Annotated in this window: 54 protein-coding genes (2 of these 54 running past the window's edge); 24 read left to right on the top strand and 30 right to left on the bottom strand. The window is 70.0% G+C overall.

Annotated elements, in window-relative coordinates; all coding sequences use genetic code 11:
* On the top strand, positions 1–209 hold the 3' end of the coding sequence (locus B0I29_RS26605) for a DedA family protein (protein WP_111651805.1). Its footprint begins 457 nt before the window's first position; only the last 209 of its 666 coding nucleotides appear in the window; its start codon lies off the left edge, out of view; its stop codon occupies positions 207–209.
* Positions 210–783: 574 nt separating this feature from the next.
* Here B0I29_RS26605 and B0I29_RS26600 read toward each other — a convergent pair.
* Both B0I29_RS26600 and B0I29_RS26595 read right to left on the bottom strand, forming a co-directional pair.
* Entirely contained in the window at positions 784–2,070 is a 1,287-nt protein-coding gene (locus B0I29_RS26600) for a chitinase (RefSeq protein ID WP_111651804.1), read from the bottom strand.
* An 80-nt stretch (positions 2,071–2,150) separates the two neighbouring features.
* The gene (locus B0I29_RS26595; RefSeq protein ID WP_111651803.1) at positions 2,151–3,506 is read right to left on the bottom strand and encodes a carbohydrate-binding protein; all 1,356 of its coding nucleotides are present in this window, start codon (positions 3,504–3,506) and stop codon (positions 2,151–2,153) included.
* A gap of 136 nt (positions 3,507–3,642) precedes the next feature.
* On the opposite strand from B0I29_RS26595, the gene B0I29_RS26590 reads away from it, so the two are divergent.
* Positions 3,643–4,815, top strand: coding sequence for a carboxylate-amine ligase (locus B0I29_RS26590; RefSeq protein WP_111651802.1), 1,173 nt, complete (start codon positions 3,643–3,645; stop codon positions 4,813–4,815).
* A gap of 138 nt (positions 4,816–4,953) precedes the next feature.
* Positions 4,954–6,462, top strand: coding sequence for a polysaccharide deacetylase family protein (locus B0I29_RS26585; RefSeq protein ID WP_245972750.1), 1,509 nt, complete (start codon positions 4,954–4,956; stop codon positions 6,460–6,462).
* Here the strand turns inward: B0I29_RS26585 and B0I29_RS26580 are convergent.
* Positions 6,440–7,300 (bottom strand): Fpg/Nei family DNA glycosylase, encoded by an 861-nt coding sequence (locus B0I29_RS26580; RefSeq protein ID WP_111651801.1) that lies wholly within the window; start codon positions 7,298–7,300, stop codon positions 6,440–6,442. The genes B0I29_RS26585 and B0I29_RS26580 overlap by 23 nt on opposite strands.
* 168 nt (positions 7,301–7,468) lie before the next feature.
* On the opposite strand from B0I29_RS26580, the gene B0I29_RS26575 reads away from it, so the two are divergent.
* The 4 genes from B0I29_RS26575 (at position 7,469) to rocD (ending at position 11,067) form a co-directional block, all read left to right on the top strand.
* Positions 7,469–8,074, top strand: a complete 606-nt coding sequence (locus B0I29_RS26575; RefSeq protein WP_181557987.1) for an ATP-dependent Clp protease proteolytic subunit — start codon at positions 7,469–7,471, stop codon at positions 8,072–8,074.
* Between the two features lie 118 nt (positions 8,075–8,192).
* Positions 8,193–8,789 carry a hypothetical protein gene (locus B0I29_RS26570; RefSeq protein ID WP_111651799.1) on the top strand — a complete coding sequence of 199 codons (597 nt, stop codon included), beginning with the start codon at positions 8,193–8,195 and terminating at the stop codon, positions 8,787–8,789.
* A gap of 260 nt (positions 8,790–9,049) precedes the next feature.
* Positions 9,050–9,856, top strand: coding sequence for a dimethylargininase (gene ddaH, locus B0I29_RS26565; protein ID WP_111651798.1), 807 nt, complete (start codon positions 9,050–9,052; stop codon positions 9,854–9,856).
* Positions 9,853–11,067 carry an ornithine--oxo-acid transaminase gene (rocD, locus tag B0I29_RS26560; protein ID WP_111651797.1) on the top strand — a complete coding sequence of 405 codons (1,215 nt, stop codon included), beginning with the start codon at positions 9,853–9,855 and terminating at the stop codon, positions 11,065–11,067. Before ddaH ends, rocD begins: the two co-directional genes overlap by 4 nt.
* 44 nt (positions 11,068–11,111) lie before the next feature.
* Here the strand turns inward: rocD and B0I29_RS26555 are convergent, their stop codons facing one another.
* Complete coding sequence (locus tag B0I29_RS26555) at positions 11,112–12,266, bottom strand: FHA domain-containing protein (RefSeq protein ID WP_111651796.1); 1,155 nt, start codon at positions 12,264–12,266, stop codon at positions 11,112–11,114.
* A 157-nt stretch (positions 12,267–12,423) separates the two neighbouring features.
* Here B0I29_RS26555 and B0I29_RS26550 point away from each other — a divergent pair, with 157 nt between their 5' ends.
* Complete coding sequence (locus B0I29_RS26550; RefSeq protein ID WP_111651795.1) at positions 12,424–13,212, top strand: LolA-like protein; 789 nt, start codon at positions 12,424–12,426, stop codon at positions 13,210–13,212.
* On the opposite strand, the gene B0I29_RS26545 is transcribed toward B0I29_RS26550, so the two are convergent.
* Complete coding sequence (locus tag B0I29_RS26545; protein ID WP_111651794.1) at positions 13,169–14,239, bottom strand: 1-acyl-sn-glycerol-3-phosphate acyltransferase; 1,071 nt, start codon at positions 14,237–14,239, stop codon at positions 13,169–13,171. The genes B0I29_RS26550 and B0I29_RS26545 overlap by 44 nt on opposite strands.
* Positions 14,239–15,084 carry a patatin-like phospholipase family protein gene (locus tag B0I29_RS26540; protein ID WP_111651793.1) on the bottom strand — a complete coding sequence of 282 codons (846 nt, stop codon included), beginning with the start codon at positions 15,082–15,084 and terminating at the stop codon, positions 14,239–14,241. Before B0I29_RS26540 ends, B0I29_RS26545 begins: the two co-directional genes overlap by 1 nt.
* A 47-nt stretch (positions 15,085–15,131) precedes the next feature.
* Here B0I29_RS26540 and B0I29_RS26535 point away from each other — a divergent pair, with 47 nt between their 5' ends.
* From B0I29_RS26535 to B0I29_RS26525, 3 genes are all read left to right on the top strand, one after another.
* Positions 15,132–15,515 carry a MerR family transcriptional regulator gene (locus tag B0I29_RS26535; RefSeq protein ID WP_111651792.1) on the top strand — a complete coding sequence of 128 codons (384 nt, stop codon included), beginning with the start codon at positions 15,132–15,134 and terminating at the stop codon, positions 15,513–15,515.
* A complete protein-coding gene (locus tag B0I29_RS26530; protein WP_111651791.1) occupies positions 15,494–15,844 on the top strand; it encodes a thioredoxin family protein in 351 nt (116 codons plus the stop codon). The genes B0I29_RS26535 and B0I29_RS26530 overlap by 22 nt, the downstream gene beginning before the upstream one ends.
* 180 nt (positions 15,845–16,024) lie before the next feature.
* Positions 16,025–16,195: a hypothetical protein gene (locus B0I29_RS26525; protein WP_181557986.1), complete on the top strand. Its 171-nt coding sequence runs from the start codon at positions 16,025–16,027 to the stop codon at positions 16,193–16,195.
* A 512-nt stretch (positions 16,196–16,707) separates the two neighbouring features.
* Here the strand turns inward: B0I29_RS26525 and B0I29_RS26520 are convergent.
* From B0I29_RS26520 to B0I29_RS26490, 7 genes are all read right to left on the bottom strand, one after another.
* Positions 16,708–16,923: a type I DNA topoisomerase gene (locus B0I29_RS26520; RefSeq protein WP_111651790.1), complete on the bottom strand. Its 216-nt coding sequence runs from the start codon at positions 16,921–16,923 to the stop codon at positions 16,708–16,710.
* Between the two features lie 18 nt (positions 16,924–16,941).
* Entirely contained in the window at positions 16,942–20,106 is a 3,165-nt protein-coding gene (locus B0I29_RS26515; RefSeq protein ID WP_111651789.1) for a cyclic nucleotide-binding protein, read from the bottom strand.
* A gap of 210 nt (positions 20,107–20,316) precedes the next feature.
* Positions 20,317–22,008: a S1C family serine protease gene (locus B0I29_RS26510; protein WP_111651788.1), complete on the bottom strand. Its 1,692-nt coding sequence runs from the start codon at positions 22,006–22,008 to the stop codon at positions 20,317–20,319.
* Between the two features lie 39 nt (positions 22,009–22,047).
* Entirely contained in the window at positions 22,048–23,622 is a 1,575-nt protein-coding gene (locus B0I29_RS26505; RefSeq protein ID WP_111651787.1) for a sensor histidine kinase, read from the bottom strand.
* A gap of 8 nt (positions 23,623–23,630) precedes the next feature.
* Complete coding sequence (locus B0I29_RS26500; protein WP_111651786.1) at positions 23,631–24,344, bottom strand: response regulator transcription factor; 714 nt, start codon at positions 24,342–24,344, stop codon at positions 23,631–23,633.
* Between the two features lie 76 nt (positions 24,345–24,420).
* The gene (locus B0I29_RS26495) at positions 24,421–25,182 is read right to left on the bottom strand and encodes a lysophospholipid acyltransferase family protein (protein WP_111651785.1); all 762 of its coding nucleotides are present in this window, start codon (positions 25,180–25,182) and stop codon (positions 24,421–24,423) included.
* Positions 25,179–25,937 carry a GNAT family N-acetyltransferase gene (locus tag B0I29_RS26490; RefSeq protein ID WP_111651784.1) on the bottom strand — a complete coding sequence of 253 codons (759 nt, stop codon included), beginning with the start codon at positions 25,935–25,937 and terminating at the stop codon, positions 25,179–25,181. The genes B0I29_RS26495 and B0I29_RS26490 overlap by 4 nt, the downstream gene beginning before the upstream one ends.
* Positions 25,938–26,030: 93 nt before the next feature.
* Here B0I29_RS26490 and B0I29_RS26485 point away from each other — a divergent pair, with 93 nt between their 5' ends.
* The 5 genes from B0I29_RS26485 (at position 26,031) to B0I29_RS26465 (ending at position 34,023) form a co-directional block, all read left to right on the top strand.
* On the top strand, positions 26,031–26,684 hold the full coding sequence (locus tag B0I29_RS26485) for a hypothetical protein (protein WP_111651874.1): 654 nt from the start codon (positions 26,031–26,033) through the stop codon (positions 26,682–26,684).
* 128 nt (positions 26,685–26,812) lie between these two features.
* The gene (locus B0I29_RS26480) at positions 26,813–30,559 is read left to right on the top strand and encodes a multifunctional oxoglutarate decarboxylase/oxoglutarate dehydrogenase thiamine pyrophosphate-binding subunit/dihydrolipoyllysine-residue succinyltransferase subunit (protein WP_221402739.1); all 3,747 of its coding nucleotides are present in this window, start codon (positions 26,813–26,815) and stop codon (positions 30,557–30,559) included.
* Between the two features lie 61 nt (positions 30,560–30,620).
* On the top strand, positions 30,621–30,800 hold the full coding sequence (locus B0I29_RS26475; RefSeq protein WP_111651783.1) for a DUF6104 family protein: 180 nt from the start codon (positions 30,621–30,623) through the stop codon (positions 30,798–30,800).
* Between the two features lie 53 nt (positions 30,801–30,853).
* Entirely contained in the window at positions 30,854–32,920 is a 2,067-nt protein-coding gene (pta, locus tag B0I29_RS26470; protein ID WP_111651782.1) for a phosphate acetyltransferase, read from the top strand.
* Positions 32,917–34,023 (top strand): acetate/propionate family kinase, encoded by a 1,107-nt coding sequence (locus B0I29_RS26465; protein WP_111651781.1) that lies wholly within the window; start codon positions 32,917–32,919, stop codon positions 34,021–34,023. The genes pta and B0I29_RS26465 overlap by 4 nt, the downstream gene beginning before the upstream one ends.
* Here the strand turns inward: B0I29_RS26465 and B0I29_RS45910 are convergent.
* From B0I29_RS45910 to B0I29_RS26450, 4 genes are all read right to left on the bottom strand, one after another.
* Positions 34,020–34,184, bottom strand: coding sequence for a hypothetical protein (locus tag B0I29_RS45910; protein WP_181557985.1), 165 nt, complete (start codon positions 34,182–34,184; stop codon positions 34,020–34,022). The genes B0I29_RS26465 and B0I29_RS45910 overlap by 4 nt on opposite strands.
* Before the next feature lie 49 nt (positions 34,185–34,233).
* On the bottom strand, positions 34,234–35,184 hold the full coding sequence (locus tag B0I29_RS26460; protein ID WP_111651780.1) for a zinc-binding dehydrogenase: 951 nt from the start codon (positions 35,182–35,184) through the stop codon (positions 34,234–34,236).
* Positions 35,185–35,290: 106 nt separating this feature from the next.
* Complete coding sequence (locus B0I29_RS26455; RefSeq protein WP_111651872.1) at positions 35,291–36,523, bottom strand: NAD(P)-dependent malic enzyme; 1,233 nt, start codon at positions 36,521–36,523, stop codon at positions 35,291–35,293.
* A gap of 141 nt (positions 36,524–36,664) precedes the next feature.
* The gene (locus tag B0I29_RS26450; RefSeq protein WP_220091409.1) at positions 36,665–36,976 is read right to left on the bottom strand and encodes a S24/S26 family peptidase; all 312 of its coding nucleotides are present in this window, start codon (positions 36,974–36,976) and stop codon (positions 36,665–36,667) included.
* Positions 36,977–37,062: 86 nt separating this feature from the next.
* Between B0I29_RS26450 and sodN the strand changes: the two genes are divergently transcribed.
* Together sodN and B0I29_RS26440 are read left to right on the top strand one after the other, a co-directional pair.
* On the top strand, positions 37,063–37,467 hold the full coding sequence (sodN, locus tag B0I29_RS26445; protein ID WP_111651779.1) for a superoxide dismutase, Ni: 405 nt from the start codon (positions 37,063–37,065) through the stop codon (positions 37,465–37,467).
* 112 nt (positions 37,468–37,579) lie between these two features.
* Positions 37,580–37,975, top strand: coding sequence for an ATP-binding protein (locus B0I29_RS26440; RefSeq protein WP_181557991.1), 396 nt, complete (start codon positions 37,580–37,582; stop codon positions 37,973–37,975).
* Between the two features lie 12 nt (positions 37,976–37,987).
* Here B0I29_RS26440 and B0I29_RS26435 read toward each other — a convergent pair whose 3' ends face one another.
* Positions 37,988–38,680, bottom strand: a complete 693-nt coding sequence (locus B0I29_RS26435; protein ID WP_111651777.1) for a FadR/GntR family transcriptional regulator — start codon at positions 38,678–38,680, stop codon at positions 37,988–37,990.
* A 38-nt stretch (positions 38,681–38,718) separates the two neighbouring features.
* Positions 38,719–39,114, bottom strand: coding sequence for a hypothetical protein (locus tag B0I29_RS26430; RefSeq protein WP_245972749.1), 396 nt, complete (start codon positions 39,112–39,114; stop codon positions 38,719–38,721).
* Positions 39,115–39,166: 52 nt separating this feature from the next.
* On the opposite strand from B0I29_RS26430, the gene B0I29_RS26425 reads away from it, so the two are divergent.
* Complete coding sequence (locus B0I29_RS26425) at positions 39,167–40,117, top strand: diacylglycerol/lipid kinase family protein (protein WP_111651775.1); 951 nt, start codon at positions 39,167–39,169, stop codon at positions 40,115–40,117.
* Between the two features lie 413 nt (positions 40,118–40,530).
* Positions 40,531–40,785, top strand: a complete 255-nt coding sequence (locus B0I29_RS26420; protein WP_014447395.1) for a WhiB family transcriptional regulator — start codon at positions 40,531–40,533, stop codon at positions 40,783–40,785.
* A gap of 1,435 nt (positions 40,786–42,220) precedes the next feature.
* On the opposite strand, the gene B0I29_RS26415 is transcribed toward B0I29_RS26420, so the two are convergent.
* The 3 genes from B0I29_RS26415 to B0I29_RS26405 form a co-directional block, all read right to left on the bottom strand.
* Positions 42,221–43,120, bottom strand: a complete 900-nt coding sequence (locus B0I29_RS26415) for a sirohydrochlorin chelatase (RefSeq protein WP_245972748.1) — start codon at positions 43,118–43,120, stop codon at positions 42,221–42,223.
* Positions 43,121–43,227: 107 nt separating this feature from the next.
* Positions 43,228–44,010: a phosphoadenylyl-sulfate reductase gene (locus B0I29_RS26410; RefSeq protein ID WP_111651773.1), complete on the bottom strand. Its 783-nt coding sequence runs from the start codon at positions 44,008–44,010 to the stop codon at positions 43,228–43,230.
* A 151-nt stretch (positions 44,011–44,161) separates the two neighbouring features.
* Positions 44,162–45,856: a nitrite/sulfite reductase gene (locus tag B0I29_RS26405; protein ID WP_111651772.1), complete on the bottom strand. Its 1,695-nt coding sequence runs from the start codon at positions 45,854–45,856 to the stop codon at positions 44,162–44,164.
* A 417-nt stretch (positions 45,857–46,273) separates the two neighbouring features.
* On the opposite strand from B0I29_RS26405, the gene B0I29_RS26400 reads away from it, so the two are divergent.
* Complete coding sequence (locus B0I29_RS26400; RefSeq protein WP_111651771.1) at positions 46,274–47,497, top strand: glycosyltransferase family 39 protein; 1,224 nt, start codon at positions 46,274–46,276, stop codon at positions 47,495–47,497.
* Here the strand turns inward: B0I29_RS26400 and B0I29_RS26395 are convergent.
* Positions 47,386–48,936, bottom strand: coding sequence for a sensor histidine kinase (locus B0I29_RS26395; protein WP_111651770.1), 1,551 nt, complete (start codon positions 48,934–48,936; stop codon positions 47,386–47,388). The genes B0I29_RS26400 and B0I29_RS26395 overlap by 112 nt on opposite strands.
* A gap of 10 nt (positions 48,937–48,946) precedes the next feature.
* Complete coding sequence (locus tag B0I29_RS26390) at positions 48,947–49,981, bottom strand: SIS domain-containing protein (protein ID WP_111651769.1); 1,035 nt, start codon at positions 49,979–49,981, stop codon at positions 48,947–48,949.
* Between the two features lie 130 nt (positions 49,982–50,111).
* Here B0I29_RS26390 and B0I29_RS26385 point away from each other — a divergent pair, with 130 nt between their 5' ends.
* Positions 50,112–51,692, top strand: a complete 1,581-nt coding sequence (locus B0I29_RS26385) for a tetratricopeptide repeat protein (protein ID WP_111651768.1) — start codon at positions 50,112–50,114, stop codon at positions 51,690–51,692.
* 4 nt (positions 51,693–51,696) lie between these two features.
* Here the strand turns inward: B0I29_RS26385 and B0I29_RS26380 are convergent, their stop codons facing one another.
* On the bottom strand, positions 51,697–51,912 hold the full coding sequence (locus B0I29_RS26380) for a biotin/lipoyl-binding carrier protein (RefSeq protein ID WP_111651767.1): 216 nt from the start codon (positions 51,910–51,912) through the stop codon (positions 51,697–51,699).
* Positions 51,913–52,048: 136 nt separating this feature from the next.
* Here B0I29_RS26380 and B0I29_RS47850 point away from each other — a divergent pair, with 136 nt between their 5' ends.
* Positions 52,049–52,123 (top strand): 50S ribosomal protein bL37, encoded by a 75-nt coding sequence (locus B0I29_RS47850; protein WP_370461611.1) that lies wholly within the window; start codon positions 52,049–52,051, stop codon positions 52,121–52,123.
* 46 nt (positions 52,124–52,169) lie between these two features.
* Here the strand turns inward: B0I29_RS47850 and rsrA are convergent, their stop codons facing one another.
* From rsrA to B0I29_RS26355, 5 genes are all read right to left on the bottom strand, one after another.
* A complete protein-coding gene (gene rsrA / locus B0I29_RS26375; RefSeq protein WP_111651766.1) occupies positions 52,170–52,448 on the bottom strand; it encodes a mycothiol system anti-sigma-R factor in 279 nt (92 codons plus the stop codon).
* Positions 52,449–52,453: 5 nt separating this feature from the next.
* Complete coding sequence (locus tag B0I29_RS26370) at positions 52,454–53,257, bottom strand: sigma-70 family RNA polymerase sigma factor (RefSeq protein WP_111651765.1); 804 nt, start codon at positions 53,255–53,257, stop codon at positions 52,454–52,456.
* Positions 53,258–53,324: 67 nt separating this feature from the next.
* The gene (locus tag B0I29_RS26365) at positions 53,325–53,930 is read right to left on the bottom strand and encodes an alpha/beta hydrolase family protein (RefSeq protein WP_111651764.1); all 606 of its coding nucleotides are present in this window, start codon (positions 53,928–53,930) and stop codon (positions 53,325–53,327) included.
* A gap of 22 nt (positions 53,931–53,952) precedes the next feature.
* Positions 53,953–54,348, bottom strand: coding sequence for a WhiB family transcriptional regulator (locus tag B0I29_RS26360; protein ID WP_111651763.1), 396 nt, complete (start codon positions 54,346–54,348; stop codon positions 53,953–53,955).
* 191 nt (positions 54,349–54,539) lie between these two features.
* Entirely contained in the window at positions 54,540–55,247 is a 708-nt protein-coding gene (locus B0I29_RS26355) for an SOS response-associated peptidase (protein ID WP_111651870.1), read from the bottom strand.
* A gap of 266 nt (positions 55,248–55,513) precedes the next feature.
* Here B0I29_RS26355 and aroA point away from each other — a divergent pair, with 266 nt between their 5' ends.
* Positions 55,514–56,279, top strand: the 5' portion of a protein-coding gene (aroA, locus tag B0I29_RS26350) for a 3-phosphoshikimate 1-carboxyvinyltransferase (RefSeq protein WP_111651762.1). Its footprint extends 524 nt past the window's final position; only the first 766 of its 1,290 coding nucleotides appear in the window; it begins with the start codon at positions 55,514–55,516; its stop codon lies off the right edge, out of view.

The raw sequence follows: 56,279 nt of genomic DNA, 5'->3' as shown, positions 1-56,279 counted from the left end.
CGATCGGCAGCGGGGTGTGGAACGCGCTCTTCGTCGGCGCCGGTTACGCGCTCGGCAACCGCTGGCAGGACGTGGAGAAGTACAGCCACTGGTTCGACTACGCGATCTGGGCGTTCTTCGCGGTCGCGATCGGCTCCTGGGTGATCAAGAAGATCCGCAAACGCCGGCGCGCGGCCACCCCGAACGACGACCGCGTCGCCAACAACTGATCCCTCGCCACCTGCGGTTCGGCCGTTCGAGCGACAGCAAGCGAATGAGTCCGGGAAGCCCTATGAGGGCCCACGAACGCTCGGGCGCGTGGACGGGGTCGCACGGATGCCCGGTTCAGCGTGGGCGGGGTCGCACGGTTGCGCGGGCCAGAGCGGGTGTGTCGATTTCGGGTTCGATACGCACCCAAACTCGACACACACCGCGCGGAACGCGGTGGACGCGCCAGCGCGTTTGCTCCACTCGATCTTGAGGAGTTTGAGCGGGCACGGGGCCGTGAAAGTCAACAAGATCGACGCTGTCCGCTCGTCCGGCTGCCGGTCTCGTCGGTTCTGGGTGACGCACTAGGTCTCGGCGGGTAGGCCTCTGCACGGGGGTGACAGGAAAAGGAGCGGGACTGCTTACGCAGGTCGCGCGGTGGCAGGTCGCGGGATGGACGCGCAGCGGCCAGCGACCGGTGCCGCGCCCTCGGCGGGAGCAGCGGTCGGTACCCACCACCCCGCTGCGACATGAATTTGATCTTGATGGTGGGAAGCGGCGGCCCGGGGTCCGGACCGCCGCTACGCAGGGGATTGATCAGGGGAGGGTGGCGAGGTGCGGGTCGATCGTGTTGGCCCAGCCGTTGCCGTTGGTGACGTCCCAGTTGATCGACCAGGTCATCGCGCCGCGGATGCCCGGGTACGTGGCCGGCGGCTTGAAGGTGCCGCAGTTCGTGCCCTTGGCGAGGCAGTCGAGCGCGGCGTTGACCACCGACGGGGCGACGTAACCGCCGCCTGCCGCCCGGGTGCTGGCCGGCAGGCCGAGGGCGAGCTGGTCGGCGCGCAGCCCGTTCTGCAGGGGGATGCAGGCGAGCGCGGTGAGGAAGTTGATGCTGCCCTGGCCGTACGCGGCGTTGTTGTCGCAGCCGAGCATCGCGCCGGAGTTGTAGTACTGGGTGAAGACGACGGTCAGGATGTCCTTGATGTCGAGCGCCAGCTTGAAGTACGACGACTGGGCGTTCTGCATGTCGATGGTCTGCGGCGCCATCGTGATGATCAGGTTGCTGCCGGCCTTGGCGCGCAGGCTGCGCAGGGCGCTCGCCATGTACGTCGGGTTGAGCCCGTTCTCCAGGTCGATGTCGACGCCGTCGAACCCGTACGTCTGGATCAGTGAGTACACCGAGTCGGCGAAGGCGGTGGCGGCGGCGGTGCTGTTGACCGCGACCGTGCCCTTCTCACCACCGACCGAGATGATCACCTTCTTGCCCCGCGCGTGCAGGGTGTTGATGTCCGCCTTGAACTGCGCGTCGGTGTAACCGCCGACCGCCGTGGCCAGGCCCGGGTCGAGGTTGAAGGTGACCGCGCCGGTGGTCGTGGTGGCGTCGGCGAAAGCGACAGCGATGAGGTCGTAGGTCGCGGGGACGTCGGCCAGCTTGAGCGGCGCCGCGCCGTTGTCGAAGTTCTGCCAGTAACCGGTGAGGAAGTGCGCCGGCAGCGAGCCGGTGCCCGGGGACTGCGAGGCGGACGGCGAGGACGACGGGGAGGACGACGGGGAAGACGACGGAGACGTCGACGGGGAGGACGACGGCGAGGTGGACGGCGAGATCGACGGCGACGGCGACGTGCCTCCACCGCAGACCCCGTTGTCCGCCCACACGTCCCACTGTCCACTGCGCACGGCGGGCGACTCGTTCTGCGTCCACCACTTGGCCGCGTAGTTGTGGCCATTCTGCGAGGCCACGTTGCCGCCCACGTACACGGCGGTCGCGCTCCACGCCGGGGCACAGGCCGCCGCGGCCTGGGCGGTGCCCGTGAAGTAGGTCGCCGCGCCACCGGCGACGAGCGCCGTGACCGTTGCGAGGATTACCGATCTGGAGCGCTTCATCGCAGTCCTTCCGAGCACACCTGGTGAGATGCATCAATCTTTAGGACTGTTAACAGTAAAAGTAAAGAGGGTGAAGAGAATTACCGGCGGAACTGGATCCAGTTGACGTTCACGAAGTCGGCGGGCTGTCCGCTGCTGAAGGTGAGGAACACCGTGTGCGAACCGGTCACGGTGGACACGTTGCCCGGTATCGACTGCCAGGTCTGCCAGCCGCCGGTGCCACCGAGCGCGAAACTGCCGATCGGCGCGTTGCTCCGGCTGTCCAGCCGCACCTCCACGAGGCCGCTGACCCCGCCGGCCGCGCCGGACGCCACCCGGGCCACGAAGTCCCTTGCTCCGCCCGTACCGAAGTTGACGTTGTTGAACTGAAGCCAGTCGCCGCCCGCGATGTATCCGACGTCCTGGCCGCCCTCGGAGCAGGTCTCGACCTGGACGCCGGACGCCGCGTTGTAGGACTCGGCCTCGATGCGGGAGAAAGCGTCACGGCCGGTGGGAGTGGTCGGCGACGTGCCACCGGCTGATTGCCAGACAGCGACATAGTCGACCAGCATCGGCACACCCGGCTGGGTCTGCGCGGTGGGGCCGCCGCCGAAGGCCGCCGGGAAGCCGCCGCCGATCGCCACGTTGAGGATCACGAAGAAGCCGTGCTTCGTGGCGTTGTTCCAGGTGGTGGCGTCGACGACGGTCGAGTTCAGGGTGAAGTAGTTGACGCCGTCGAGGTACCACCGCAGTTGCTCGGGCGAGGTGCTGCGGTCGTACTCCAGCGCGTAGGTGTGGAAGCTGGTGAGGCAGCCGTTGCAGGCCCGCTCACCACTGCCCAGACCGGTGGTCTCGTTGCACGGCCCGCCCGGGTTGGTGCCGCAGTGCAGGGCGGCGAAGACGCTGGGACGCCCGTTGATGTTCTCCATGATGTCCCACTCGCCGATGCCCGGCCAGTTCGTCGCGCCGACCGGCCGCGCGGCGTCACCCAGCGCCCAGAACGCCGGCCAGTAACCGGCCGCTGCCGCACCGGTCACGTTCGGTTGCTGGATGCGGGCCTCGATACGCACCTTGCCACCGGCCGGCGCCGCGAAGTCGGTGCGCTGCGTCTCGACCCGGCCCGACGTCCACCGGCCGGCCGAGTCGCGGAGCGGCTTGATCACCAGATTGCCGCCACCGTCCTGGTAGACGTTCGCGGTCGAGTCGGTCATCGTCTCGATCTCGCCGGTACCCCAGTTCGCGGCGCCGCCGGGGTATCCGGTGCCGGTGGAGTAGAGCCAGTTGGAGCGGTTGAGGCCGGTGCCGGAGGCCCCGGTGAAGTCGTCGCTGAAGACCAGCGACATGCCGGAGGGGTTCGGGGGGACGGCGGCATCGGCGCTGGTCACCGCGGCGACCGAGGCGACAACAGTGAGAGCGGCGGCGGCGAACCACCGCATCGTTCGACGGGGAGATCTCATGAAGGCACGCCCTTTCAGGGGAGTAGAGAGCGCTCTCACAAAAGTTTCACGCGTGTTTCAAGGCCTGTCAATATGGACGTTTGCCTATATCTGAGCAGCGGTTTCCGGGGAAAACCCCTCGGGTATTCGATCGCGCATGGACACCGCCACTGAGGGCAGCACCGTTCTTCCCGCGGAGATCGCCGCCGAAGCTGATCGCCAGGACCTGCTGACCCTCGGCATCGAGGAGGAATACCTTCTCGCCGACGCGGTCGAACCACGCGCCGTCGAACTGGTCGAAGAGGTCTTCGCCGAGCTTCCGGACGACCTGAGGGGCAGCGTCCAGCACGAGTACTACCGCAGCCAGATCGAGGTGGCCAGCCCGCCCCGGCTCGACCTCGCCGACCTGCGCGCGGCCATGGAACGGCTGCGTACCGGGGTCGCGGCCGCCGCCGAGCGGGCCGGCGCCCGGCTCGTCGCGGTGGGCACCGGACCGGCCGCCGGGCCGAACATGCGGCTCGTCGACAACCCGCGGTACCACCTGATGCGCGAGCGATTCGGCGACCTCTCCCCCGGCCAGGGCATGTGCGGGACCCACGTGCACGTGAGCATCCCTGACCCGGAGACCGGTGTGCGGATTCTCAACCACCTGCGGCCCTGGCTGCCCGTGCTGCAGGCCGCCACCGCCAACTCCCCGCTCTTCGCGGGACGCGAGACCGGGTACGCGAGCTGGCGCTCGATGATGTGGGAGCGCTGGCCCACCGTCGGCCCTGCGCCGTACCTGCACTCGCATGAGCACTACCTGACGCTGATCAGCGACCTCGAGGCGAGCGGAGCGATGCTCGACGAGGGGATGCTCTACTGGTACGCCCGCCTCTCCGCCAGTTACCCGACCGTCGAGATCCGGATGGGCGACGTCACCCCGACCCTCGACGACGCGATGCTGCTCACCGCGCTGACCCGGGCGCTGGTCGCCACCCTGCTGCGTGAGGTCCGTGACGGCGTCGAGGCGCCGGACGTGCCGCACCCGCTGCTGATGGCGGCGCACTGGCGTGCCGCGCACGACGGCCTGGAAGGCGTCAACATCGACATGGCGACCCGGGAGCCCCGGCCGGCCTGGAAGCTGATGCGGCAGCTCTTCGACTACGTGCGGCCGGAGCTGGAACGGCACGGCGACCTGGAGACCGCGACGGTCCTGATGGGACGGCTGCGGGCCGAGGGGACCGGCGCCGCACGTCAGCGGGCGATGCTCGCCCGGGGCGCTTCGGTGGCTGATGTCGTCGACGAGCTGGCCCGCCTTACCCGCGGGGCCGGAACCGATTTGGGCTGACCGACAAGGATCAGACCCCATCAGTACGGATGTTGCAGAGCGTAATCACGTACGGTGACCAGGAGACATCACCGTACGTGCTTGCAGGATGACCGATTCGGTATCGCGTTCGATCATGCCGCACGGTAGGCATGACCAATGCTTCCGCACAACCCTCGTCCGCCGGCACCGACTTCCGGTGTGGACGGCGCGTCGGTCGGGCGGCACCGCAGGCCGGACAAGCCTGCTGAGAACGTTCCGGCCCAGCCCGCCGCCGACATGTCCGCCGCCGCTGCCGCGGCCGCCGCCGCCCGGTCGGCACGTCACCGTGCCGGCGCGAACGCGTCCTACAGCGCCTCCAGGAGCGCGAGTTCCGCCAGGAGCGCGAGCTCCTCCAAGAGCGCGAGCTCCTCCCGGACCGCCATCTCCTCCACGATCGTCGGCATCACCCGCGGCAATCAGCCACGTGCTGCCCGGCATTCGCTCCCCGCGCGTACCCCTGAGGCCTCGGCCGGTCGCACCGGCAACCACCGCGCCCCCGGCAGCGGCGGGGTCTCGTTCGAGGACTGGATGCGGGTCGCGCGGAACAAGCCACAGCTCCTGCTGGGCACCCTGGTCATCGCCGGGGTGCTGCTCGCCGCGGTGCCGACCATCCCGCAGCAGGGCGGCAACCCGACCAGCGTGATGAACGTGGCGGCCCAGGCCGTCGCGTCCCGGGTCACCAGCGCGAAACCGGCGCCCGACGAGACCGATGCCGCCGCCCCGGCCGTCACCTGGACCAAGCCGGAGACCGTGGAGACCACCGAGCCGCCGGCGCCGCCCACCACCGAGGCCAAGCCGACCACCGAGGCACGCCCGGCCGGGCTGAACCTGCCCAAGGGTGACGGACCGGCGAACTCGCTGATCACCACCGGTTCCCGGACCGTGACGCTGACCTTCGACGACGGCCCCGACCCGGTCGAGACCCCCAAGATCCTCGGCATCCTGGCGCAGTACCAGGTCAAGGCGGTCTTCTGCCTGGTCGGCGAGCAGGCTGCCAAGCACCCCGATCTGGTCAAGCAGATCGCGCAGGCCGGGCACGTGCTCTGCAACCACACCTGGAACCACGATCTGAAGATCGGGAAGAAGAAGCCCGACGAGATCCGCGCCGATCTGGAGCGGACCAACGCGGCGATCCGGGCCGCTGTTCCGGGCGCGCAGATCCCGTACTTCCGCGCGCCGGGCGGCAACTTCACCGTGCGGCTCGTCCGGGTCGCCGGCGCGGACGCCATGACGTCGCTCTACTGGCACGTCGACCCGCGCGACTGGTACCACCCGGAAGGCGAGTCCGACGCCGACCACGTGAAGCGCGTGGTCGCCGAGGTCAAGACGAAGACGCGACCGGGATCGATCATCCTGTCGCACGACTTCAACCAGCCGGCCACGACTGAGGCGTACCACCAGCTGATGCCCTGGCTGGCGGCGAACTTCGCCCTCGGTGTGCCGGGTCAGGACCCCGCGCCGACCACGCCGGCCTCGGCCACGCCGAGCACCGCTCCGGCCACGTCGGCACCGGCCACGCCCAGCGCGCCGGCGACGGCCACCCCGGCTCCGTCGGCGTCGACGACGGCCACCGCCACTGACGACGGTGTGGCGGCCGCGGCGGTCACGCCTTCGGCGACACCCTGACCTCGCGCTTCCTGCCGGCCGGACGGGCGACCTCCGGCTGGCAGGACGGGCACCAGTAAAGGTTGCGCCCGGCCAGCGGGCCGCGGGCCACCTCGGTGCCGCAGACCAGGCACGGCTGACCGGGGCGGCGGTACACGTACACCTCGCCGCCGTGCCGGTCGACGCGCGGCGCCCGCCGCATCGCCTCGGGGGTGTGCTCGGTGTGCACGGTGTCGATCCGGCCGCGTGCCACGCCCTCTTTCATCAGCGCCCGCAGGTCGTCCCAGATCGCCGTCCAGCGGGCCTGGTCGATCGCGGTGCCCGGGGTCTGCGGCGACAGCCCGGCCCGGAAGAGCACCTCGTTGGCGTAGATCAGCCCACAGCCCGCCACGATGGACTGGTCGAGCAGGAGCGCGAAGAGCGGCTTGGTGCTGCTCCGCACCCTCCGGAAGGCGACGGATGGATCCGCGTCGTCACGCAGCGGGTCGGCGCCGAGCCGGGCCTTGAGCGCGTCGACGCCGCCCGGGTCCAGGACTTCACAGGCTGTCGGGCCACGCAGGTCCAGGAAATGACCGGAACCGATCATTCGCATCCGGACCTGGCCGATCGGTTCCGGCGCGGGCAGCTCACCGTCGGCGAACTTGCCGTAGAGCCCGAGGTGAACGTGGACGGTGCGGCCGTCCTCGTAGTGGTGCAGCAGATGTTTGCCGTACGCCTCGGTGTCGCGCAGCAACTGACCGCCGACCAGCGCGGCGCCCGCGGCGAACCGTCCCTGCGGGCTGCTCACCTCGACCGGGCCGCCGGCGAAGAGCTCGCGGTGGCGCATGGCGAGGCGGTGAATCGTATGTCCCTCGGGCACGTGACCAAACGTATCCGTCGCCCGGCATCGCGCCGATGGTCCGTGATCAGTACCACTCACGGGCCGTTTCTGCCGACAGCGGATTCGCCCTGAGGGGAATCACTGGGCTTCTACGCCATGCCTGAGAGAAGGTGTAAGACGTAACCAGCGATGCGAGAGGGTGGGCTCATGAGCATAAACACGACCATGCGTGGCGCCGGTGGGTCTTTCGACGACCAGGTGTTCGAGCGGCTGCTCCGGGAGCGGATCATCTTTCTCGGCAGCGAGGTCAACGACGAGGTGACCAACCGGATCTGCGCGCAGATGCTGTTGCTCGCGTCCGAGGACTCGGAGCGCGACATCGCGCTGTACATCAACTCGCCCGGCGGCTCGATCAGCGCGGGCATGGCGGTGTACGACACGATGCAGTACATCAAGAACGACGTCGCGACGATCGCGATGGGCATGGCGGCCTCGATGGGGCAGTTCCTGCTCTGCGCCGGCACCCCCGGCAAGCGGTTCGCACTGCCGCACGCCCGGGTGATGATGCACCAGCTCTCCGGCGGCATCGGCGGTACCGCCGCTGACATCGCCATCCAGGCCGAGAGCATGCTGCACATCAAGCACGTGATGAACGAGCGGATCGCGTTCCACAGCGGTCACACCCCGGAAGAGATCGAGCGCGACGCCGACCGTGACCGGTGGTTCACCGCCCAGCAGGCCAAGGACTACGGCCTGGTCGACCACGTCATCACGAAGGCCGCTGACGTGCACACGGGCGCACCGATCGGGTGACCTGAGTTCTGTCTTCGAAGGGCACGTGGAGTGACTCCACGTGCCCTTCGTGTTGTTTCCGGCGAGGCGGGGTATAGAGGTCGGTCATCACTGGAGAATCCTGTTCGGAGGTGCTGACGTGAGAATTCCTACCTTCCCTCGCCAGTCCTCGGCCGACACCACGGTCGAAGACCGGCCCACTGCTTCGACGACGCCCACCACCCAGCGTGACGACCGTCTGCCGCAGCGGACCTCGGTCGCTCCGCGGCCCAGCACGGTCACGCCTCCGCGGGACGAGACCACCACGACCATCCCGGCTGTGCGTACCGAGAGCCAGCGGGCCGCGTCGGTGACCGAGGAGCGCCCGACCGCGGGCCGCGCCACGGTCGAGCCGAAGCCGGTCGCCGACCGCAAGCCGCGGGCCAGCTTCATGGCCACGCTCGGCCTGATCGCCGGTGTCGCCGGCGCGCTGCTGGTGCTCTCCGGCCCGCTGATGGGTTACGGCATCGGCGTCGCTGCGCTCGGTCTGCTCCTGTCGATCGGCGGCCTGCTCGGTACGCGCAAGCGGCACGTAGCCGGCAAGACCGACGCCCTGATCGGCCTGCTGCTCTCGATCGGCGCGATCGTGATCGGCGTACTGGCCCTGACCGGCTCGCTGTACTGGCTCGGCACCGACATGCAGCCGGTAAACGATCTTCGGCAGTGGCTCGACGCACAGTTTGCAGCCCGCTTCTGACGGGTACCTGACAGATACCGGCGGTGATGCACAGCCGGTTGATTCCTCGGAACCGGGACGGTTGTTACACCGAACCCGCCCCGAAAGCCTCTGGCGGTTCGCCGGAGACCCGCATTGCGCTGAAGGACCGGCGGTTCGCCGGTCCTTCAGCGCATGCGCAACATTTCGCCGCCGGCCTTCGTGATCACGCAACGTTTCGCCGCGGTACGCATCATTGATCCGGGGCTGGCGTCGGTCGATGACGCATAGCGTCTTGTTCCATGACGTCCCACGCCACGCCGCGCCGATACCTGATGTGCCGGCCCACGCACTTCGCCGTCACCTACCGGATCAACCCGTGGATGGACCCGGCGGCGCCGTACGACAACGCGCTCGCCGTCAGCCAGTGGGAGAACCTGCGGCAGACCTTCCTCGGCCTCGGCCACACCGTCGAGCTGATCGACCCCATCCCCGGCCTGCCGGACATGGTCTTCGCCGCGAACGGCGCCACCGTCGTCGACGGCCGCGTCCTGGCCGTCCAGTTCCGCGACGCCGAGCGCGCCGACGAGGCCCCGGCCTACGCCGCCTGGTTCTCCGACCGTGGCTTCGACGTGACCGAGCCCAAGCACACCAACGAGGGCGAGGGCGACATCCTGCTCGCCGGTGACGTGCTGCTCGCCGGCACCGGGTTCCGCACCGCGCACGCCTCGCACGCGGAGACCCAGGAGGTGCTCCGCCGCCCGGTGATCACGCTGCAGCTGGTCGACCCGGCCTTCTACCACCTGGACACCGCGCTCTGCGTGCTGGACGAGACGAACATCGCGTACCTGCCGCAGGCGTTCTCCCCGGGTTCGCAGTCCGTGCTCCAGCAGCTCTTCCCGAATGCGATCATCGCAACGCCGGAGGACGCCGCAGTGCTCGGCCTGAACGCGGTCAGCGACGGTCGTACCGTGGTGTTGCCGGTGCAGGCTGTTTCTCTCACCGCCGCGCTCGAAGCAGCGGGCTACAAAACCATCGGGGTCGACCTGTCCGAGCTGCGCAAGGCCGGCGGCGGCCCGAAGTGCTGCACGCTGGAGGTTCGCGCATGACCACCGTCGAGTTCCGTACGCCGGACGCGCTGGCCGAGGCCGAGCGCTGGACCGCGCACAACTACCACCCGCTGCCGGTCGTGGTCGCCGAGGCCGAGGGCGCCTGGGTGACCGACGTCGACGGCCGCCGCTACCTCGACTTCCTGGCGGGTTACTCGGCGCTGAACTTCGGGCACCGGCACCCCGGCCTGATCGCCGCCGCCCACGCCCAGCTGGACCGGGTCACGCTGACCAGCCGCGCGTTCGTGCACGACCAGTTCGCCGACTTCTGCCGGGGGCTCGCCGAGCTCTGCGGCAAGGAGCTGGTCCTGCCGATGAACACCGGCGCCGAGGCCGTCGAGACCGCGATCAAGGTGGCCCGCAAGTGGGGTTACCGGGTCAAGGGCGTGGCCGACGAGCGTGCCGAGATCATCGTGGCGGCCGGCAACTTCCACGGGCGCACCACGACGATCGTCAGCTTCTCCACCGACCCGGAGGCGCGGGCCGACTTCGGGCCGTACACGCCGGGCTTCGTGGTGGTCCCGTACGGCGATCTGGAAGCCGTCCGCAAGGCGATCACGCCGAACACGGTGGCCGTGCTCATGGAGCCGATCCAGGGCGAGGCGGGCGTGCTCGTGCCGCCGGCCGGCTTCTTCGCCGGCGTGCGTGAGCTCTGCACCGAGCAGAACGTGCTGATGATCGCCGACGAGATCCAGTCCGGCCTGGGCCGGACCGGTCGCACGTTCGCGATCGAGCACGACGAGGTCGTCCCGGACATGTACGTGCTCGGCAAGGCCCTCGGCGGCGGCATCGTGCCGGTCTCCGCGGTCGCCGCGGACCGGTCGGTGCTGGGTGTGCTGCGGCCCGGCGAGCACGGTTCGACGTTCGGCGGCAACCCGCTGGCCTGCGCGGTCGGCGCCGAAGTGGTCCGGCTGCTGGCGACCGGCGAGTTCCAGGAGCGGTCCGCCCGCCTCGGCGCCCACCTGCACGCGGGCCTGGAGGCGCTGATCGGCAAGGGTGTCGTGGGCGTACGCGGCCGCGGCCTCTGGGCCGGCGTCGACATCGACCCGCTGCTGATGACCGGCCGTCAGGCGTGCGAGCGCCTCGCCGAGCGGGGTGTGCTGGCGAAGGACACCCACGGTTCGACGATCCGCCTGGCCCCGCCGCTGGTGGTCACCGAGAAGGACCTGGACCACGCGTTGTTCCAGCTGGCCGCGATCCTGTCCAGCTAACAGAAAGGGCGGCGCTCCATGAGCGCCGCCCTTTCTCCAAAGAGTTACCGACCCACCGGCCGGAACGCCATCGTCGGCGCTTCGGCCATCACCGATTCCGGCTGCACCACGCCACCGGTCGACCACAGCTTCGACCGCCCGATGTTGACCCCGGCGTACAGCTCCACCACGTCCTCAGCAGCGAGGACCCGGCTCTCATCACGTTTCAGGGTGATCCGCGCGTCGTCGTCGAGCGAGCCGCCCGGACGAATCCCGGAACCGTTCGTGCTGACGTCCGTCACGGTCACCTCGCCGGCGCGCAGCGAGAACTGCGCGTGACCCCGGCTGATCCATTTCCGGGCGTCGTCGGTCAGCCACTGACCCAGCATCACCCCGCCGCCGCCCTCGGGCGCCCGGCCCACCACGACCGGCTGGTCGTCGGAGACCACGAACCGCTGCCGGATCACGCCGTCGATGCGTACCGAAAAGACCTCGGTCGTCGGACGCGCGCCGGCGTCCTTGAGCCGCTCGCCGTGCCGCGGGCAGGTGGGCGCGCCGGCCCGCAGGGCCGGAGGCGGCTGCGACACCGGGCTGGTGAAGGTCCGCATGTCGGAGAAGAAGCTGTCCGCCTCGCCGGTGCCGCTGGTGCTGTAACTCGTGCAGTTCGGCGCGGGGCAGCTCCAGATCCGGGCCAGCAGCCGCTCGCCGAGCGGTGAGCGGGGCACCGGAGGCGTCACCTCGCCGCGGCCCACACGCGGGACCAGGACCGGCCCGCCCTGGTTCGACACCAGGGCCAGCAGGCGGCCGGGGTCGCTCACCCATGGGCGGCGGTCGCGGAAACGATCCTCCCGGTCCCGGGTGAGCACCGGCAGGCCAAGCATCTCGGCCACCTCGAGCACCCGGTCGTCGAGTTGCGGAACCACCTCGATCTTGCCGTCGTCGGCCCAGCGCCGGACGACCATGCGCTCGTTGGACGTCAGGTCGGTGTCGGAGATGAGGCCGCGCGGCGCAACCGCGTAAACCGGCACATTCTCCTCGGCGACCAGGCGGCCGAGCGCGTCGACCAGCAGACCGAGCCGGACCAGACTGGCCGGACGGCCACCGTCAAGGTCGGCGTAGCGGACGACCTCGGACAGGTCAACCACTGCCCGGGCGAGCGCCGGGTCGGTGGTGAGCCGGACCTCGATGGCGTCGAGGACCTTGCTGACCTCGAATCTCACGAGTCCTCCCCAGGGATTGCGCGTACGGCCCATCATGCCCGCCACATGATCGGTCTGGAAATCCGGGCGTCCGCGAGGCCTGACTTGTCCGTTTGCGAATTCATCCCATCGGGAACCCTCCCCATCGACCGACGTCACCGATGCAGGGAGAACCGATATGCGGAAACTCGTACTGGCCTCGGCGACAGCCACACTCGCCCTGGCGGGTTGCGCCACAAACAACGCGGCCGAGCCGCGGGCATCGTCGTCGTCGCCGATCGTGGCGCCCAGCATCTCCGCGGCCTCCGCCGACCCGGCCGCCACCGCCGCCCTCGGGAAGGCCACCGCGGCGCTCGGCACCCAGAGCTTCACGATGACCATGACCGCGGGATCCGGCTTCGCGCTGACCGCGCTGATCGACCCGCCGGCCGGCAAGGGCACCGCCGAGCTCACCGCCTCCGGCCCGAGCACCGAGGTGACGGTGAAATCCCTGCTGATCGGCCAGGATCTGTACGCACAGATCCCCGGCATCACCAAGGACGGCACCTGGACCCACCTGGACATGAGCCGGCTGCCGGAGGGCGCGAACATCGGCCTGCGCCCGGGGCGGATCGATCCGGTGGACACCGCCAACCTGCTCGCGTCGACCACCGACGTGAAGGCCACCGGCGGTAACACGTACTCCGGAACTGTCGATCTGACGAAGGCGGCCGGCATCGCCGGCCTGGACCGGGTGACGATCGACGGGTACGGCGCCGCGGCCCAGCACATCCCGTTCGTCGCCGCCGTCGACGACCAGGGCCGGCTCGCCACCCTGACCCTGGAGCCGCCCGCGGTCCAGGGCAATCAGATCGTGCCGGTGACCGCCACGTACACCGATTACGGCCGGGCCGTGGCTGTCGAGCAGCCGGCGGCCACCGAAATCATCGAGGCGCCGGAGGACGTGTATCAGGTGCTCGGCGGCTGACGGTCCACAAGGGCCGGGACGCCGGCCGGTTCTCCTCGATCCACGCGTCGATCCGGGCCCACCAGTCGTAGAGCCAGTCGACACGTTCCTGCTCGTCGGCCGGTATCTCCTCGGGCGGGACGCTCCAGAACCGCATCACCAGCCGCTTGTCCATCGGCAGCTCGCGCCAGACGTCGGACACCGTGATCATCCGGTCCAGGCCGGTATGCGCCACGAAGATCACCCCGGCGTCCGGCGCGGCCTCGATGGCGGCGAGCAGTCCGCCCGGTTTCGGCGGCAGCAGGTTGCGCAGGTGCTCGGCACGCTCGGCCATCTCGTCCAAGCCACTGGCCCGGAGCCGGGCGATCGCCTTGATCTTGCGGCGCGGGGTGAAGTTGCCGCCCTCCGGGAAGATCACGAAGGCGTCGTTGTCGTCCAGGCCGGTGGCGAGCTCGCCGATCTGCTCCTCCAGCGTCGACGTGCCGGTACGCCCCGGCGAGATGAACCGGTTGGGCAGCCGGTTGAGCAGCACGTCAACGGCGGGGTCCCACTGCAGGGCCGCTTTCAGCACGATCCGCGGCTCCCGGGCGAACCAGTTCACCAGGGCGTGGATCAGCGTGAACGAGTCACCCGGTCCGGCGTGCCGGCTCACCACGATCTCCGGGCGGCCCGGCATGCCGGTGTCCGGGTCGGTGCCGACCACGTCGATCGACAGGTGCAGCGACCAGCGGGCGAACCAGAACATGCTCCGCAGGAACCAGCCGGTGAGCACGTAGTGCGCGCGCTGGAACGTGGGATTGCGGATCTTCCAGCCGAACCCGGAAGCCAGCCAGAGGATCGCGAGCGCGACCAGCGCCGCCGCGTCCCAGACCAGGTAGACGATCAGCAGGAAGACCACCCGCGGCACCCGCAGCCGGCCGGGCACGAACGGCGACACGGCCAGGGCGATCAGCAGCCAGATCGGCAGCGTGGTGAGCAGGGTGATCGCGAGCACGACCACCAGCGGGGCGAGCACCGCGCGGCGCACCCAGATCGGCGGCAGGCCCATCACTGCCCCGGCAGCGGGTGCACGTTGGCCGCCAGGTATCGGCGGGAGGCGGTGTACGCACGACTGATCCGGCGGCCGACCGCGGCCATGTCCCGGTACGCCCATGGCGAATCGTCCCGGGCCTCGCCGCCACCGCTGGGGAGAACATGCACCCGTACATCGTCGGGCAGCGATGCAAGCTCGCGGGCGAACCGGTGCCGCCGGGCGATCTCGAACGCCACCTGCGCCACCTCCCACGGCCGTTTCGGCACCGCCAGCTGCCGTTCCACCCGGCCCACCTGCAGCACGAAGATCATTTTCGCGCCGATCCGGACGGCCTCGCCGATCGGGATCGAATTCACGATGCCACCGTCCACATAGTGCTCGCCACCGATCTCCATGGGCGGCAGCAGACCTGGCACGGCCGAGGAGGCGAGCACCGCGTCGACCAGCGGCCCGCTGTCGAACCAGTGCTCGGCGGCCCGCTCGATGCTCGCGGCGCAGCACCGGAACGGAACCTTCAGATCACCGAACGTGGTGCCCTCACCGAGCTCGCTCTCCAGCAGCCGGCGCAGCGGCCGGGGCGAGTGCAGATGGGTCCGCGCGGCGAACCGGCGCATCTGCCGGCCGAGCGAGTCGCCGTAGACCGCCGCCGCCTCCGGCGAGGTCCACAGCCGCAGCAGCCGGTCGGTGACCCCCTCGGACGGATCCGCGGCGACCAGCGCCCCGTTTACCGCGCCGATCGAGGTGCCGACCACCACATCAGGCCGGAACCCGGCGCGGAACAGAGCCCGCAGCATCCCCACCTCGACGGCGCCGAGCACACCACCGCCACCGAGCACGAACGCCACCGGGCTGTTGACCATGCGTCCCATCTTGCCCTGACGCCGGTGTGAAGGCATAACGTCGGCCCATGCTGATCGGTGAGCTCGCCGAACGGGCCGGCACCAGCCCGCGCACGCTGCGCTATTACGAAGAACACGGCCTGGTCCGCCCCCGGCGCGACGCGAACGGCTACCGCCAGTACGACGACGCCGAACTCCGCGTCGTCCACGAGATCCGCGCTCTGCTCGCCGACGGTTTCGGCGTCGACGACATCCGGCCGTTCGTCGACTGCCTGCGCGCCGGCAACGCGTCCGGCCACGTCTGCCCGGACGCGGTAGCCGTCCTGCGCCGCCGTCTGGCCGAGGTGGACGGATACCTCACCCAGCTCACCGACGTGCGCCGCCGCCTGCACGAACAGCTCGACCAAGCCATCGAACACCGGGAGATCCGTTGCCTGCTGAATCCCTGCTGACCGTCACTGACGAGACGTTCGCCGCCCTCGTCCTCAACTCCCCGGTCCCGACCGTGGTCGATTTCTGGGCCGCATGGTGCCCACCCTGCGGCCCGATGACCCGAGTCCTCGCCGAACTGGCAACCGAACTGGGCCCCAGCGTCCGCATCACCACACTGGACGTCGACAGCAATCCGCGGACAACCCTCGAATACCGAGTCCACTCGATGCCGACGCTGCTCTTCTTCACCGCCGGCACCCTGACGAACACCCTGATCGGCGCCCGCCCCAAATCCATCCTCCGCCAGGCCATCCAAACCACCCAAACCCCGTACACCAACGTAAACTGACCCGCTCACCCTCTTCTTTGATACGCCCCAAATCTCCACAAAAGCACCAACCGCGGACCCATGTTCCTCGCCACGTGACCGCCCCTCCCCCCGGCGCCCGCAGGCGCCACCCCCGGCGCCCCCCAACCCTCCCGGCAACACCCGTTCACCGGCGGATACGCCACGCCGAAGCGTGCTCGGGTGCGTCCTGCGCCGAGATCTCGTCGCCGCGGGGGCGAGCCGTCCGCCGAAGACGAGCCGTCCGCCGAGGGCGAGCCATCCGCCGAGGGCGAGCCATCCGCCGAGGGCGAGCCATCCGCCGAGGGCGAGCCGTCCGCCGAGGGCGAGCCGTCCGCCGAGGGCGAGCCGTAGCTCAGACACCTCATGACAGCCCGATGACCTATCTGGCCTACGGCTCGCACCCACCAGCCGTAGCTCAGACACCTCTCATCAGCCCGATGACCTATCTGAGCTACGGCTCGCCCCGGCGAACGGCCACCCCGCGGCGGACGGCTCGCGCTACGGCCGGGTTCCGTTCGTCTTAGCGGGGCCGACGGCGACACGCCGCGAGCACCCCACCCGGCGCGTGTCGAGTTAAGGCGCGCACCGAACCCAAAATCGACACACACGAGCTGGACCCGGACCGCGTGTCGAGTACGGGTCCGGAGCGCGCCTCAAATCGACACACATGAGCTGGAGCCGGAGCGTGTGTTGAGTTTGGGCGCAATCCGCACCCGAAGTCGACACGCGGGGCCCTGGCCGGTGGGTGGGCAGTGGCGCGATTGGCGCCGGGCGGCCTTGGGTGGCAGGTGGTCGCGGTGGACTCTTGAGAGCGCGGTTGATGCGGTTGTTCGGCCACGTTCACGCGTACCCAAGAGGGGTTTTTAATCGAGTTCGGGCATGGCCACCGGTTGTGGCCGGGGACGGCAGCTGCCGCACTGGACCGCGTCCTCGACCACCAGGGCCTCGGCGCGGTCGCGGGTGACCGAGCGGGTGACCTCGAGGAGGTACGGGCCGAAGCGCGCGTGTTCGGCGCACACGCCGCGTCCGCAGAACCGGCAAGTGGCGCGGGCACTCTCGGCACAGAACCAGCAGAGCATCAGCGGTCCTCCTTGTGATCAGCCCGCGGACGTCCCCGTGCTCGGCTGGTCCGTCGTCGGGTCCGGGTCCGGGTCGGTCGGCTCGGTCGGGTCGTCGGTCGTCGGGTCGTCCGACGGGGTCGAGCTGGTGGCCGGGGCGCTATTCGGAGCGGACGACGTGCTCCGGCTCGGGGCGGGACGGCTCGTCGGGACCGTTGTCGGCGCGGTGGTCGGCTGACGGGTCCGGGTCCTCGTCGGGTCCGGGTCGGGGGTGTCGGTCGTCTCGGCCGGGCGGGTCGTCTCGGTCGGCGACGTGGCCGGCGCCGACGATGCGGACGACGGTACGACCGACGCGCTCGGCTCGGCCGGGAACGTGCCCTCCTCGATCGGGTCCTCGCTGGGGCCGGCCGACGGAGGTTCGACCACTTCGCCGTCGCCGCAGCTCAGGTCCGCGCCGGTGGCCGGAACGGCGGTGCCGGCGACGGTGACCGCGCCGGACGCCACGGTGACCGTGATCGGATCGACGGCGAACCACGCGGTGCCGGAGTTCGTGACGTCGCCCTGAGTACGCAGCACGGTCAGGCCGAGCGGCTGATAGGCCCCGCTCTTGCTGGTCGTGCCGGCGAGCACCCGGCCACTGCCCAGAGCCAGCCGGCCGGAGGGCCGCTGGTCCCGGCCGCTCGCCGTCTCGGCGCCGGTCAGCTCGGTCGACGAACCGCCGCACAGCACCACGCTCGCGCCGCCCGGGAACGTCAGCAGAGCGCGTCCCGAGTCCGGCACCTTGATCTCCGAGCCGGCCGCGAGGTAACGCCGCTCATCCGGGCGCAGCACTGTCTGATCGGCGGTGGCCTGGCCGCGCTGCACGGTCAGCAGCACCCGCTCGGCCGGCATCTCCGCCCAGGCCGGGCCGGGCCTCAGGTTGAGCGCGGCGCTGACCAGGGCGAACACCAGCAGGATGCTGGCGAACGCCCACATCCGGCGTTCGAAGTGACCGTCCACGTCGTACGGACCCGGCTCGTCCGGCGGGCCGGGCGGCACCGCGAGAGGCGGGTGGGCGGCACCGGGGCGGACGGCCACCGGGGCGCCGGGGCGCAGCGACGGCATCGAGGCGCCGGGGCCGTGGCCGCCGACCAGGGGCGGCAGGGTCGACGCGTCCGGGATGATCCAGAGGCGGACCGGGGTACGCGTCTGCGCCACCGCTCCGGGGCTGCCGTCACCGACCGGGCCGACCAGGGTGCCGCGCCGCAGCTCGGTCCCGTCGGACATCGCGATGACGCCGGACTCGACCACCACGGCGTGCGTCGGGCCGGGCAGGACCACCGGGACGCCGGGCTCCAGATCGGCCGGGTACGCGGCCCCGATGAGCGCGAGACACTGGTCGTCCTCCAGCCCCGCCAGGGCGGGGGTGTCGGCGAAGAGTGCTTCCGCTTCCGCCCGCTCCTCCGGTGCTGGTCCGGGCATCGGGCCGACCACGGCGGCCACCGTCTCCGCGGGCACGGTCAGCAGGGTCGCGCCGGAGGCGGCGTACCAGTCCAGCCGTGCGCTGCGGCCGGTGAGCACGCCGGCCAGTCCGGCCAGCCCGCCCGGACCGGCGTGGTGCCGGATCGTGCCGCCCGGGTCGCCGGGGCGGCGGCCGTGCAGCGCGCCCTCGACCACCACGTGGACGGCGGCGTGCTGCTCCCCCGCGCGGACCAGCTGACGGCCGGCCGGTGGGCGTCGCCAGCGGGCGTGCGCGGCCAGCTCGTGCAGCGCCGGCTCGGGCAGGCCGCCCATCTCCGAGGCGTGCAGGGCGGCCAACCGGCGGGGCAGGTCGGCGTCCCGGTCCCGTTCGGCGGCACGCTGCCGCCAGCGGCGCCAGCCCGCGCCGACCCGGCCGAGCAGGAAGTGCAGCGCCGGAGCGAGCAGCCCCACGACCACCGCGATGAGCAGCAGCCGGCCGCCGAAGCCCTCGTACCAGAGACCGGTGGCGAGGCCGTGGACCCGGTCGGTCCACAGGCGGTACCCGAGGCCGGCCGCGACGAGCAGCCAGAGCACACCGAGCAGCGCGTAGAGCGCGACGATCCGGCCCTCGCGGTCCAGCGCCGAGAACCGGGGCCCGCGGCGGCGCAGCCGGCCGGAGAGCCAGGAGAGCGCGCGTGCCCGCAGGTCGGGGATCTCCAGCCAGTCCATCAGCAGGTAGTGGCCGTCGAGCGGCAGCAGCGGGCTGAGGTTGAAGAACATGTGCAGGTAGAACAGGAACGCGAGCTTGAACGCGAAGCCACCGGTCGCGGGCACGGCGAAGCCGATCACCTGGACCAGGCCGGCGAGGCCGAGCGCGGCGGCCGGACCGGCGGCGGTGACCGCCATCCGGGCGCGGCGGCCCGCCATCCACACGTCGCTCGTGTCGACGAAGACCGACGGGATACCGAAACGGAGCATCAAGCCGGCGGCCGGGACCTCCCGGCCCACGCGTTTCGCGGCGAGCGCGTGACCGAATTCGTGTATCGCCAGCGCCAGCACGTTGAGTAGCACCAGGCCGATCGCACCGAGTAGGTACGAGTCGTTCACCAGGAAGAGTGATCGGCTCCCCCGCTGCCAGGTCGCCGCGAACAGCCCCGCGCCGACGAGGGCGAAGGCCGCGCCGATCCAGAACGCCACCCGGGTGAAGAGGAAGCGGCCGCCGCCGCGGTACAGCTCGCCGATCAGGCCGTCCACGTCGACGGAGAGGACGCGGCGGCCGCGCACGGCCGCCACCAGCGTCCCGCCGACCCGTTTCGGCAACGGCTCCCGGCGGATCTCCCGCAGCGGCCGGAAGGCGTCCATCGGAAGCTCTTCCAGCATCCGGTTGGCGGCCAGGTCGGCGACGACCCGGCGAACCTGGTCGGGAGCGAGCCGGCCGGCGATCCGGGCGAACTCGGCGACCAGCCGGGCAACAGTGCCGCTGCCGTCCATCATCATGGCGAGCTGGTACTCGTCCGGGCTCAGGCGCAGGTACGAAGCCCGCCCGCCCTCTTCGGGTGAGCGCAGCATGACGTACCGGCCGCCGCGGACCGTGGCCCGGTGCCGGATCTCGATGCCCGCGCGCAGCACCGGGCGGGCGCTGGCCGGGTCGAGCCGATCGGCGACCGTGTGCCAGAGACCGGCGTCGGCCGGTCCGGACGGCACCCCGGGGGCGCGTCCGGCCAGGGCTTCCCAGACGTTGGTCCGGGGTTCGACGTACGTCAACTCGCAGGGCCTCTCACTCCACAAGACAACGCCCAGAGGGCGAATGGAGAGTAGGCGGTTGCCTGGGCAAACGCGAGTCTGGTGTGGCAAATACTGGCGGTTGGTCGGGAAGGTCCTGAATCACGACATAGATAGGAATACGGCGGGTGACGCGCCCACCCCCGGGTCACGTCACCCGCCGTAGCGAGAGGGTCGTCTGTGTGGAGCCCGTTACTGGGCCTCTTGGAGCGTCACCGTGACGGTCTGCTCACTACCGTTTCGGGTGAACGTGATGGACAGCTTCTGGCCGACGCTGCCGGCCTGGACCGCCGCGACCAGATCGTCGGACTCGTCGATCGTCTTGCCGTCGACCTTGGTGACCACGTCGCCCTGCTGAAGGCCGGCCTTCGAGGCCGCGCTGTCGGCGGTGACCGTGCTGACCAGGGCCCCGCCGTTCTCGCCGTCGGTCACGCTGACGCCGAGCGCCGGGTGGCTGACCTTCTTGCCCGCCATCAGCTGGTTGGCGACGTCGGCCGCCTTGTTGCTCGGGATCGCGAAGCCGAGACCGATGTTGCCGGAGCTGGAACCCGAGGTGGCGATCGCCGAGTTGATGCCGACGACCTCGCCGTTCGTGTTGACCAGCGCGCCACCGGAGTTACCCGGGTTGATCGGGGCGTCGGTCTGCAGCAGCCCGGTCATCGTGGTCGAGGTGCTCTGCTGCTGTTGCTGCTGCTCTTCCTGGCTGCCGCCGAACGGGTTCGACGGGGTCTGCTCCTGCTCGTCCTCGCTGGCCGACTGGATGGTCCGGTCCTTGGCGCTGATGATGCCGGCGGTCACCGAGCCCTCCAGGCCGAGCGGGCTGCCGAGAGCCAGCACCGTGTCGCCGACCTGGATCTGCGAGCTGTCGGCGAACTTCGCGGCCTTCAGCCCGGAGACGCCACTGGCCTTCACCACGGCGAGGTCGGTACGCGCATCGGTGCCGACCACCTCAGCGGTGGCTTTAGTGCCGTCCGCGAAGATGATGTTGACCTTGCCGCCGGTGGCGGTCGAGACCACGTGGTTGTTGGTCACGATGTAGCCGTCGGCGCTGAGCACGACGCCGGAACCCTCACCGGAACCCGTCGTGATCGAGACGACGCTGTCCTGGACCGCGGCGGCGATCTCGGCGAGCGAGGACCGGTCGACCACCCGGGTGACCGAGGAGTTGCCGGTCTGCACGCTCTGCGGGGTGCTGCCGTCGTCGAGGGCCAGAGCGGTCGCGGCGCCGACCCCGCCCGCGCCGAGCGCGATCAGCACGGCGGCTGCACCGGCCAGGAAGATCTTGCGGCCACGGCCGGAGCGCTGCGGACGCTGGTCGCCGCCGGCCCACGGCGGGACGACGCCCTCAGCGGTCTGCGTGCCACCGGGCTGCCAGGCCCCGGCGTACGCAGCCTGCTGCGCGTAGTCCTGGTAACCGGTCTGCTGGTAACCGGCGTAGCCCTGCGGGGCCTGATAACCCTGGTACGGCTGGCCGTAGCCGTAGGGCTGGCCGGTGACCGGGTCGGTCGCGGAGGAGTAGGGCTGCCCGGAAGCGGGCTGGGCGTAAGCCGGCTGGGCCGAGGTCGGCTGGGCGGCCGGGTCCTGCGGGGCCTGCTGCTGGGGTGCCTGCTGCTGCCACGGCGCCCAGGGGCTCTGCGGCGCGGCCGGCGGCTGGGGTTGCACGGGCTGCGTGGGCTGCGGCTGTGCGAACTGTTCCTGCGCGGGCTGCGGCTGTGCCGGTTGCGGCTGGGCGGCCGCGATGTTGTGGGGTGCCGCGGACTGGGGAGCGGCGGTCGGCGGCACAATCGTCGGCTGTGCGGCGGTCGGCTGCTCAGACTCCACCCGCGCCGCGCTGTCTCCAGCAACGGCGTCCGCGGGCCGCGGGTCGGTCTCGTTCTCGTTCATACGCTTAACTCTGCCCTGTCGTACTCGTACCGAACTGTGTTACCCCTGGACGTTTTCTGTGAACCCTTTATCCGGATTTATGGTGGGCAACGTGACGCTGAAGGTCGCGCCCTTGCCTCCCTCGGAGTGAACCTCCACAGAACCTTGGTGCGCACGGACGATCGCCGCCACGATCGCGAGGCCGAGCCCGGTCCCGGTGGCCTCCCGATCGGTGTTGCGGGTACGCGCACCGTCCGCCCGATAGAACCGCTCGAAAACCCGCTCCCGTTGCTCCGGGCTGAGCCCCGGCCCGGAGTCCGCGACCTCGACCACCGCCGTGTCGCCCTCACCGGCGTGCAGCCGCAGCGTCACGGTCGCGTCGGCCGGGGTGTGCACCAGAGCGTTGGTCATCAGATTGCCGATCACCTGGCGCAGCCGGGCGTCGTCCCCGTACGCCACCAGGCGCTCCGGCTCGTCGCGCACTTCGAGGAGGATCTCGCGGTCCGGCGCCATGGCCTCGGCGGCCTGCACCGCGTCCAGCGCGAGCACCGGCAGCTCCACCGGGGCGAGCGTGAGAGGGCGTTCCCGATCGAGCCGGGCCAGCAGCAGCAGGTCTTCGACGAGCAGGCCCATCCGGGCCGCCTCGTCCTCGATGCGCCGGACCAGCCGGGCCACCGCGTCCGGATCGGAGACGGCGCCCTGCCGGTACAACTCGGCGAAACCGCGGATCGTGGTGAGCGGGGTCCGCAACTCGTGCGAGGCGTCCGCGACGAACTGCCGCATCTTGCCCTCGGACTCCAGCGCCCGCGCCTCGGAGCCCTGCGCGGCCACCGCAGCCTCGCGCGCTGCCTGCTCGGCGGCCAGGGCCGCCTGCTCGGAGTGCGCGCGGGCCAGGAATGCCGTCTCGATCTGGGCGAGCATCGCGTTCAGCGCCCGGGAGAGCCGGCCGAGCTCGGTGGTGGGATCGCCGTCGTTCTCCTCCGGGTCGGGGACCCGGCGGGTCAGGTCGCCCGCGCCGATCGCCGCCGCGGTCCGCTCGATCTGCACGAGCGGGATGAGCGTCTGCCGGACCAGCGCCGCGCCGATCGCGGCGAGCGCCACCAGCACCGCGCCGCCGACCAGGAAGTCGACCCAGACGAGCCAGGCGATGACCGCGTCCACCCCGGACATCCGCTGGCCGACGTAGAGGGCCGAGTCGTTGTCGGTGCGGACCACGAGCATCCGCCAGGTCATCGTGCCGTCGACCGACCGGGTCGTGTACGGCGTGCTGTCGTGCTTGCTGATCTCCTCGACCCCGGTGAGGATCTGCGGCAGCTGGCCCGCGGTGTACTCGCCGCCGACGTGCATCCGGCCGACCCCGGTCACCGACTTGGTGGTGGTCAGGTAATCCGAGGGCAGCACGATCGAGGAACCGGTGAAGCCGGCCTTGATCCGCTCGTACGCGAACCGCTTGAGCTGATCGTCCATCCGGCTGATCAGGTAGGTGTTCAGCGCGTACGTGCTGGTGGCGCTGATCAGCGTGAGCGCGGCGAACACCAGCACCAGCACCGACGCGACCAGCTTGGTGCGCAGCGAGATCTTGCGCAGGGTCGGATGCAGCGGGATCGAGCCACGAACCCGCTCGGCGAGTTTCACTCCGGCGCCTAGACGGCTGGCTTGCGCAGGACGTATCCCACGCCGCGCAGCGTGTGGATCAGGCGAGGCTGGACGTTGTCCACCTTCCGGCGAAGGTACGAGATGTAGGACTCGACGATGTTGTCGTCACCGCGGAAGTCGTATTTCCACACGTGGTCCAGGATCTGCGCCTTGGAGAGCACCCGGTTGGCGTTGAGCATCAGGTAACGCAGCAGCTTGAACTCGGTCGGCGAGAGCTGCACCCGGCTGCCCGCCCGGTAGACCTCGTGCGTCTCCTCGTCCAGCTCCAGGTCGGCGAAGACCAGCCGGGACGGCTGCTCCTCGCCCGCTGTGGTGCGGCGCAGCACCGCCCGGATCCGGGCGGTGAGCTCCTCAAGGCTGAACGGCTTGGTCACGTAGTCGTCGCCGCCGAGCGTCAGGCCGCGAATCTTGTCCTCGGTGCCGTCGCGAGCGGTCAGGAAGACCACCGGGGTCCGCTGGCCGCCCTCGCGCATCAGGCGGATGACCTCGAAACCGTCGAGGTCGGGAAGCATGACGTCGAGGACGACTAGGTCAGGCGTCGAGTTGCGCGCGGCGCTGACGGCCGCGCTGCCACTGGTCGCGGTGGTGACATCGAACCCGGCGAAACGCAGGCTGGCGGAGAGCAGCTCGAGGATGTTCGCATCGTCCTCGACGACGAGCAGTTTCGCCTCGCTCTGCTTGGGCTGGGTCTGAACGGCCATGGCGCCATTCTTTCGCCGTCCGCTGCGCCATGGCTGCACACTTGCTGAAAATTATCTGTGAGAGTTACCCCGCTCATCAGGCCGCCAGGCGGTAACCGCTCCCGCCCAGGCTGGACTGCGCCGCCCGAGCCAGCGTCTGCCGACCGGCACCCGGCTCCGGTCGCAGCGCCGGCGCAGCCGCCAGGGTCACGGTGAGCCTGCGGACCCGGGCCACCCGCAGCACCGACTCCCAGAGCGTGTCCTCGCCGACGAACGCCGCCTCGGTCGAGTCGTAACTGATCGAGATCGGCACCACCGGCGCTTCCGCGTCGATCGCCGCCTGGAACAGGGCCGGACGGAACGGGCCGGACTCGGTGCCGCAGTAGGTCGTACCCTCGGGAAAGAGCGCGACCGAGCGACCGCCGCGAAGCGCGGCAGCGACCTCGCCCACCGTCCTGGGCAGCGTTTTCGGCCTGGTCCGATCGATGAAGATGGCGCCGCTGCGATCCGCGGTCGCGCCGATCGCCGGCCACTCCCGCACATCGTGTTTCGCCACCAGCCGCACCGGCACCACCGAGTACAGCGCGACGATGTCCAGCCAGGAGACGTGATTGGCGACCAGCAGGCTGCCGGGTCGCGGCACCGCACCGCGCCAGACCAGGCGAACACCGAGAACCGCGAGGATGGCGCGGGGCAAGGCCTGCAGCGCGGCGCCGCGCAGCAGCGCCGCGGGCAGCAAACCCGTCAGGAGTACGCCGATGAGCCCGGCCACCCGCAGTCCGGCGGTGACCGGCCGCACCCGCGTGTGCCCGCCCGGCCGGCAGCCGTCATCGCACCCGGAGGCGGGGTGCCAGTTCATCGCGTCGCTCCCAGGAAGTGCCGGCGGTACCGCGGGTCCAGCCGGTCCATCGAGAAGAGCACGTAGAAGTCGGCACAGTCGAAGTCCGCGTCGTACGCCGGCTCGCCGCAGACCCAGCTGCCCAGCCGCAGGTAACCCTTGAGCAGGGCCGGAGGCTGCACCTTCGGATCGCCGGTCAGCCCTTCGGCCGGAGTCCACGGACGGCGCGGGCGGACCCGCATGGCCGGCGGGGAGAGGTGCTTCGCGTTGACCCGCTCCCGGACACCGGCAGCCAGGGCGCCACCGTCGGCGAGCGGCACCGAGGCGCATCCGCCCAGCCAGCGCAGGTTGTTGAGGTGCATGTACCGGGCGATGCCGGCCCACATCAGGTTGACCACGGCGCCGGAGCGGTGGTCCGGGTGCACACAGGACCGGCCGATCTCGACCAGGTGGTCCCGCAGCGGTCGGAGGGCGCTCAGGTCGAACTCGCCGTCCGCGTACCGGCGGCCGGCCAGCTCGGCGGCGCGCGGCGGGAGCATCCGATAGGTGCCCACCACCTCGCCGGTCGAGTCGTCCCGGACGAGCAGGTGATCGCAGTACTGGTCGAACTCGTCGGAGTCGAGTCCGTCCGGTCCTGCGAGAGTGGCGCCGAGTTCGCCGGCGAAGACCTCGTGGCGCAGCCGCTGCGCTGCCTCGACGAGGCTCGCGTCGTCCGCGATGAGAAGCGTGTAGCCGCTGGTCCCGGTGGGTGCGGCGGCTGTCATCAGAACTGCCATGAGATCTGTGTAAGGGTGACAACTGCCGATGGCGTGTCGGATCAGGAGGCGATGCGTGACCGGTGGATGAACGACTTGTGCGAGAGTCGGTGGATGCTGATCCCGGATCGCTTCAACGGCCCGCCCGGCACCGGTAACGGAGGCTGGTGCGCGGGTGTGTTCGCGCAGGCCACAGGCGTGCGACCGGCCCAGGTGACGCTCCGGGTCCCGCCGCCTCTCGGCGTTTCGCTCGACCTGCGCGACGACGCGATCTGGTCCGGGGAGACGCTGGTCGCCTCGATCGCGCCGGCGCCGCCGGCCGCCTTCACCGGTGCGGATGTGCCGCCGGTGCCGAGGGCGGACGCGGTCGCGGCCTCGGCCGGATATCCCGGTTTCACCTCGCACCCCTTCCCCACCTGCTTCGTCTGCGGGCCGGACCACCCGGACGGGCTGCGGCTCTTCCCCGGTGTGCTGGCCGACGGGCGGACGGCGGCGCCGTGGACGGTCCCGGACGAGGTCTCCGAGCCGACGATGTGGGCCGCGCTGGACTGCCCGGGAGGCTGGGCCGCGATCGCGACCGGCCGGGCGTACGTCCTGGGCCGGATCGCCGCGTCGGTGGAGGCCCTGCCGTCACCGGGCGACGAGTGCGTGGTGGTCGGCGCCGCCACCGCGATCGAGGGCCGCAAGGCAATGGTCGATTCCGCCGTTTACGGCCCCGATGGAAGAAGGCTCGCGATCGCGCGGGCGACCTGGATCACGACCGGCTGACGCCTCGCGCAAGCAGATCTCGCGGAAGGCAGTTGGTCACAGAGTGGACGTCCGGTCGGAGGGCGCTCAAGCACGGCGTAGCCTTGAGCGGGAATCCTACCCGTCCCGCGTGACGGAGCAGTCACGTGATGACAAACACGGTGAAAGAGGCGAACGCGGCAGTGTCGACGCAGCAGACTTCGCAGGACAATCCACTCGCGGACTTCGGTCCCAACGAGTGGATCGTCGATGAGATGTACCAGCGCTACCTGGCCGACCCGACCAGTGTCGACCCCGCCTGGCACGACTTCTTCGCCGACTACAAGCCGGCGATGGCATCGGGATCGATCGCGACTCCGGACGAGGCCAAGGCGGCCACCGCCACCGCGTCCGCGGCGAAAGCGGGCACTGACGCACCGGCGGCGGCCACGGTGGCCCCGGTCAAGCCGGTGACCCCGCCGGCCGAGCCCAAGACCGAGCCGAAGCCGAAGCCGGCCCCGGTGGAGAAGGCCGCTCCCAAGCCATCGTCCACCGTGCCCTCCGACGCGAAGACCACCCCGCTCCGCGGGGTCGCTTCCAAGATCGTCCAGAACATGTCGGCCTCGCTCGAGGTACCGACCGCCACCTCGGTGCGCGCGGTCCCGGCCAAGCTGATGGTCGACAACCGCATCGTCGTCAACAACCACCTCTCCCGCGGGCGTGGTGGCAAGGTCAGCTTCACCCACCTGATCGGCTGGGCGCTGATCCGCGCGGTGGTGCAGCACCCGGAGATGAACAACTCGTTCGCCGAGATCGACGGCAAGCCGAACCTTGTCCAGCCGGAGCACATCAACCTCGGCATCGCGATCGACCTGGCGAAAAAGGACGGCTCCCGCACTCTGGTCGTCCCGTCGATCAAGAACTGCGAGACGATGGACTTCCGTCAGTTCTGGCAGGCGTACGAGGACGTGGTCCGGCGCGCCCGCCGCAACGAGCTGACCATGGAGGACTACTCCGGGACGACGATCTCGCTGACCAACCCCGGCGGCATCGGCACCGTCCACTCCATCCCGCGCCTGATGAACGGGCAGAGCGCCATCATCGGCGTCGGCGCGATGGAATATCCGGCGCCGTACTCCGGCATGAGCGACGACATGCTGACCGAGCTCGGCGTGAGCAAGGTCACCACGCTCACCAGCACGTACGACCACCGGGTCATCCAGGGCGCGCAGTCCGGCGAGTTCCTCAAGGTGATGCACGAGCTGCTGCTCGGCAACCACGGTTTCTACGACGAGATCTTCACGTCGCTGCGGATTCCGTACGAGCCGGTCCGCTGGGTTCGCGACGTGGCCCGCACCTCCGAGGGCCAGATCGACAAGGCCGCCCGGGTGGTCGAGCTGATCCACGCGTACCGGGTGCGCGGTCACCTGATGGCCGACACCGATCCGCTCGAGTTCACCATCCGCAAGCACCCTGACCTGGACGTGCTCCAGCACGGCCTGACCCTCTGGGACCTCGACCGGACCTTCCCGGTCGGCGGCTTCGCCGGCAAGCAGAAGATGAAGCTGCGTGACGTGCTCGGTGTGCTGCGCGACAGCTACTGCCGCCGGGTCGGCATCGAGTACATGCACATCCAGGACCCGGAGGAGCGCCGCTGGGTCCAGGAGCGCATCGAGGTCAAGTACACGAAGCCGGACGCCGACGAGCAGAAGCACATCCTGCACCGGCTGAACGCCGGCGAGGCCTTCGAGACCTTCCTGCAGACCAAGTACGTCGGTCAGAAGCGGTTCTCGCTGGAGGGTGGCGAGTCGCTGATCCCGCTGCTCGACGCGGTTCTCCAGTCGTCCGCCGAGGCCGGCCTGGACGAGATGGTCATCGGCATGGCCCACCGCGGCCGGCTGAACGTTCTGACCAACATCGTCGGCAAGCCGTACGAAAAGATCTTCAACGAGTTCGAGGGTCAGATGGACCCGCGGTCGGCTCACGGCTCCGGTGACGTCAAGTACCACCTGGGCCAGACCGGCAAGTACACGACGCCGGACGGCGAGAGCTCGACGACCGTCAGCGTGGTGGCGAACCCGTCGCACCTGGAGGCTGTCGACCCGGTGCTCGAGGGCATCGTCCGGGCCAAGCAGGACCGTCTCGACCTGGGCCTGCACGGTTACACGGTGCTGCCGGTGCTGGTGCACGGTGACGCCGCGTTCGCCGGTCAGGGCGTGGTCGCCGAGACGCTGAACCTGTCGCAGCTGCGTGGTTACCGGACCGGTGGCACGGTGCACGTCATCGTGAACAACCAGGTCGGCTTCACCACCGCGCCGGAGTACAGCCGCTCGTCGATGTACTCGACCGACGTGGCCCGGATGATCCAGGCCCCGATCTTCCACGTGAACGGCGACGACCCGGAAGCGGTCGTCCGCGTCGCGAAGCTGGCTTTCGAGTACCGGCAGACGTTCAACAAGGACGTCGTCATCGACATGATCTGCTACCGCCGCCGTGGTCACAACGAGGGCGACGACCCCTCGATGACCAACCCGCGGATGTACCAGATCATCGACACCAAGCGCAGCGTGCGGAAGCTGTACACCGAGGAGCTGATCGGCCGCGGTGACATCACCGTGCAGGAGGCCGAGGAGCAGCTCCGCGATTACCAGGGCCGCCTCGAGGACGTGTTCAAGGCCACCCGGGACGCCGGTGGCACCCCGCCCCGCCCGCGCAGCCTCACCGAGGAGGCCGAGCCCGAGGTGCAGACCGCGATCGGCACCGACGTGGTCCGCGCGGTCGGTCAGTCGCACGTCGAGCTGCCCGAGGGCTTCACCCCGCACAAGCGGGTCCAGCAGCTGCTCGACCGCCGCGCCAAGATGTCGTCGGACGGCGGCATCGACTGGGGCTTCGGTGAGCTGATCGCGTTCGGGTCGCTGCTCGGCCAGGGCGTCACGGTCCGTCTCGCCGGCCAGGACTCGCGGCGTGGCACGTTCACCTCGCGGCACGCCGCCATCGTCGACGCGAAAACCGGCAAGGACTTCCTGCCGATCTCCACGCTGGCGACCGGCAACGCCCGGTTCTTCGTGCACGACTCGCTGCTCAGCGAGTACGCGGCGATGGGCTTCGAGTACGGCTACTCGGTGGAGAACACCGAAGCGCTGGTCCTCTGGGAGGCGCAGTTCGGCGACTTCGTCAACGGCGCCCAGTCGATCGTGGACGAGTTCATCTCCTCCGGCGAGGTGAAGTGGGGCCAGCAGTCGTCGCTGGTGCTGCTGCTCCCGCACGGCCAGGAGGGCCAGGGCCCGGACCACTCGTCCGGCCGTCCCGAGCGGTTCCTGCAGCTCTGCGCGCAGGACAACATGCGGGTGGCGAACCCGACCACTCCGGCGAACTACTTCCACCTGCTGCGCCGCCAGGCACTGAGCAGCAAGCGCAAGCCGCTGGTGGTCTTCTCGCCGAAATCGCTGCTGCGCCACAAGCTCGCGGTGTCGTCGGTCGCCGACTTCACCGAGGGCACGTTCCAGCCGATCATCGGCGACGCCGGGATCAACGGCACGCAGCTGGACGCGAACGCGGTGAAGCGGGTTCTGCTCTGCTCGGGCAAGGTCTACTACGACCTGTTCCAGGCGCGGGCCGAGCGCGGCAACACCGACACCGCGATCATCCGGATGGAGCAGATCTACCCGCTGCCGGTCGAGGAGCTCAAGGCGGTGCTCGCGCAGTACCCGAACGCCGAGGACTTCGCCTGGGTCCAGGAGGAGCCGGCCAACCAGGGCGCCTGGTCGTTCGTGGCGCTCAACCTGCTCGAGCACCTGGAGGGTGTCCGCCTGCGGCGGATCTCCCGCCCGGCCGCGGCCGCCCCGGCGGTCGGCTCGGCGAAGATGCACGAGGCCGAGCAGGCGGCGCTGGTCGAGGCCTCGCTGCCCCGCCCGTAACAGCCTGAAAAGGGAAGGGGCTGCTCCGGGAAACCGGGGCGGCCCCTTCTACTATCCGGGCATGTACTTCACCGACCGTGGCATCGAGGAACTCGTCCAGCGTCGTGGCGAGGAGACCGTGACCCTGGAGTGGATCGGCGAGCAGCTGCGCACCTTCGTCGACATGAACCCCGAGTTCGAGACGCCGATCGAGCGCTTCGCCACCTGGCTGGCCCGCGACGACGAGGACGACGACGAATAGAACTCGGGACTTTCGGCCCGGCCGCGCGGTGATCCTGCCGGTAGGTTGAATCCGTGGCACGCAGTGTGTACGTCGCGGGCTTGGGCCCCGGTGTCGGTAAAGGAACCGTGGCGCTCGGCATCGTCGAGTTGCTGTCCCGGCGAGTCGCTCAGGTGGCGGTCTTCCGTCCCCTGGTGGCGGGCCAGGACCGAGATCCGCTTCTCTCCGTCCTCCGGGATCGTTATCCCGGCCCGGTGCCGTACGAGGAGTCCTTCGGCGTCACCATGGCCGAGGCATCCGCGCTGGTCGCCGACGGCCGCCGGGAGGAGCTGATCGGCCGGATCGTGGAGCGTTACCGGGACGTCGAGCGGCGCAGTGCGGCCGTCGTCGTGATCGGCAGCGATTTCTCCGACAAGGCCGACGAGGGCCGCGAGGAGCTGCCCCGGGAATTGGCCTTCAACGCGCGCCTCGCGACCGAATTCGGCAGTGTGGTGGTCCCGGTGGTCAGCGGCGAGGGGCGTACCCCTGAGTCGCTCGCGGCGGCGGCGCGTAGCGCGTACCACTCGCTTGTTGATCTGGGCGCGACCGTTCTCGCGGTGATCGCCAACCGCGTGCCCTTCGATCTTGAAAAGATCGCCGGCCTGCCGGTTCCGGTCTGGGCGATGCCCGAGGTCGCGGCCATCGCCGCGCCGACGGTGGCCGAGGTCGCTGCCGCGCTGGACGCCACGGTCTTCATGGGTACGCCCAGCGCCCTGGACCGCGACGTGCTGGATTACGTGGTCGGCGCCGCCCAGGTGCCCACCGTCCTGAAACACCTGACCGAGGGCGCACTGCTGATCACCCCCGGCGACCGCGCGGACCTGCTGGTGGCGGCGAGCGCCGCGCACGCGGCCGGCACCGCCACCCTGGCCGGTCTGGTGCTGACCCTCGGCGAGCCGCCGGACCCGCAAGCCGTCGAGGTCATCGAGCGCCTGAACACCGGCCTCGCCATCCTGATCTCCCAGGCGGACAGCTACCACACGATCGCGGCGGCCGGCCGGATCAAGGCGGAGCTGAGCACACCCCGCAAGGTCGAGGCGGCGCTCGGCGTCTTCGAGAAGAACGTGGACACCGCGGAGCTGTCGCGGATGCTGGACGTGGCCCGGTCCAGCCGGGTGACCCCGCTGATGTTCGAGAACGACCTGATCGACAAGGCTCGCGGCGACCGGCGGCACCTGGTGCTGCCGGAGGGCACCGAGGAGCGGATCCTGCGGGCCACCGAGACGCTGCTGCGGCGTGACGTCGCCGACCTCACCCTGCTCGGCGACCCGGCGGAGATCACCCGGCGGGCCCGGGAGATCGGTGTGGAGATCGGCGGGGCGCAGCTGGTCGACCCGTCGTCCAGCCAGTGGCGCGAGGACTTCGCATCCCGGTACGCGGAGCTGCGCAAACACCGCGGCGTCACGCTGGACCTGGCGTTCGACGTGGTCCGGGACGTGAACTACTTCGGCACCATGATGGTCGCGGCCGGCCTGGCCGACGGCATGGTCTCCGGCGCGAACCACACGACGGCCGCCACCATCCGGCCGGCTTTCGAGATCATCAAGACGGTTCCGGGCCTGTCGGTGGCGTCGAGCGTCTTCTTCATGCTGCTCGCCGACCGGGTGCTGGTCTACGGCGACTGCGCGGTCAACCCGGACCCGGACGCCGCACAGCTCGCCGACATCGCGCTCTCGTCGGCGCAGACGGCTGCCGCGTTCGGCATCGAGCCACGGGTCGCGATGCTGTCGTACTCCACCGGAAGTTCCGGTTCCGGCGCCGACGTGGAGAAGGTCGCGGCGGCCACCGCGCTGGTCCGCGAGCGACGGCCCGACCTGCCGGTCGAGGGACCCATCCAGTACGACGCGGCGATCGACCCGGCCGTCGCCGCCGCGAAACTGCCCGGCAGCCTGGTGGCCGGTAAGGCGACCGTCTTCGTGTTCCCCGACCTGAACACGGGTAACAACACGTACAAGGCCGTGCAGCGATCGGCGAACGCGGTGGCGGTCGGCCCGGTCATGCAGGGCCTGCGCGCGCCGGTCAACGACCTGTCCCGGGGCGCCACGGTCAAGGACATCGTCAACACGGTCGCCATCACGGCGATCCAGGCGGGAGCGAAATGACCCGGGTACTCGTGCTCAACTGCGGCTCGTCGTCGCTGCGATACCGGCTTTACGACGGTGACGAGGTGCTCACCAAAGGCCTGGTCCAGCGGATCGGCGAGGCCGACGGTGACGCGGCCGACCACGACGAGGCCCTGCGCACGCTGATGGACGACCTGGACCTGACCGGGCTGTCCGCGGTCGGCCACCGGGTGGTGCACGGCGGCGAGCGGTTCACCTCGGCGACAGTGGTGGACGACGAGGTGCTGGCCGCGATCGAGGAGCTCATCCCGCTGGCCCCGCTGCACAACCCGGGCGCGCTGACCGGCCTGCGGGTGGCCCGCAAGTTGCTGCCGGACGTGCCTCAGGTGGCGGTCTTCGACACCGCGTTCCACGCGACGATCCCGCCGGAAGGCGCGCTCTGGGCGGTCGACAAGGACCTCGCCAGCCGGTGGGGGCTGCGCCGGTACGGGTTCCACGGGACCTCGCACGCGTACGTTTCCCGGGAGACGGCACGGGTGATCGGCAAGCCGGCCGGCGAGGCGAACGTGATCACGCTGCATCTCGGCAACGGCGCGAGCGCCGCCGCGGTCCGCGGTGGGCGAAGCGTGGCGACGTCGATGGGCATGACCCCGCTGCCCGGCCTGGTGATGGGCACCCGTTCGGGTGACATCGACCCGAGCCTGATCTTCCACCTGCACCGGGTGGCCGGACTGTCGCTCGACGAGATCGAGGACATGCTGACCCGGAGATCCGGGCTGCTCGGCCTCTCCGGCGCCAACGACATGCGTACCGTCCTGGAGCGCGCCGGAGCCGGCGACGAGGATGCGCGGCTGGCGTTCGACGTCTTCTGCCGGCGGATCCGGGAGTACGTCGGGTCGTACCTGGCCGTGCTCGGCCGGGTGGACGCGATCACGTTCACCGCCGGGGTCGGCGAGAACGCGCCGCGGGTCCGGGAACACGCGCTGGCCGGGCTGGAAGCCCTCGGCATCACGGTGGACCCGGACCGCAACGCTCGCAATGAGTTGATCATCTCCCCGGACGGATCACCGATCACCGTGTGTGTGGTGCCGACCGAGGAGGAGCTGGAGATCGCTTCGGAGGCCCGGAAGGCCGTTTCCTAGAGCGCGAGCCAGGTTACGAGGGCGATCAGGACGACGAGGGCGACCACGCCACCGATCACGAACGGAAGCTTGGACGACGACGACTCGGAGTCGGACGTCGTCCGGGTGAACGCGCGGAACGCCTCGGTGTTGCCGCTGGGGTCGACGCTGTTGTCAGACATGCGCCGACCCTAGCGAAACGGGTCAAGGATGGCGAAACAGACCACCTGATCAGGCGAGATGATCGATTACCACCTTGCCGAAGACCTCGCCCGCGTCGAGCCGCTCGAACGCCTTCGCCGCCTCGCTGAACGGGTGCGTCGAGTCGATCACCGGGCGGACCGTGCTGTCGGCGACCAGTTGCAGCAGCGCGGCGAGCTCGTCGGGCGTACCCATGCTGCTGCCCAGGATCTCGATCCGCATGGCGAAGACCCGGCGCAGGTCGATGGTGGCCTTGTGTCCGGCGGTCGCGCCGCACACCACGATCCGGGCGCCGGGCGCCGCGCACTTCATCGAGTGGTCGAACGTGGGCTCGCCAACCGACTCGATCACCACGTCCACCCGCTCCGGCAGCCGCGCGCCGGGCTCCAGCGCGGTCGCGCCGAGCTCGCTGATCCGCTCACGTTTCCACTGCTCACGGCTGGTCGCGTAAACCCGTTTGCCCAGCGCCACGCCGATCGCGACCGCCGCGGTCGCGACGCCGCCTCCGGCGCCTTGAACCAGGACGGACCCACCCTCAGCGATCCGGCCGCGGGTCACGAGCATGTGGTACGCCGTAAGCCAGGCGGTCGGCAGGCAGGCCGCCTCGGCGAAGGAGACCCCAGCCGGTTTCGCGATCAGGTTCTCCCGGGGTGCCGCGATCCTCTCCGCGATGCCGCCGGGGTGACGCTCGGAGAAGATCGAAAAGCCCCGCGGGTCGACCTTGTCCTCGACCACCGGGAAGACGACGACCTCGTTGCCGTCCGGGTCGACGCCGGCCGCGTCGCAGCCGAGGATCATCGGCAGCCGGTCGGCGGGCAGGCCGACCCCACGCAGCGACCACAGGTCGTGGTGGTTGAGCGAGGAGGCGCGCACCTCGACCGGCACCCAGCCGTCGGGTGTGGCGCGCTCGGGCAGGTCACCGACGGTCAGCCCGCGCAGGGGCTCGTCCGGGTTCAGGGCGGAGGCGTAAGCGGCTCGCATCAGCCGACCTTAACGCTGAATAAGACGCCTTTGAATAGAACACCGCGCCGCCCCCGCGTTGTGCGGGAGCGGCGCGGCCTCTTGTCCGATGGTGGTGCCGTCCGGGTCAGGCCGGGACGACCGCCGCCGCGGGCGCCGGAACCGCGGACCGGCGCGCGACGCCGTCCTCGATCGCCGCCGCCGCGACCGCTGCCGCGACGGCCGGAGCGACCCGCGGGTCCAGCGGGGACGGCACGATCGCCTCGGGACGCAGGTCGTCGGAGACGATCGCGGCGATCGCGTCGGCCGCGGCGACCTTCATCCGGTCGGTGATCGTGGTGGCCCGGACGTCGAGCGCGCCGCGGAAGATGCCCGGGAACGCCAGAACGTTGTTGATCTGGTTCGGGAAGTCGCTGCGGCCGGTCGCGACGACCGACGCGTACTTGTGCGCGACCGTCGGGTGGACCTCCGGCGTCGGGTTGGCCAGCGCGAAGATGATCGCGCCCGGCGCCATCCCGGCCAGCGCGGACTCCTCGATCGCCCCACCGGAGACGCCGACCAGCACGTCCGCGCCGATCAGTGCCTCGGCGATGCCACCGGTACGCCCGGAGATGTTCGTCGTGGCGGCGAGCTGCTCCTTGACCGGACCGAGGTTGGGCCGGTCGGCGTGGATGATGCCGCGCGAGTCGCAGACGATCATGTTGGCACCCTGGACACCCGCCGCGATCAGCGTTTTCGTGATCGCGACACCGGCCGCGCCGGCGCCGCTGATAACGACGCGCAGGTCGGCGAACTGACGCCCGAGCAGCTTCGCGGCATTGCGCAGCGCGGCGAGCGTGACGACAGCGGTGCCGTGCTGGTCGTCGTGGAAGACCGGGATGTCGAGCTCGGCGTCGAGGCGCTGCTCGATCTCGAAGCAGCGCGGCGCGCTGATGTCCTCCAGGTTGATCCCGCCGAACGACGGGGCCATCGCCTTGACCGTGGCGATGATGCCCTCGACGTCCTGGGTGTCGAGGCAGATCGGGATCGAGTCGACCCCGCCGAACTGCTTGAACAGGACCGACTTGCCCTCCATGACCGGCATGGCGGCTTTCGGCCCGATGTTGCCGAGGCCCAGGACGGCCGAGCCGTCGGTGACCACGGCGACCGTGTTGGCGGTCCAGGTGTAATCGGGGTAGAGCGACTCGTCCTCGGCGATCGCCTCACAGACCCGGGCGACACCCGGGGTGTACGCCAGGGACAGGTCGTCCCGGCTGGCGAGCGGAACAGTGGCGCTCATCGTCATCTTGCCCTGGCGGTGCAGGTCGAAGACCGGATCGGCGGCAAGGGCAGGATCGAGCTCAAAACTGAAAAAAGACACGGTGAACTCCACACGGCATCGTCATTGACACGTTGGCACCTGACCACTGCTGGTCGCGAGTATGCGCCAGAGGGAGGTGCGATGCGGGGATCACCCGGTAAAGCAACCGCAGCACGGGTGTGCGCTGGGGATCAGAAGACCTTAACTCAAACGCCCTGGCCTGGGCCAGTACCGGTACGTCACACGGCCCCGCGTGTCGGCAACGCCGTACGCCCGCGAGTCGTCGGAGGCGAACTCGTTGTCACCCTCCAGCCACCAGCCGCCGTCCTGTTCGCGTACCGCGCGTTTGACCACCAGCAGGTCGGGCCGGGACCGGAAGCTCGCCACCACGATGTCTCCGGGACGGATCCGGCGGCCGCCGCGGCGGACCACCAGAGCGTCGCCGGAGCGCAGCGCCGGGACCATCGACGGGCCCTGCACCAGCACTACGAACAGTGGTAATTGCCATCTCAAGGCATCAAGCCTCCGTCGCGTTACCCCATGGGTGTAAGGGGTAGTGTCAACCTTGGATCATCGCAAATCTCTTTGGAGGAGTCCTGATGCGACTTCCGCGTTTCCTCACGCCGCGCACCGTTGTCAGCGCGCACTGTGACCTGCCCTGTGGGGTCTACGACCCGGCGCAGGCCCGGATCGAGGCCGAGTCGATCAAGGCCATCGCCGAGAAGTACCAGGCGAACACCGACCCGGAGTTCCGCACCCGCGCCATCCTGATCAAGGAGCAGCGCTCCGAGCTGGTCAAGCACCACCTGTGGGTGCTCTGGACCGACTACTTCAAGGCACCGCACTTCGAGAAGTACCCGCAGCTGCACGGCCTGTTCAACGAGGCCACCAAGCTGGCCGGCGCTGCCGGCGCGAAGGGCTCGGTCGACCCGGCCGTCGCCGAGCAGCTGCTTGGCAAGATCGAGGAGATCTCCAAGATCTTCTGGGAGACCAAGCAGGCCTGAGCGGTTCCCAGGCCCGGCAGCCGGAGTGATTCCGGCAGCCGGGCCTGCCCTTACTCAGCGTGAGCGGCTAGAGTCTCCTCCATCAGGAGGAGGGGCTCGGGTGACTCAGCTGATGCAGACAGGGCCGGACGTCGGTGACGACGTCGTACTACTGACCGTTCCCGCCGACGGCGGGTACCTCGGTGTCCTCCGTACGGCCACCGCCGGTCTCGCGGCGCGGCTGCACTTCGCGCTCGACGAGATCGAGGACTTGCGGATCGCGGTCGACGAGGCATGCGCCATGCTGCTGGCGATAGCCACGCGCGGCGCCGAGCTGGAGTGCCGTTTCGCGGTCACCGACGATGCGCTGACCGTCGAGGTCACCGTCTCCACGGTTCGCGGCGCGCGGCTGCCGTCCGAGTCGTCGTTCGCGTGGAAAGTGCTGACCGCGCTCACGACGTCGGCCGAGGCCGAGGCCAACGGGCGTTCTGCCACGATTCGGCTGCTTACTCGGCGTACCGAATTCTAGGTTTGGCTTTTCTCAGCGGACTGCCTCGGCGATGAAGTCGAGGTGTTCGCCCGCGACGCGCGTCGCACTCTCGGCGTCCTGCGAGATCAGGCACTCCACCAGGCGGCGATGGTCGGCGTCGATGCGCATCCAGTACCCCTCGGGCAGCACGCCGATGACCTCCTCGCCGTAAGAAGCCTGGTAAAGCGGGCTCCCGACCAGCTCGAACAGCGGGTTGCCGGTGGCCTTGGACATCGCCCGATGAAACGCGGAATGCGCCGCCATCATCGTGTCGAAGTCGTCGATCACCGGGTCGAAGAGCGCGCCACGCAGCTCGGCCAGGTGAGAGTCGGTCCTGCGCATCGCGGCCAGGCCCGCTGCCGGCACCTCCAACGCGCGCCGCAACTCCAGCAGGTCGACGAGACCGACGCTGGCGGAGTGGGTGAGCAGCGCGAATCCGGTCGACAGCCCGTCGGCGAGCTGTTCGGCGTCCGGATGCGAGACGAAACTGCCGCCGGTCACTCCGCGCGTCGTCACGATCAGATGCTGGCTGGCGAGAAGCCGCAGCGCCTCGCGCACCGTGCTCCGGCTGACGCCGATCTTGACGCAGAGTTCGGGTTCCGGAGGCAGACGTTCACCGGGCTGCAGCCGCCCGGAAGTGATATCTGCACGCAAATCGTCCGCAAGCTGCTGATATGCGGGCGGGCGCACCGTTGAGCCGGTCACCCATACAGGTTAGGCCCTGATGAGCCGGCGGAGACCCACTAATCGACGCCCAACGCTCGACTACTCGGCGGAACAAGAATCAGAGCCGCGGTCACCGCGGCTAGAACCAGCATGCCCACGCCCAGCCAAATCATGCCGATCTGGACCAGAAATCCTCCGGTCGCCAGCAGGAACAGCTGAACCACGACCGCCGGGCCCCGCGCACGGACCGCGCCGCGCCCGAGAGCGCGCGCCACCACGAAAACCCCGAACGCGGCCAGAGCGGCCATCACCGTGAGCGACGCGGCGATCGCCACGTCGATCCCATCCCCGGTCAGATCAAGGACTACGAGGTACGCCGTGAGCACGGCGAGGCCGGCCGCCTGCAGGTAGAGCAGCCGAACCCCCCATTCGAGGGTCGCCGCTCGGTCTTTCACGGGGTTCTCTCCGGTCACTCGTGCACCATACCGACAGACCGGAGGCGTTTCGACGGGTACAGTGCCGCCCATGCGAGCGTTGCTGGTGGTCAACCCCAGGGCGACGACGACCAGTGAGCGCAGCCGCGATGTCCTGGTCCGGGCGTTGCGCAGCGCGGTGGACCTGACGGTGCGATACACGGAACGGCGCGGCCATGCCACGAAGCTGGCCCGCGACGCGGCCGAGACCGGGGTCGACCTGGTCGTCACGCTGGGCGGCGACGGCACGGTGAACGAGGCGGTCAACGGACTGCTGACCGCGGCTCCCGCTCTCGGCGGGTTGTCCGGCCCTCTGGCGTACCGGCTTCCGGCGCTCGCCGTGGTCCCCGGCGGATCCACAAACGTCTTCGCCCGCGCGCTCGGCATGCCACGCGACTGGGTGGACGGCACCAGCGTGATACTCGACGGCATCCGCGACGGCCGGCACCGGATCATCAATCTCGGCCGGGCCGACGACCGGTACTTCACCTTCGCGGCCGGCCTCGGCTGGGACGCCGCGACGATTCGCAAAGTGGAGCAGGCCCGCCTCCGGGGGCGTACCTCCACGCCGGCTCTCTACGTCCGCGCGATGACATCTCAATTCTTCACCGGAATGGATCGCAAGGATCCACCGATGTCGCTGGAACGGCCGGGCGAGGAGACCGAGAACGGGATCGGCACGGTGATCGTTCAGAACACCGCACCCTGGACGTATGTGGGTGAGCGGTCCGTCGACCCGAACCCCGGCGCCGCCTTCGATCTGGGCCTCGACGTGATGGCGATGCGCCGCCTCAACCTCCCCGGCACCGCACGGACCGTGACACAACTCGCGTGGCAGTCCAGTGATCTCCGAGGTAAACAAGTATTACGGCTTCATGACATCGCCGAGTTCACCGTGGTGGCGTCCCGACCCCAGGCTTTCCAGCTGGACGGCGACTACCTAGGCGAACGCCAGAAAGTGCACTTCGTGTCCGTCCCCTCAGCTCTGCGTGTGATCTGCTGACAACGGGGTACGTGAACCTGGTAGGTGCTCACGATCCGTTACAGAAACACGGTCAAAAGGTCGGCGAAGTGGGCAGGACCGTACTACATTGATGGGAGCGTTCGTCATCCGGCTCTGGCAGTAACCACGGAACCGGACATAAGGGTGCGTGAGCCAGCTCACCCGGCGGGAGAAACTTCCGGCGCTACCCTTGACATCGCGAGAGTTCGTGAAAGCATTCACAAGCGAAAAGAAGTAACCGGTTGCTGCTTGTGCGCGTTCCTTAATCAAGAAGCGCAGAACAGCCACCAAACGCAAATAGCTTGCTGACGCACTGGTGATCGCGCGGGCACAACCCGTCGCCTCCACTGCGCATGCATATAGGTAAACAGCACTGTTTTCATTACCCCATCCGAAACAAGGAGTTTGCCGCCATGGACTGGCGTCACGATGCGATCTGCCGCGACGAGGACCCTGAGCTGTTCTTCCCGATCGGGACGTCTGGCCCGGCGCTCCTGCAAGTCGAGCAGGCCAAGGCCGTGTGCCGGCGGTGCCCGGTGACCGAGTCGTGCCTCTCTTGGGCCCTCGAGTCGGGTCAGGACGCCGGCGTATGGGGCGGTATGAGCGAAGACGAACGGCGCGCAGTCAAGCGTCGCGGCGGCCTTCGGGTCGGCGCTCCCACCGCCTGAATCAATCCCCCACACAGCATTTGCGCCCCGGGCCTCACGGCACCGGGGCGTCTTGCTGTTTCGGGTCGCTCACCCAGCGCTTCATTCCGCAGTGCGCAATTGCGATCACGTTCAGTTTTCCCGAACCCGCGAAATGATCTCGAAATTCGGATCAAGACGCTTTGCGTCGCGGACTCGGCACACTCCGCATTGGAGTGACCCGCTCACTCTTTCGCAGTTACCTTGCGCGGAGCGCCGGTAACCCACAGTGAGTTAGTTCGTTCACCGGCAATCAGGTAACTACTTGATCGCGTAGTCCTCATCGGACTAGCCCCCAAGGGGCCGCCCGGTCACCACCAAATCCCCTGAATCCCGCCAAGCCCTCACTGTGAATCCCCTGAATCACCTGTGAATCCCCTGAACCCCAGCCCGGCCAAGCACCAGAAAACCCCAAGGCCACCAGACCGCCACGCCCCGCCAGACCGTCACGACCCAGCAGACCGTCACGACCCGGCCGACCGTCGCAACCCCCGTTGACCGTCGCAACCCGGTCGACCGCCACGGCCCAGTGGACCGTCGCGACCCGGTGACCGTCGCGATCGGCTGGACCGTTGGAGTCGCAGACCGTTGGAGCCCCTAAATCGTTGGCGATCCACCGACCCGCCGCAGATCCGCTGAGAATGCTCCGAGAGAGCGCTGAGCGCCCCGAAGCATCCGGGATCGGCTCAGACTCCATCCAGGACGTTCCCGCCCCGCAGAACCCCGCTCCGGCAAGGCAGACAGGCGCGCAGAAGCCTCCTCGCCTGTCACACCCCGCCAGAGCTAGGCAAGCGCGCCGCCCGCATACCGACCAGAACTCGCCCGAGCCGGCCCCTGAGACCGCAGGACGCACCGAATCTTGTGAGGTTGCGCCGCCCAGCCCACCCAAAGCGCACTAGATCCACGAGCAGGCGGGCGTCCGCGCAGAAACGCCCGGCGTCGAGCCGACACGCACGCGCCCCCTGACGATCGTTCCCAGCCGCCGAACCGCTGGACAGCTCAGCCACGACCAAGCTCCCCCGCACGAGCCGTAGCCGAGACACGAAATAACCCACCCATTCCACGTCTCAACGACGGCTGGCGAAGATCAGCCGTCGCTCAGACACGGAATCATCGGCTTATTCCATGCGTCAGCTACGGCTCAACTGGGCGAGGCACCCCGGCGACCCCCACCGAGCCAAACGGAACACCTCCCCCACCGAGCCAAACCGGACGCGCCTCCCTAGCCGAACCAGGCCCGGACGCCTCCCCCAGCCGAACCAAGCCGGACACCCCCGCCGCGACAAGCGGGACGCCTCCGCTCGTCGCGACGAGCGGGACGTCTGGATTGGGCTGGGACGCGGGCCCACCGTGGGCTCCTGACACCGTCGCCGCGTGGCCTTGGTTCGGCTCTCGGGCGCCTCCAGCCAGGTAGCGGTCAGGCTGCGATGGGTAGGCGGCCGGTCAGGGCGGGCTCCACCCGGGCATTCACCAGGCGCACCAGCTCCGGAGCGGCGGCCAGTGGCTCCGCGACGGTGATTGCTCCGGCCTCGCGGGCGGTACGCGCCGCCAAGTCGTAGAGAAGGCCCGGCGCGAGGAAATACGCCGCCATGCCGACCCTCTGAGCGCCCGCCTCACGCAACCGGGCCACAGCCTCGCCCGCGGATGGCCCGGCGCCGGAGGCGTAAGCGACCTCAGCCGGCAGACCGAGCCGCCGTCCGAGCGCGGCCGCCGCTTCGGCCACCGTCGCCCGGGCCGCTTCATCACGAGTGCCGGCCGAGGCGAGCACCACACCGTCGAGGAGCCCCTCACCGCCGAGCAGCCCTTCACCGTCGAGCAGCCCTTCACCGTCGAGCAGCCCCTCACCGTCGAGGAGCCCTTCACCCGGCAGGACACCGGTAGCCGGGGCGCCTCCCCAATGGGTGACACCCTCACCCGGGTGGGTGACGCAGCCGGCCTGCTGGGCGGTGAGGACGCAAGACTCGTCGACACCGGGCGACACCGCCTCGGACAGACGCCGGCAGAGGGCTGCCAGCAGCAGCGGTGACGCCGGGCCGAGGACGTCGGTGGCGGTCACCTCGATCGGCAGCGACTCGGCTTCCCGGACCACAGCCGGCAGGTCGACCCGGCCGTGATAGGCAGCCGTCAGCAGCAGCGGCACCAGGACCGCGCGGGACGCCGGCACCGACGCCAGCACGTCGATCGGCCGGGGGCCGGCGTGGTCGAGGTACGACGCGCGCACCAGCCAGTCCGGCCGGGCCCGGCGAACCGCCCGGGCCAGCGCCTCGGTGGCGACCGCGGCCCGCGGGTCACGGCTGCCGTGAGCCACCAGAACCACAGCAGGCCGCAACCGCCCGCTCAAAAGACCAGGTCCACTCAAAAGACCAGAGCCACCCGAAAACCCAGGACCGCCCGAAGAAAAACCCGAGGAAAAACCAGACCCACTCACACGTGCAGGCCGCATTCGGTCTTCTCGAACATCGCCCAGCGCCCGGCCCGCGGGTCCTCGCCGGCCTTCGTACGCCGGGTGCACGGCCAGCAGCCCACCGAGCCGTAGCCCTTCTTGAACAGCTCGTTCACCGGCACGTTCCACCGGCTGATGTAGCGGTCCACATCAGCCTGGGTCCAGGCCGCGATCGGGTTGACCTTGACCTTGCCCTTCTTGGCGTCGAAGGCGACGACCGGCGTGTTGGCGCGGGTCGGCGACTCGTCGCGGCGCAGGCCGGTGGCCCAGGAATCGTAGTCGCTGAGCGCGCGCTCCAGCGGCTCCACCTTGCGCAGGAAGCAGCACTCGTCGGGGCTGCGGGCGAAGAGGCGGGGGCCGTACTCGCCGTCCTGCTGGCCGACCGTCATCCGGGGGCGGATGGACCGGACGTTGACGTTCATCGTGCGGATCACCGTGTCGCGGACCTTGAGGGTCTCCGGGAAGTGCAGGCCGGTGTCGAGGAAGACGACGTCGACGCCGGGCGAGACCCGGGAGAAGATGTGCGCCACGACGGCGTCGGCCATCGAGCTGGTGACGCAGAACCGCGCGCCGAAGGTGTCGGTCGCCCACTTGGCGATCTCCTCGGCCGGCCTGCCCTCAAGAGCCTGAGCGGCATCCAGAGCAAGCACCCGGAGCTCCTCCGGGGTGCGCCGGCCCGGTTCCAGCAAAGAAGACGAGGAAGACGAAGAAGACGAGCCGCCCAGGTCGATCAGGCCCAAACTCGAAGCGTTCAGGAGACTCATCGATTTACTCCCTTGGACAACAACCCGATGAACTTGACCGAGAAAACCCGCGCGCAGGAGTGGCACTCCCAGGCGCCGTGCGAGGCCTCGTTGGGACGGAGGTCCTCTTCACCGCAGTAGGGGCAGTACAGGGGAGCGGATCTGGCGTCGCTCATTTCAGGAGCTCCTCGTCGGCCCGCAGGACCCACTTCGCGAAGGTCTCGCCGTCGGTGCGGCCGTCCAGGTAGTGCCGGGCGACGCGTTCCACGTACTCGGGAAGCTCTTCGGCGGTGGCCTTCAGGCCGCGCACCTTGCGCCCGAAGCCGGCGGTCTCGCCCTTGGCCATGCCGAGCGCGCCGCCGAGGTGGATCTGGAAGCCTTCGACCTGCTCGCCGCGCGCGTTCATCACGAGCTGGCCCTTGAGGCCGATGTCGGCGACCTGGGTGCGCGCGCAGGCGTTCGGGCAGCCGTTGATGTGGATCGAGAGGTCGGCGTCGAAGTCCTTGAGCCGCTCCTCGAGCCGCGCCACCAGCTCCTCGCCGCGCGCCTTGGTCTCGACGATCGCGAGCTTGCAGTACTCGATGCCGGTGCAGGCCATCGTGCCGCGGCGGAAGGCCGAAGGACGGGCTTCCAGCCCGATCGCGCGCAGGCCCTTGACGAACGGTTCCACCTTGTCGTCCGCGATGTCCAGGACCAAGACCTTTTGGTACGCGGTGAGCCGCACCCGATCCGAGCCGAACTCCTCAACCAGGTCGGCGAGCTTGCCCAGCTGCGTCCCGGAGGTGCGCCCGACGATCGGGGCGGCACCGACGTAGTTACGGCCGTCGTTCTGCTTGTGCACGCCGATGTGGTCGATCGGCTTCTCCGGCAGCTCCGGCGACGGGCCGTCGAGCAGCGTCCGGCCGAGGTATTCCTTCTCCAGGACCTCGCGGAACTTCGCCACGCCCCAGTCGGCGAGCAGGAACTTCAGGCGGGCGCGGTGCCGCAGCCGGCGGTAACCGTAATCGCGGAAGATCCCGACGACGCCTTCCCAGACGTCCGGGATCTCGGCCAGCGGCACCCAGACGCCAAGGCGCTCGGCCAGGCGCGGGTTGGTGGAGAGGCCGCCGCCGACCCAGAGGTCGAAGCCGGGGCCGTGCTCCGGGTGCTCGACGCCGACGAAGGAGATGTCGTTCGCCTGGTACGGCCCGTCCGGCAGCCAGGAGATCACGGACTTGAACTTGCGGGGCAGGTTCGAGTACCGCGGGTCGCCGACGTACCGCTTGACGATCTCGTCGATCGCCGGCGTCGCGTCGATGACCTCGTCGACCGACACACCGGCGACCGGGCTGCCCAGCACGATCCGGGGGCAGTCGCCGCAGGCCTCGGTGGTCTGCAGGCCGACCGCTTCGAGCCGGCGCCAGATCTCCGGCATGTCCTCGACCCGGATCCAGTGCATCTGGATGTTCTGCCGGTCGGTGATGTCCGCGCTGTCGCGGGCGAACTCGCTCGCGATGCCGGCGATGGTGCGCAGCTGCAGCAGGCTCAGGGCGCCGCCGTCGATGCGGACGCGGAGCATGAAGTACTCGTCCTCAAGCTCTTCCGGCTCCAGCACCGCGGTGCGGCCGCCGTCGATTCCGGCCTTGCGCTGGGTGTAGAGACCCCACCAGCGGAACCGGCCACGCAGGTCGGCCGGGTCGATCGAGGAGAAGCCGCCGTGGGCGTAGATGTTCTCGATACGCGCACGGACATTGAGCGGGTTGTCGTCTTTCTTGCTGCGTTCGTTCGGGTTGAGCGGCTCGCGGTGTCCGAGCGCCCACTGTCCCTCGCCACGCGCCTTACGAGGGCGGGCGGTGGGACCTGCAGCGGGGGTGTTGCTGGGCGCCATGTCGGCGTTCCTCCGGGTTTCGTGGGCGCGCATTGCCGCCCACGGCCCTGAGGAGGCTCGTGACATCTATGTCAGGAGTGGGCCCGGCGGTCGCGCGGCCGAAAATGAAAATCGGGCGGCGTCAGGAAGCCGGACACATCGCGCTGCGGACACGGCCGTAGTCCACGTGGCGGCGGGCCACGAGGCGGCAGTCCAGAGCAGCGGTCATGTTGGCTAGCGTCTCACGCCGGGCGAATCTGAGCCAGTACGGTCCAGATTCCGGGAGTGTGCCGCGTAACACAGCCCTAACATCTTGTAACAGTTGCCACCTAAGCTCGCCGGCACCAAAGATCGACCACTTGGTGTAGTGACAACACTACTGAAGGTTGTCAGACTCGGGCGTCAAAGGCCTCAGGCCTACCCCTCCGGGAGCCGCCCATGCTCAGTCCGGCAGCCTTCGACGACTCCCCGACCCGGCCACTCGCGGCGCCTCGGCGTACGACCCGCCGGCGACCCCTCGCCCTCGTCCGGGCGTGGGGTCCTTTTCTGATCCCGGCCACGCTGGCCACCGCGGCCGGCCTGATCGGCCTGGCCGTGCCGGTGGCCGGTCCGGGTGAGCAGCTCACCCGGGTCTTCACCGGGCTCACGCCGGAGCGGATCCTCGACTCGGCCCGCGAGGCCGACGCGGTGAACGCCGTCTACTACCTGCTCATGCACTTCTGGGCCGAGCTGGCCGGCGACGACGTCTCGATGCTGCGGCTGCCGTCGGCGATCGCGATGGGCCTCGGCGCCGGGCTCGCGGGTGAGCTGGGCCGGCGCATCCTCACGCCCGGCATCGGGCTCTGCGCCGGGCTGATGCTCGCCGTCCTGCCCGCGGTCAGCCGGTGGGCACAGGAGGCACGGCCCTATGCCCTCGCCTTCCTCTGCGCCACCGCCGCGACGCTCATGCTCTATCGGACGCTCGACCAGCCGCGCTGGTGGCGCTGGACCGGGTACGGGCTACTGATCACCCTCACCGGTCTGCTGCACGTCACGGCGCTGCTGGTCCTGGCCGGGCACGCGTACACGGTCTTCTCGCGATGGGTGCTCAGTCGCCAGCCCGCACTGTTCTGGTGGTTCCCGGTGACCGTGCTGTCACTCGTACCCCCGGCGCCGTTGATCTCTCTGGGTGTGCGGCAGCATGCCGCGCTGCTGGCCTGGCGCCCGCACCTGGCCTGGGAGGCGGCGCGAAGCGCGCCGGAGGTTCTGCTCGGCTCGGCGGCGGCCGGGCTGCTGGTGATCGGGCTGGCGCTGGCCGCGCGGTGGCCGGACCGCGCGCTGATCCGCGAGCTGGCCGTGCTCGCCGCCGTGCCGCCGCTCGTGCTGATCGGTGCGACGTTCCTGAGCGGGCCGGTGTGGGCGCCGCAGTACGCGCTCCCGGCTCTCGTGCCGATCACGCTCTGCGCCGCTGCAGCCCTGCGTGGCCTGAAATTACGGGCCCTGCTGGCGCTGCTCGCGATCGTCGCGCTGTCCCTGCCGCAGCACCGAGCCATCCGGGAGCCCGGCGCACATCAGCGTTTCGCCAGCGGGACCACCATCACGGCCTCGGTGCCGCCGCCGGAACGGTTGCGCAGTTCGATGCTGCCGCGCAGCTCACCGGTGGCGAGTGCCCGGACGATCTGAAGGCCGAGCCGTTTGCTGCCCTCGAACTTGAAGCTGTCCGGCAGGCCCCGGCCGTTGTCGGCGACCGTGACGTGCAGCTGCTTGCGGAAGCGGTGCGCGGAGACGACCACCTCGCCGGCGATCTCCGGCGCCGGGGCGGTCAGATCCTCGTCGTCCTCGGGCGCCGGGAAACCGTGCTCGACCGCGTTGATGAGCAGCTCGTTGAGCACCATCACGAGCGAGGTGGCGATCTCGGCCGGCAGTACCCCGAACGTGCCCTCCCGGCGCATCCGCACCGGGTAACTGGTGGCGGCCACCTCGGTGGCGGCCGTGGCGACCCGGTCGACGATGCCGTCGAACTCGACCGCCTCGTCGCTGGACATCGAGAGCGTCTCGTGGACCAGGGCGATCGAGGCGACCCGGCGTACCGACTCCTCCAGGGCCATCCGCGCCTCGGGCGCGGCGACCCGCCGGGCCTGCAGGCGCAGCAGCGCCGCCACGGTCTGCAGGTTGTTCTTCACCCGGTGGTGGATCTCCCGGATGGTCGCGTCCTTGGTCATCAGGGCGCGTTCCCGGCGGCGGATCTCGGTGACGTCGCGGACCAGCACCAGCGCGCCGATCGGCACGCCGGCCGGCAGCAGCGGCAGCGCCCGGGTGAGCACGGTGGCGCCGCGCGCCTCCACCTCCATCCGGGGCGCGAACTCGCCGCGCAGCGACGAGAGGATCCGCTCGGACGCGTCGTTGCCCTCCAGCGGATCGGCGGAGAGCCGGATGGCGAGTTTCGCCAGCTCCTCGCCGACCAGGTGGGAGTTGAAGCCGAGTCGCCGGTACGCGGACTGCGCGTTCGGGCTGGCGTAGGTGACCTTGCCGGACGAGTCCAGCCGGATGATGCCGTCGCCGACGCGGGGCGCCGATGTGGTCTCGCCCGGGTGCCGGGGCGGCGGGAAGGTCCCGTCCGACACCATCTGGGCCAGGTCGTCCGCGGTGGTGAGGTAGTTCAGCTCAAGCTGGCTCGGTGTGCGCGCCGTGCTCAGGTTGGTGTCGCGGCCGATCACCGCGATCACCTCGCTGTACCCCTCTTCCAGGTCGGTGGCGTCCCGGAGCCGGACCGGGATGGCCTCGTGGCGGGCGGGGGTGTCGCCGTACCAGACCGGGTCGCCCTCCCGCCAGATCCGCTCCTGGGTGATCGCCACGTCGAGGTGCGCCACCTCCGGGCCGCCGACGATCTTGCCGACCTGGTCGTCCTGGTACGCCGTCGGCGCGGTCACCGGACGCACCTGGGCGACGCAGAGGAACTCGCGCGGCTGCCTCGGTTCACCCTTTATCGGCACCCAGAGAAGCAGGTCCGCGAAGGAGAGATCGGAGAGAAGCTGCCAGTCGCCGGCCAGGCGGTGCAGGTGGTCGATGTCGGCGGAGCTGAGGGTGGTGTGCTCTTCGACGAGGTCACGCAGGGTGGACACGAGACCAAGCTTAGAGAGTGGTGGTCACCTTCTTCAGGCCGCGCGGCGCGTCCGGGTCCTCACCGCGGGCCAGCGCCAGTGCGAGCGCGAGCTTCTGAAGAGGAAGGATGTCGAGCAGCGGGCTGTAACGCTCGTCGACGGCCGGTACGGCGAGCCGCGCCGAAGCGCCGGGCACGTCGGCCGCGCCGATCGTCACCACGTCGGCCCGGCGCTCGCCGAGACGGGTCACCACGTCACGCATCGCCCGGCCGCCGGGGCCGTCGCCGACCACCGCGAGCACCGGCACGTCCGGGTCGGCCATCGCGAGCGGGCCGTGCAGCAGGTCCGCGCCGGAGAACGCCAGCGCCGGCAGGTAGGACGTCTCCATGAGTTTCAGCGCGGCTTCCCGGGCGGTCGGGTACGCGTACCCACGTCCGGTTGTCACCAAGCTGGAAGCGAACCGGTAACGCTGAGCCAGGTCCTCGGCCGACGAGTCGGCGAGAGCCGCCTCGGCGAGCCGGGGCAGTTCCTCGATCGCGGCCCGTTCTGCGGCGGGCAGCCGTCCGTCGCCGGCGCGCACGCCCTCGACGAGCAGCAGCAGGGCGAGCAGCTCGGCCGTGTAGGTCTTGGTGGCGGCGACCGCGCGCTCGTGACCGGCAGCGACGTCGATGGAGAGCTCGGCGGCTCGGGCCAGCGGTGACTCGGGGTTGTTGGTGACGGCGAGGGTGAGCGCGCCGTTCTCCCGGGCCACGCCGAGGACGCCGGTGAGGTCGGCGGAACCGCCGCTCTGACTGACACCGATCACCAGGGAGCCGGTGAAGTCGGGCTTGGCGCCGTACAGCGTGATCGCGCTGGGCGAGGCGCTCGCGACCGGCAGGCCGAGGCGGATCTCGGACAGATAGGCGCCGTAGAGCGCCGCGTGGTCGGACGTGCCCCGGGCCACGAACACCACGTTGCGCGGTTTCCGGCGAGCGATCTCGGCTGCCACCTGCGCGATCGCACCCGAGTTGCGGTCGTCCAGCAGCCGGGCGAAACCGGCGGGTTGTTCCGCGATGTCCGCCGACATGCCGTGCCCTCGCTGTGTCACGTGTTCCTCCCTGACATCCAATTCTTGTGCGATCGCTGCGCAGTCTTGCAAGAAAAAGCTTACTAGGTCAAGGTTTCGCGCACGAGTGCGCAAACATGAGGACTGACATATGGCGTCGGGTCCCCTAGGGTCTTTCCTCGTGGAATCCCCCTCGTCCCACCGCGACATCGCGCGCGCCCGCGCCGCACTCGACCGTGGCGAGAACGCGGACGCCGCAGGCCTTCTGGCGGGCCTGCTCGCCCACGAACCCACCCTGCCCGAGATCCACGAGCTGCTCAGCCGGTTGGCCGCGACCACCGGCGGCGGGCTCGACCTGTTCGCCGCCGAGCCGTACGAATCGGTCGGCCGCACGGTCGCCCGCGCACATCTGCTCGCTGCCTCGGGCCGCCCGGAGGACGGGCTGCCACTGCTCGCCACCGCGAGCGGCAGCCACCCGGAGATCGACTGGGCCGGTGTGCCCTGGGTCGGTGAGCCCGCGCTCGGCGTACGCGTCGACCCCGGCGTGCTGGCCCGCACGATCATGCGGCTCTGCACCGCCGTCGGCGATCCCGCGCCGGCCGAGACGGTCGACGCGCTCAAGCCCTATCTCACTGTCGTCCGGCACGCCGTCGCCGCGCACGGTGAGCAGGCGATGCTGCTCGGCGCCGGTTCCGCGCTGGCACGCCGGCTCGGCGAGGTCAGCCTCGCCGTCGACTGGGCCGCCCGCGGTGCCCGGGCGCAGCCTTCGAAACTCGGGGAGATCTGGCTGGGGTACGCGTACCGCAGCGCCGGCCGGATGCCCGAGGCGCTCGCCGCGCTGCGCCGGGCTGTCGCGTACGACCCCGACGACCTGTCGGTGTACGCCGACGTCGCCGCCACCCTCGCCGACCTGGACCGGCTCGACGAGGCGCTGCGCTGGACCGAGCTGGCGCTGGAACGCGACCCGGACTTCGACTGTGTCGTGCACACCGCGCACCGGCTGCGGTACCGGGCCGACGGCGACGTGGGCCACCTGGTCGCGCTCGCCGACTTCATCCGGGACCATCCGGACGACGCGCACGAGCACACCGACCTGGAGGAGTGCTGCCGGGAGTCGCCGTGGCTGGGCGGCATGCCGGCCGGGGCGCCCCTGCCCGCCGGGCGGGCACCGGTCAACGCCGAGCCGTCCGCGGACGCGGTGCGCCGGCTGCTCCGGGTCGCGTCACCCACCTGGGCCCATCCGCCGGCCGCGTACGACCGGGCGCTCGGCCTGGTCCTCGTCGAGCCGTGGGAGCTGCTCGCGCTGCTGGCCCACCCGTCGGTCACCGAGGCGCGCCAGCCCACCGGGCTGGAGGTCTGGGCCTGCCTCGGCCTGCTGCACCACGGCAGCGAGGAGCCGTGGCTGGAGTCCAGCCGCCGGCGTCTGCTGCTCGGCCTGCTCGACGGCGATCTGGACCGGGTGACCCAGGCGGCGCTGTTCGCACTGGTCACGTACGCCTGGGTGGACCCGGAAGCGCGCGCCGACGTGGCCGCCGTGGTCACCGGCCGGCTCACCGAGATGGCGTCCGGCCCGGCTGCCCGGGCCGTCGCCGAGCTGGCGCTGGCCGCGCCCGGCCTGGACCGGCCCACCCGGGAGCTGGCCTCGGCCACGATCCGGGTGCCGGCCATCCCCCGTCAGCGGAGCCGGACGGTCTGGCGCCGTTTCACCCCACGACGCGGAGACCGCGCCTGAAGCTTCAGTTGATCACCGCGATCAGGTCGCCCTCCTGGACGACGTCGCCTTCGTTCACCGCGAGCCGGGAGACCGTCCCGTCGGACTCGGCGATCACCGGGATCTCCATCTTCATGGACTCCAGGATCACCAGCGTGTCGCCGTCCTCGACGGTGTCGCCGACGCCGGCCACGACTTTCCACACGTTGGCCACCATCTCGGCCCGGATCTCGTCCGCCATGAGGGGATCACCCTTCTGCTCGCACTGCTCTCGGTGAACGTCATCAAATCACGGATGCGTCCCGGCCACGTCCCGGCTCGGCGGACGGGCCCACTACGATCGGCAGCGAGAAGGCACCACGGAAGGGAGTACCACCATGGCGAAGAAGGCCCGCAAGAAGAAGGCTCGTAAGAAGAGCGCAGCGAACCACGGCAAGCGTCCCAACAGCTGAAAAAAGGCCCGGCGAATGCCGGGCCTTTTTCGTGTCCTGCCTCAGGTCAGGGCTGGTGCTCCCGAGTCTCGGTCTGCACTTCGAGCTGGTCGAGCTTGAACCGCAGCCGGTCACGCAGCTCCGACGGTGCGCGCTCGTCGCCGCAGCAGCGGTTGACCAGCGCTTTCACGTCCTGCTCGATGCCGAACTCGCGCAGACATCCGGTGCACTCGTCCAAGTGCTTCTGGATCAGCTGGCGCCGGTCCTCACTGCACTCGAGGTCGAGGTAGAGGTAAACCTCGCTGAGAGCGATGCTGCAATCAGTCTCGTTGTCGTCGGTCGACATCGGTGTCAGGCCCCCTGCGGTTCGGACGTCGTGGCGCGGGTGATGCCCCGGTCGGAGGCGTACGCCTCCAGGAGGTTGCGCAGGTTGCGCCGCCCGCGGTGCAGACGGGACATGACCGTGCCGATCGGCGTACCCATGATGTCGGCGATCTCCTTGTAGGAGAAGCCCTCGACATCAGCGAGGTACACAGCCAGCCGGAAGTCCTCCGGCAGAGATTGCAGCGCTTCCTTGATGTCGCTGTCCGGAAGCCGGTCCAGCGCCTCGGTCTCGGCCGAGCGAAGACCCTGCGACGTGTGCGACTCGCTCGACGCGAGCTGCCAGTCGGTGATCTCCTCGGTCGGGGCCTGCACCGGCTGCCGCTGCTTGCGCCGGTACGAGTTGATGTACGTGTTCGTCAGGATCCGGTACAGCCACGCCTTGAGGTTCGTACCCTCTTCGAACTGGTGGAACGCGGAGAACGCCTTGAGGAACGTCTCCTGCACCAGGTCTTCGGCGTCGGCCGGGTTACGGGTCATCCGCAGTCCGGCGGCGTACAACTGATCCACGAACGGAAGCGCGTCGCGCTCGAAGCGCTGACGGCGCTCGTCTGTCCGCTCTTTCTGGGCCACCCTGGACTCCCCCCTCGACTGCCTCGCCGAGGATACGGGTAGTGCCCGGGTAACGCCGTTGAAAACCGGGGGTGTGCTCACGCTCACCGAACGGCTAGGTAGCGGCGACTCGACCGCGGGCCACTCGGGAGAGCTCAACAGGCTCTGCACCCGGGCCGCCTCCCGGCCGTCGCGCTCGACGATCTCGGTTCCGGCACCCACTACGACTTCCCCTTCCGACGAACAAGCTTCCGGGGGCTGTAACGCCGAGGAGTGACCCACCATTCCGCTATCGGGCCCAGCCGTTGCGCCGCAGCCAATCGGCGGCGATCGTGGCGGTTCCGGCGACGTCCTTGCGCAGATCGTGGACAGCGCCGGGTCGCACGACCACCTCGACCGGCCCGTGCGGCTCCGGCACACCGAACGGATCCCGGTCCCCGTTGATCACCAACGCGGGCACGCCCAACTCCAGCTCACCCGCCCGGCTCTTCTCCGGCTTACCCGGCGGATGCAGCGGAAACGCCAGCGCCAGAACCCCCGCGGCCTCGGTCGCGGTCGCGGTCCGGCACGCGACGCGCGCTCCGCTGGAGCGCCCTCCGACGATCAACGGCAGCTTGGGTACGCGTACCGCGGCGACCACCGCGCCCCACGCTTCGTCGAGATGCCCCGCGGGTGCGGGCGCACGGCGGCCGGCCACCCGGTAAGGCTGGGTGACCAACGCGACCCGCACGCCGGCCGCCACCGCCGCGTCGTGCACCGCGATCAGGTCCGGCGCGTCGACTCCACCACCGGCGCCATGGCCGAGAAGGAGCAGACTCGTCGCCGGACCTGAGGGCGCGGTGACACGCACGGCGGCGGGGCCGCGCGGAGTCTCGATCGTGAGTTCTTCAGGCACCGACCGTTTTTATCAGCTTTTGTCAGCGACTCACCGGGATCAGGGTCAGCAACCGGCGATCCTCGTCGTTGGACCCGTCCTCGACCAGGTCACCCTCCGCGGTGACCCGTTCTCGCCAGGCGACCAGCATGGCCCGCCGCTCGCGTGGCGTCGTCCCGCCCCAGACCCCGTGGCAGTCACCGACCTGTAGTGCCCAGGCCAGGCAGGCTCCTTGCACATCGCAGGTTCCGCAGAGAGCGACAGCGCCGCCGGACGGTTCGTTTGGCGCTGGAAAAAACGTCTCCGGATCGACACTGCGGCATGCACCGCGTGTCCTCCAGGCCTCGTCGGTCCGCTTTTGCACGATCGCCTCGAGCAGTCGCGGGTCGCGTCGCGCGATGGCTACCTCGTGCGGACGCGGCATGCGTGCTCGTGTCATCAGCCCACCTCCCCCGTGGGACCGGAAGTGCTGTGGCGGCCGGAACGCACCTTACGCACCGGCACCACTCCGGCGCTGGTTTGTACCGCACCGTACAAGATCAGAACAAGGGGGTGATCTATCTTGAAACAAAGTTGTTAATTCAGAATGGGCGCATAATCCGACAAAGACCAACGTTGATCTAGCGCCGTTCAGAAAAGCGTTACCTCGGGTCGACGTTCCAGTAACTCGGGCCCATTGTTGCGAACATTGCCGACCTCCGGCCCGACCGGACGCACCTCGATGGCCTCGAGATCACTCTCGGAGAGCGGGCGCAGCAGCTCCTCCGGATCGCCACCGCCGGCCAGCCAATCGGCCCATCGCTCGGCCGGCAGAATCAGCGGCATCCGGTCGTGCACCCGGGCCAATCCGCCGAGCGCGGCGGTGGTCACCACGCTGCACGTGAGCACGGACTCCGGCCCCCAGGCCGACCACAGCCCGGCGAAGGCGAGCGGTTTCCCGTCGCGCGGCGTCATGTAGAACGGCTGCTTCTGCTTGCCGTCGCGCACCCACTCGAACCAGCCGTCGGCGGGCACCAGACACCGCCGTTTCGCGAACGACGGCGCGAAAGACCGCAGCGTAGCCACCGTCTCGGCCCGAGCATTGATCATCCGGGCGCCGCCGCGCAGGTCGGCCGCCCAGTGCGGGACGAGCCCCCAGCGCGCGGTGTCGAGCACCCGGCCCTTCTCCGCGCCGCTCTCCTGCTCGGACGCGTGCGCCCGCGTCGACATGCGGATCAGCGGAACCGGGTCGGTGGGAGCGACGTTCCAGCTGACACGCAACGGCTCGGCAACGTCGACGGCCTCGAAGAACGTGCTGAGGTCGGCGTTGCTCCGGGTCGTGGCATATCGGCCGCACATGAGAATGAACGGTACTGCCCGGCGGCCCTCGCCGTCCGCCCCGCCACCCGCCCGCCGCGAGTCGCGTTCCATTCCGCCGCGTGTGGGCGCGCTCCCATGGAATGCGTGGCAGAGCGCGCAATAGCTCAAGGAATGCGTCACGGAATGGCGAGAACGAGAAGGAAAGCGTGGCCGGACCCACCGGCCGCGCCACCCCCGGTCGAGGGGTTTCGTCTCGGGGGGCGGGAACTCGGGCGGGTCGTGGCGGGGCCCGGCGGCAGAATGGGGTGGTGACTGCTGAACCTCGCCCCTGGCTCGCTCCGTCCGCTTCCGGCCCGGTCTCGGCGACCGTGCGGCTACCCGGCTCCAAGTCGATGACCGCCCGCGCTCTCGTCATCTCGGCGCTCGCTGACGGGCCGTCGGTGATCGAGGCGCCGCTGCGTGCTCGCGACACCGTGCTGATGTCGGCCGGCCTGCGGGCGCTCGGCGTCGGCGTCGACACCAGCGACGACGAGAGCTGGACCGTCACGCCCGGCCCGCTGCGCGGACCGGCCACCGTCGACGTGGGGCTGGCCGGCACGATCATGCGGTTCCTGCCGCCGGCCGCGGCGCTGGCCGAGGGCACTGTCGAGTTCGACGGTGACCCGCACTCGCGCAACCGGCCGCTGCGCCCGATCGTCGAGGCGCTCCGCGCCCTCGGTGTCGCGATCGAGGCGTCGCCGACCGGCGGGCTGCCGCTGACCGTGCGCGGCAGCGGCCTGGTCGAGGGCGGCGAGGCCGTCATCGACGCGTCCGGGTCCAGCCAGTTCGTCTCCGGGCTGCTGCTCTCCGCGCCCCGGTTCACCAAGGGCCTGACGCTGCGGCACGAGGGACCGCCGGTGCCGTCCGCGCCGCACCTGCGGATGACCACGCACATGCTGCGGGCCGCCGGCGCTGTCGTCGACGAGAGCGTGCCGGACGTGTGGGCCGTCGAGCCGGGTGGCCTGCGCGGGCACACCTGGACGATCGAGCCGGACCTGTCCGGTGCGGCGCCGTTCTTCGCGGCGGCGGCCG

Source organism: Actinoplanes lutulentus (assembly GCF_003259845.1).
GTDB classification, from domain to species: domain Bacteria; phylum Actinomycetota; class Actinomycetes; order Mycobacteriales; family Micromonosporaceae; genus Actinoplanes; species Actinoplanes lutulentus.
This window is presented reverse-complemented; position numbering and strand designations above follow the sequence as displayed.

What these genes read in the sequence shown, in the direction of transcription:
- B0I29_RS26355 (WP_111651870.1), bottom strand. Translation starts at nt 55,247, where the DNA reads ATGTGCGGCCGATATGCCACGACCCGGAGCAACGCCGACCTCAGCACG.
- B0I29_RS26410 (WP_111651773.1), bottom strand. Translation starts at nt 44,010, where the DNA reads ATGAGTCTCCTGAACGCTTCGAGTTTGGGCCTGATCGACCTGGGCGGC.
- B0I29_RS26485 (WP_111651874.1), top strand. Translation starts at nt 26,031, where the DNA reads ATGCTGATCCCGGATCGCTTCAACGGCCCGCCCGGCACCGGTAACGGA.
- B0I29_RS26500 (WP_111651786.1), bottom strand. Translation starts at nt 24,344, where the DNA reads ATGGCCGTTCAGACCCAGCCCAAGCAGAGCGAGGCGAAACTGCTCGTC.
- B0I29_RS26535 (WP_111651792.1), top strand. Translation starts at nt 15,132, where the DNA reads ATGCTGATCGGTGAGCTCGCCGAACGGGCCGGCACCAGCCCGCGCACG.
- ddaH (WP_111651798.1), top strand. Translation starts at nt 9,050, where the DNA reads ATGACGTCCCACGCCACGCCGCGCCGATACCTGATGTGCCGGCCCACG.
- B0I29_RS26460 (WP_111651780.1), bottom strand. Translation starts at nt 35,184, where the DNA reads ATGCGAGCCGCTTACGCCTCCGCCCTGAACCCGGACGAGCCCCTGCGC.
- rocD (WP_111651797.1), top strand. Translation starts at nt 9,853, where the DNA reads ATGACCACCGTCGAGTTCCGTACGCCGGACGCGCTGGCCGAGGCCGAG.
- B0I29_RS26490 (WP_111651784.1), bottom strand. Translation starts at nt 25,937, where the DNA reads ATGGCAGTTCTGATGACAGCCGCCGCACCCACCGGGACCAGCGGCTAC.
- B0I29_RS26440 (WP_181557991.1), top strand. Translation starts at nt 37,580, where the DNA reads ATGCAGACAGGGCCGGACGTCGGTGACGACGTCGTACTACTGACCGTT.
- B0I29_RS26550 (WP_111651795.1), top strand. Translation starts at nt 12,424, where the DNA reads ATGCGGAAACTCGTACTGGCCTCGGCGACAGCCACACTCGCCCTGGCG.
- B0I29_RS26575 (WP_181557987.1), top strand. Translation starts at nt 7,469, where the DNA reads ATGAGCATAAACACGACCATGCGTGGCGCCGGTGGGTCTTTCGACGAC.
- B0I29_RS26480 (WP_221402739.1), top strand. Translation starts at nt 26,813, where the DNA reads ATGACAAACACGGTGAAAGAGGCGAACGCGGCAGTGTCGACGCAGCAG.
- B0I29_RS26405 (WP_111651772.1), bottom strand. Translation starts at nt 45,856, where the DNA reads ATGGCGCCCAGCAACACCCCCGCTGCAGGTCCCACCGCCCGCCCTCGT.
- B0I29_RS26540 (WP_111651793.1), bottom strand. Translation starts at nt 15,084, where the DNA reads ATGGTCAACAGCCCGGTGGCGTTCGTGCTCGGTGGCGGTGGTGTGCTC.
- B0I29_RS26385 (WP_111651768.1), top strand. Translation starts at nt 50,112, where the DNA reads ATGGCGTCGGGTCCCCTAGGGTCTTTCCTCGTGGAATCCCCCTCGTCC.
- B0I29_RS26360 (WP_111651763.1), bottom strand. Translation starts at nt 54,348, where the DNA reads ATGACACGAGCACGCATGCCGCGTCCGCACGAGGTAGCCATCGCGCGA.
- sodN (WP_111651779.1), top strand. Translation starts at nt 37,063, where the DNA reads ATGCGACTTCCGCGTTTCCTCACGCCGCGCACCGTTGTCAGCGCGCAC.
- B0I29_RS26545 (WP_111651794.1), bottom strand. Translation starts at nt 14,239, where the DNA reads ATGGGCCTGCCGCCGATCTGGGTGCGCCGCGCGGTGCTCGCCCCGCTG.
- B0I29_RS26390 (WP_111651769.1), bottom strand. Translation starts at nt 49,981, where the DNA reads ATGTCGGCGGACATCGCGGAACAACCCGCCGGTTTCGCCCGGCTGCTG.
- B0I29_RS26425 (WP_111651775.1), top strand. Translation starts at nt 39,167, where the DNA reads ATGCGAGCGTTGCTGGTGGTCAACCCCAGGGCGACGACGACCAGTGAG.
- rsrA (WP_111651766.1), bottom strand. Translation starts at nt 52,448, where the DNA reads ATGTCGACCGACGACAACGAGACTGATTGCAGCATCGCTCTCAGCGAG.
- B0I29_RS26420 (WP_014447395.1), top strand. Translation starts at nt 40,531, where the DNA reads ATGGACTGGCGTCACGATGCGATCTGCCGCGACGAGGACCCTGAGCTG.
- B0I29_RS26585 (WP_245972750.1), top strand. Translation starts at nt 4,954, where the DNA reads ATGCTTCCGCACAACCCTCGTCCGCCGGCACCGACTTCCGGTGTGGAC.
- B0I29_RS26380 (WP_111651767.1), bottom strand. Translation starts at nt 51,912, where the DNA reads ATGGCGGACGAGATCCGGGCCGAGATGGTGGCCAACGTGTGGAAAGTC.
- B0I29_RS26510 (WP_111651788.1), bottom strand. Translation starts at nt 22,008, where the DNA reads ATGAACGAGAACGAGACCGACCCGCGGCCCGCGGACGCCGTTGCTGGA.
- B0I29_RS26475 (WP_111651783.1), top strand. Translation starts at nt 30,621, where the DNA reads ATGTACTTCACCGACCGTGGCATCGAGGAACTCGTCCAGCGTCGTGGC.
- B0I29_RS26520 (WP_111651790.1), bottom strand. Translation starts at nt 16,923, where the DNA reads ATGCTCTGCTGGTTCTGTGCCGAGAGTGCCCGCGCCACTTGCCGGTTC.
- B0I29_RS26595 (WP_111651803.1), bottom strand. Translation starts at nt 3,506, where the DNA reads ATGAGATCTCCCCGTCGAACGATGCGGTGGTTCGCCGCCGCCGCTCTC.
- B0I29_RS26600 (WP_111651804.1), bottom strand. Translation starts at nt 2,070, where the DNA reads ATGAAGCGCTCCAGATCGGTAATCCTCGCAACGGTCACGGCGCTCGTC.
- B0I29_RS45910 (WP_181557985.1), bottom strand. Translation starts at nt 34,184, where the DNA reads ATGTCTGACAACAGCGTCGACCCCAGCGGCAACACCGAGGCGTTCCGC.
- B0I29_RS26495 (WP_111651785.1), bottom strand. Translation starts at nt 25,182, where the DNA reads ATGAACTGGCACCCCGCCTCCGGGTGCGATGACGGCTGCCGGCCGGGC.
- B0I29_RS26590 (WP_111651802.1), top strand. Translation starts at nt 3,643, where the DNA reads ATGGACACCGCCACTGAGGGCAGCACCGTTCTTCCCGCGGAGATCGCC.
- B0I29_RS26465 (WP_111651781.1), top strand. Translation starts at nt 32,917, where the DNA reads ATGACCCGGGTACTCGTGCTCAACTGCGGCTCGTCGTCGCTGCGATAC.
- B0I29_RS26400 (WP_111651771.1), top strand. Translation starts at nt 46,274, where the DNA reads ATGCTCAGTCCGGCAGCCTTCGACGACTCCCCGACCCGGCCACTCGCG.